Origin of the sequence: Microbacterium sp. cf332 (assembly GCF_900102175.1) — a bacterium.
GTDB lineage: Bacteria > Actinomycetota > Actinomycetes > Actinomycetales > Microbacteriaceae > Microbacterium.
Map to the genome: position 1 here is coordinate 1,027,349 of NZ_FNKN01000001.1, position 55,188 is coordinate 1,082,536.

The following is a 55,188-nucleotide window of genomic DNA, read 5'->3' on the forward strand; positions in this document are numbered from 1 at the left end:
TCCGTCGTAGCGGGCCCGCGGCTCGGAGCCCGAGAGGACGGCAGCGAGGTTCTTCGCGAGGACCATCGTCTGCTTGCGCAGAGCTCCGCCGCTCTTGGAGTTCGTGGTGGCCGCCGCATCCCCGAGCGCCCAGATGTTCCCGTAACGTCGATGGCGCAGGGTCTCCGGGTCGACGTCGACGAACCCGTCGGCGTCGTCCGGGGCTGCGAGCCCCGAAGCATCGACCCAGTCGGGCGCCGATTGCGGGGGCACGACATTCACGAGATCGAAGCGGATGCGCTCGATGCCGGCGGGAGAGCCGATGACAACCTCGGATGCGGCTGCGTCGACCTCGATGAGGGCGCTGTCGGTGCGCAGCTCGATGCCGTAACGGTCGATCGCGCGCTGGATCTCGCGGTCGAAGGCCGGGATGCCGAACACGCTGCTCTCGGGAACGACGAGCACGACCCGGATGTCGTCGAGCACACCGGTCCGCTGCCAGTAGTCGCACGCCTGGTACATCGGCTTCTGCGCCGCCCCGGCGCACGACGACGGCCCAGCGGGCTGCGTGAACACGACGGTGCCCCGGCGGATGTCGCGCAGGCGGAGCGATGTGCGGGCGGCGAGGTCCCCCTCGTAGTGGGTCGTGACGTCCCCCGTGCCGATCGACTCGGCCAGACCCGGCACGCTGGCCCAGTCCTTCTGCATCCCGGGGCTCAGGACGAGGTGATCGTATCCGAGCTCCTCCCCGCCGGCCAGTCGCACCGTCGCGCGGCGGGGATCGACCGAGACGACGGCATCCTGCACCCAGCGGACGCCGTCGGGGATCACCGCGCGCTGCGGACGCAGCGTCTCGCTGATGCGCGCCGTGCCGCCCGCGACATGCGAGAACAGCGGCTTGTACTCGTGAGTGTCGCGCGGTTCGATCAGCGCGATGTCGCTCACGCCGCGGCGCAGCAGACGGGCGGCGGCCGAGACTCCCCCGTTGCCGCCGCCGACCACGATCACCCGATGGTGTCCGCTCGTCGATCGCGTCGCCTGCGGATCCGGTCCTGCGTCTGCCGTCGCCATGCCGACAACGCTAGGCGCGTCGGCGCTGCCGACGCGGGTGGTTGCGCCGCCCGCCTCGGCGGTCTAGGCGAGAGCGGGCGCGAACGGTGCCGCCCGATCCCCGGCCCGGCGGGTCACGAGGTCAGCGCGACCATCTCGGCGCTGCGATCCCACAGCTCGCGGGCGAGGTCCGCGTCGGTCGCGTCGCGGTGCGAGCGGGTGGGCCGATCGTGCTCGTAGTAGGCGCCGGGCACCCAGTCGCGGCCGGGAACACCGTCGGTGAGGAAGACCAGCCGCGCGCCGCCCTCGTCGGTCGTCGTGAGAAGGCGCGATGCGAGCGGGTTGTGGTAGATCCACCGGAACGGTCCCGGGACGTTCGCCGCGAACTGCGTCGCCACGACGCCCGGGTGGAACGCGGCCGCCGAGACGCCCCGATCGCCGAACCGCGTCTGCAGCTCGCGCGTGAAGAGGATGTTGGCGAGCTTGGCGTTGCCGTAAGCGACCCGGCCCGAGTAGCGGCCGGCGGCGTTCAGATCCGAGATGTCGAAGCGCGAGAACAGGCGGGCCGCCGCGCTCGCGGTCTGGATGATCGAAGCCCGGCTCTCGACGAGCCGGTCCATCAGGAGGTTCGTGAGCAGGTATCCGGCGAGGTGATTGACCTGGAACGTCTGCTCGAATCCGTCGACCGTGAGGGCGCGGGGCCCGAATATCCCGCCGGCGTTGTTGGCGAGCACGTCGATGCGCGGGTAGGCGTCACCGAGCTCCGCGGCCAGACGTCGCACCTGCGCCAGCTCGGCGTAGTCGGCGAGGTGGAACGGGGCATCGAGCTCGGCCGCGAGGGCCCGGGTCTTCTCGGGCGACCGGCCCACGAGGACGACGCGGTTCCCCTCCCCGGCGAGGCGGCGGGCCGCGGCCGCCCCGATCCCGTCGCTGGCTCCCGTGATCACGATCGTGCGCATGACCGCAGTCTGGCAGGCTCACGGGCGCGGGCGGGAGCGCTGGCTTATCGCGGGCGTCTGTGTCAACGACTTCTTCGCGGCGGGTCACGCACGTCAGGATCGCGGCATCCACCAGGCAACGGAAGGAGCCGCCATGGCTCAGGAACTCTCGAAGGGCGACCGCGTCAGCTGGGGCACCTCGCAGGGGCGCACGCAGGGCACGGTCGTCGAGAAGAAGGAGAAGGACTTCCAGTTCGACGGGCAGAAGTTCACCGCGTCGTCGGACGACCCGGCCTTCATCGTCGAGTCGGAGAAGAGCGGCGAGAAGGCCGCCCACAAGGGATCGGCGCTGCGCAAGCTGAAGAGCTGAGGCGCGACCACGTCGAAGGGCCCCTCCGCTGGCCGGAGGGGCCCTTCGACGCCTTGCGAGGCGAGATCAGTTCTCGATGTCGCCGCGCCACTCGCCGGTCTCGTGACCGCGCGACTCGATGAACTCCTTGAAGCGGGTCAGGTCCTTCTTCACCGCGTGGTCGTCGATGCCGATGGCCGCGCCGACCGACTCGACGAAGCCCTCGGGCGTCCAGTCGAGCTGCACCGTGACGCGCGTCTCGGTGTCGCCGAGCTTGTGGAAGGTCACGACACCCGCGTGCTCGTCCTTGCCGCTCACGCTGTTCCACGCGACGCGCTCGTCGGGGTGCTGCTCGGTGATCTTCGCGGTGAACTCGCGCTCGGCCCCGCCGATCTTCACCTTCCAGTGCGTGAGGTCGTCGGCCTGCTGGGTGACGGACTCCACGAAGCTGAGGAAGTGCGGGAACGACTCGAACTGCGTCCACTGGTTGTAGGCGACGGAGACGGGCACGTCGACGTCGATGGTCTCGATGATGCGAGCCATGGGCGGCTCCTTTCGTTTCGATTTCGGGGCTGCCACCATGCTTCGCCGTCGCGCGGGGCGTCGCGACCGCCTTGCGACCTCGGCGAGCGGCTGGTAGGCCGGGCGAGCGGTCAGTCGAGCCCCCGGACGGGCACCCCGAGCCAGTCGGCGAGGTCGCGCACCTCGGCCTCGACCATGTCGCGCTCCTCCGGATCCCACGGCACGAGCTCGTGCAGCGCCGCGACCACGAGATGCTCCTTCGGCTTGTCGAGCGCCGCGTCGAGGAGGCCGATGAACCGGTCGCCGCACAGGATGGGGTGGGCGAAGTAGCCGTAGACGCGCTGCGCCTTCGGCACGAACTGCTCGAGCTTGTACGTGAAGTCGAACGCCTCGACGAGACGCGGGCGGTCGAACAGCATCCCGTCGTACGGGTTCAGCAGCGCGACCCGCCCGCCGGGGTCGTCGTCGATCGCCTCGAGCGCACGCGGGTCGACCCGCCACTTCCACGAGCTGCCCTCGACGACCGCGGGGACCCCGGCCATGCCGACGCCCGACCACGACGACTTCTGGCGCGCGAGCCCCGCCCCCTGCAGACGTCGTTCGTCGAGGATCGCCCCGGCCTCGTCGTACGTCAGCTCGTCGGGTTCCGGACCACGCGCGCGCTCCGCGACATCCCAGCGGCGAAGCCGCCCGACCCGGCCGACGACCGCGACCTCGCCGAGGCGCTCGAGCAGGTCGAGCATGCGAGGAACCTGATTGTCGCTGTACCAGCCACTGTCGTTCCCCGCGGGCACCGCCGCGGTGTCGGGGATCTCGGAGGCCGGCAGCGGCCCGTCGGCCCGCAGCCGCGCCAGCACGTCGGCACGGAACACGGCGTTGGCCTCGAGCCACGCGGCGGTGCTCTCGCGCACGGGCCGCATCCGCATCCGCACCCGCATCGCGGGCAGCATGCTCGTCGGATGGAAGGAGCCGGCGTATTCGAACAGCTGCCGGTCGTCCTCGACGGCCTTCGTCAGCTGTCCGGGCTCGTAGCCCCAGCCGATCCTCGCCCACGGGATCGCCTGCTCGCTGGGCGCGATGACCGCGGTCGGATCGATCTTGATCGCGCCGATCTGCTCGGCCACCTCGACCACGTCGCCGGGGCGGTCGGCCTCGAGCAGCTGCGCCCGCACGATGATACGACGAGCCTCGTCGCGGGTCAGCCGGTGCGGTTCCATGTCCCCGACGCTACTCCCGGCCCCCGACCCTCCCCCTCACCGCGAGACCCCAGTTGCGCCCCGAGACGGCGGGGCGGCGCCAGGGTCTCGGGGCGCGCGTGGGGTCTCGCGGATCCGTGAGGTGAAGGCGGGGACCGTCGTCGTGGCGGGGCCGAGCACGACCTCGTCGAAGAGCCGCACGTCGTCGTGGGCCTCGAGGTTGAGAAGGGCGGTGCGTGCGCCCGCCTCTGCGGCGAGCGCGACGAGCGAGGCGGCGGGCGTCACCGCGCCGGACGTGCCGATGACCCAGAACTGCTCGCTCTGCGCGACCGCGCCGAAGATCTCGTCGAGCGCATACACGGCCTCGCCGAACCACACCACGTCGGGCCGGAGCGCCCGGGCGCCGCACGCCGGGCAGGCGGGCCGCCCGGCGAGGTCGCGCGTCCACGACATCCGGCGGCCGCACTCCTCGCAGCGTGCCGAGCCGAGCTCGCCGTGGATGTGGATGACGCGCGAGGACCCCGCGCGCTCGTGCAGGTCGTCGATGTTCTGCGTCACGATCAGGACCTCGCCCGGCATCCGCTCGTCGAGCTCGGCGAGCGCCCGATGGGCGGCGTTGGGCTGAGCGGCCCGCGCGGCGCGCCGTCGCTCGTCGTAGAAGGCGTGCACGAGCGCCGGGTCGGCGGCGTATCCCTCGGGCGTCGCGACGTCCTCGATCCGGTGGTCCTCCCACAGCCCGTCCGCGGCACGGAAGGTGCGGATGCCGGACTCGGCCGAGATACCCGCCCCGGTCAGGACGACGATCCGGGCCACGGTCAGCCCCGCGCCGAGAGGTCGGGCGCCAGCGCCTCGCGCTCGTCGAACACGAAGCAGTCGCCGTTCCAGTGCGCGCCGCCCTCGTGCTCGAAGTACCCGAGGATGCCGCCGTCGAGCTGATACGCGTCGACACCCTCTTCGCGCAGCACGATCGCGGCCTTCTCGCAGCGGATGCCGCCGGTGCAGAAGCTGACGACCGTCTTGCCCTCGAGCTGATCGCGGTGCGCCGCCGCCGCATCCGGGAACTGCGTGAAGCGCTCGATGCGCCAGTCGAGGGCCCCCGCGAACGTGCCGTAATCGACCTCGAACGCGTTGCGCGTGTCGAGCAGCACGACCTCGCGGCCCGCGTCGTCATGTCCCTGATCGAGCCAGCGCCGCAGGTCGCCGGGCGTCACGCTCGGGGCACGCCCGGCTGCCGGACGGACGGCGGGGCGATCCATGCGGATGATCTCGCGCTTGACCTTGACGAGCATCCGGCCGAACGGCTGCTGGTCGGACCAGCTCTCCTTCGCCGTCAATGCGGCGAAGCGCTCGTCGCTCCGCAGGGCGTCGAGGAATCCGCGCACACCGGTCTCGTCGCCCGCGAGGAAGAGGTTGATGCCCTCTTCGGCCAGCAGGATGGTGCCCCGCAGTCCGACCTCGTCCGCTCGCCCTCGCAGCACGTCGCGCACCGCACCGGGGTCGGCGATGCGCGTGAAGAGGTACGCCGAGACGTTGAGAACGGATGCCACCCCTCCAGCCTACGAAACCGCCGGCCGCACACGGATCGGGCGCAGTCCCCGGCATCCGCCGCAGCAGAGCCTGCGCGGGATACCGACGACTGCGCCCGAAGCCGACGCCCGATCGGGACCGGGGTCAGTGCACCTCGGAGGGGTGCGCGCTCACGCGGCCCGAGCCGTCGCCCGGGTCGAGGGCCGTGATGGCGTCGACCTGCGCGGTGGTGAGCTCGAAGTCGAACAGCGACGCGTTCTCGACCATGCGCTCGCGGCTGACCGTCTTGGGGAAGACGATGAAGCCGCGCTGCAGGTGCCAGCGCAGCACGACCTGAGCCGGGCTCTTGCCGTGCGCGGCGGCCGCTTCGGCCACCGGCTCGGCGCCGAAGAGGTCGTACTTGCCCTGTCCGAGCGGGCCCCACGACTCGATGCGCACGCCCTTGTCGTTCGCCCAGTCGACGACGTCCTTCTGCTGGTAGGCGGGGTGCAGCTCGATCTGGTTCACGGCGGGGAGCACACCGGTCTCGGCGTGGATCTTCTCGAGGTGCTCGACGAGATGGTTCGACACACCGATCGATCGGGTGTGGCCGGCGTCGCGCAGCTCGACGAGCTTCTGCCACGCGTTGACGTAGTTGCCGTTGTCGGGGGCCGGCCAGTGCACGAGGTACAGGTCGACGTGGTCGAGGCCCAGCTTGCCGAGGCTCTCCGAGAGGGCCGCGCGCGGCTCATCGCCGGCCTGACGGTCGTTCCAGAGCTTGGTGGTGATGAAGAGCTCGTCGCGCGCGATGCCGCTCGCGGCGATCGCGCGGCCGACGCCTTCCTCGTTGCCGTAGATCGCGGCGGTGTCGATGTGGCGGTAGCCCGCCTCGAAGGCCTCGGAGACGAGACGCTCGGTCTCGGCCGGGTCGACCTTGAAGACGCCGTAGCCGAGCTGCGGGATCTCGAAGCCGGAGTTGAGGGACACGTTCGGGACGTGGATCTGATCTGCCATGCTCCCAGCCTAGGAGCGCGCTCCGACTCCGTCTCCGGGATTGACGCGGGGCGTCGCCGGCGTCATGGCTCCGCTCACCGAGCGAACGCGGCGAGTTCGTCCAGGGAGTCGCCGGTGAGGCGCTGCGTCGTCCACTCGTCCATCGGCGCTGCCCCGATCGAGCGGTAGAACGCGATCGAAGGGGCGTTCCAGTCGAGGACCGTCCACTCCAAGCGCGAGTACCCGCGCTCGACGCAGACCTCGGCGAGCGACGCGATGAGCGCCTTGCCGTATCCGGTGCCGCGCTGCGACTCGTCGACGAAGAGGTCCTCGAGCCAGATGCCGTGCCGGCCGGTCCAGGTGGAGTAGGTCAGGAACCAGATCGCGATGCCCACGATCGCGCCTTCGCGCTCCACCACATGGCAGAACGCCCGGGGCTCGGCGCCGAACAGCGTCTCGCGGAGCATCTCGCCGGTGTTCTCGACCGCGTCCGGCTCGCGCTCGTAGACGGCGAGGGCGTGGATGCAGGCCAGGATGCCGGTCTCGTCGCCGGGGCGGGCGGGGCGCAGCACGGCGCCGCCGGGAAGGTCGCGCAGGGTCATCCATCCACCGTATCGAGGCCGGACGCGCGACGTCGCTCGGCGCAACTCCTCAATTCCGGGCACAAGCCGAACCGGTCGGCCCGGAATCCCGGGCACCCCGCCGGCACCGACACCCGGCCATGAGGAGTTAGCGCGCGCCGCCGGGGCAGCCGCCCCGGCGTGCCGGCTCAGTCGGCCGCGATGGCCTCCGCGATCGGGGTGTCGCCGCCGGTGAACTCGATCGTCCGTCCGACGGTCGCGGGCTCGGCGAGCACGGCCGCGATGACCTCGGCGACATCGCCGCGGGGCACGGACTCCTCGCCCGAGCCGCCCACGGTGATCCTGCCGGTCGGCTCGTCGAGCGTCAGGCCGCTGGGACCGACGATCGTCCAGTCGAGGCCGCTCTCGCGCAGGTGCGCGTCAGCCTCCGCCTTCGCCTCCGCGTACGCGAAGAACGAGTCGTCCTCCGGTACGCCGTGATCCGGACCGGCTCCGAAGTACGACACCATGACGTAGCGGCGGACCCCGGCCGCAGCCGCCGCGTCGATCGACCGGATGGCGGCGTCGCGATCCACGGCCCACGTGCGGGCGGCATCCCCGCCGCCCGCGCCGGCAGCCCACACGACGGCGTCGTTCCCGCTGACGAGGTTGGCGAGCTGCTCGACGTCGAACGACTCGACGTCGGCGACGAGCGGGGTCGCCCCCGTGTCGGCGACATCCGATTCGTGATCACGGTTGCGGATGACGGCGGTGACGGTGTCGCCGCGGTCGGCGAGGAGGGGCTCGAGCCGCAGCGCGACCTTGCCGTGGCCTCCGATGATCAGGATGCGGGACATGGGTGTTCCTTTCGTCGGGGGGTGATGGTGCGGGCGGCGACTCAGCCGCGGAAGTCGTCGGGATCGATGTCGTCGAGGAACTCGCGGAACTCCGCGACGCGTTCCTCGGCCGCTTCGGGCGTCTCGGCGCCCTCGGGCGCCTCGCTGACGGTGTCGGGGATACCGGCCTCGGCGAGCACGTCGTCGGCGACGAAGATCGGGGCTCCGGCGCGCGAGGCGAGCGCGATCGCGTCGGACGGCCGGGCGTCGACGACCCGCGATCCCGTGAGGGCCGAGACCGTGACCTCGGCATAGAACGTTCCGTCGTCGATGCGGGTCACCTCGACGCGGTCGACCGTCGCGTCGGTGGCGTCGAGCAGCCTGATCATCAGGTCGTGCGCGAGGGGACGCGGCGGAGCGACGCCCTCGACGGCCACGAGGATCGAGGTCGCCTCCTGCGCGCCGATCCACACCGGGAGCACACGGTCCGAGAGCGCGTCGACGGGCTTGAGCAGGATGACGTGCTGCTGGGCGGGATCGAGCGCGACCCCGAGAACGCGGACCTGGACCATGACACCTCCCGGGTCGATTCCGCCCAGCCTATGCACGAGGGAATGCGCGAGGGGCCGTCGTCGTTGCCGCTTGACATGCAGCGTTTCGGCACTCTCTCGTTCGGTCACTACGGCCCGCTCGGCGGCGGTCGCGAGCTCACCGCCGGCGATTCGATGCGTCAGGCCATCGACCTCGCGCAGGGCATGGACGACCTCGGCGCCGTCGGCGTCTACTTCCGCGTCCATCACTTCGCCCGCCAGCAGGCCTCGCCGATGCCGCTGCTCGCGGCGATCGCGGCGACCACCAAGAATGTCGAGGTCGGCACCGGTGTCATCGACATGCGGTACGAGAACCCGCTGTACCTCGCCGAAGAGGCCGCGGCGGTCGACCTCATCTCGGACGGTCGGCTCGCGCTCGGCGTGAGCCGCGGCTCACCCGAGAGCGTCGTCCGCGGCTACGAGACGTTCGGCTACACCGGTTCGCAGGACCCGCGCGGTGCCGACATCGCGCGAGAGCACTTCGAGACGTTCCTGCGCGCGATCGAGGGCGACGGCCTCGCCGAACGCGACCCGAACAGCCCGTTCGGCGGCGGCAGCGGCAAGCAGCGCATCGAGCCGCACTCCCCCGGCCTGCGCTCGCGCATCTGGTGGGGCGCCGGCAACAGCGACTCGGCCGAGTGGGCCGGACGGATGGGCGTCAACCTCATGTCGTCCACGCTCCTCACCCAGGCCGACGGCACGCCGTTCGACATCCTGCAGGCGCAGCAGATCGACGCGTTCCGCACGGCGTGGCGCGAGGCCGGTCACCCGGGCGAGCCCCGCACGTCCGTCAGCCGTTCGATCTTCCCGATCACGACCGCCGAAGACGAGCTGTACTTCGGCGGCAGCAACGAGCAGGACGGCATCGGCTACATCGACGGGATGCGCTCGACCTTCGGCAAGACCTACGCCGCCTCGCCCGACGTGCTCGTCGAGCAGCTGCTGCAGGATGCCGCGGTGCAGACCGCCGACACCCTCATGCTGACGATCCCCTCGCAGCTGGGCGTCGAGTTCAACCTGCGCATCGTCGAGTCGTTCGCGAAGTACGTCGCGCCGGCCCTGGGCTGGAAGAGCGAGGCGCTGCAGCCGCGATGATCACGGCGGAGCATGGCTCGGGCATCCCGCTCATCGCGGTGCACGGGTTCGGAGTCGACCACCGCATCCTCCTCCCGCTGGAAGGCTGGGTGGCCGACCATCCGTGGCGACGCGTGTATCTCGACCTCCCGTGGGCCGAGGGGGCGGCCGATCGAGGCTTGAGCACGCCCCGGGAGGTCGCGGACGCAGTCCGCGACGAAGTCGAGGCGATCGCGGCCGGCGGACCGTTCGCCATCGTCGGCAACTCCTTCGGCGCGATGGTCGCACGGCATGTCGCGCACGCGCTGCGCTCCCAGTGTCTGGGGCTCGCCACGCTGGCCGGGGTGTTCGAGCTCGACCACACCAGGCGACGGCTTCCGCCGCGCGAGGTCGTCGTCGCCGACGAGTCCGTGCTCGAGCGGGCCGGTTCGTCTCGGGCCGACTTCGCCGAGATGGCGGTGCTGCAGACGACCGACGCCCTGGCCGCGTTCGAGAGGTTCGTCCTGCCCGGGCTCCGGGGCTCCGACCCGGGCGTCCTCGAGCGGATCAGCTCGTCGTACTCCGCCGGCTACCACCCGGAGAGCTCGGAGGGGGCGTTCACGGCGCCGAGCCTGCATGTCTTCGGGCGCGAGGACCACGTGGTCGGTTTCGAGGACGGACTCGGCGTCGCCGACCACTACGTCCGGGGGACCTTCGTCGTCCTCGACGGCGCAGGCCACAACGTGCATCTGGAACGCCCCGACGCCGTGGCCCCGCTCATCCGCGACTGGCTCATGCGAGCCGAGCAGCACGCCCTCTGACCGCGGTCGGCCGAGCCTCGGTCGATTAGCGTGGATCGCGTGCACGATGAAGACAAGCCCAGCCCCCCGGCATCCGACGCCGCCCGTTCGGTCGGCACCGTCGATCTCGTCCGCATCGACCCGGCGGGCGCCGACCGCGAGGAACTGATCGCGTTCATGACCGGCGAGGTGTTCCCCTTCCACGTCGGCATGCGACCCACGCTCGAGCAGGTCGAGGACGGCATCGCCGCCGGGCGGTATCGCGACGAGGACAACGACTCGTTCTGGATCGACCACGTCGAGCACGGCCGCATCGGTTTCCTCCGGTTCGAGGAGATCAGCGACGGCGCGCCGTTGTTCGACCTGCGTCTCGCGTCGGCATGGCGCGGCCGCGGCCTCGCGAAACAGGTCCTCGTCCAGGCGGCGGAGCACGTGTTCACGACCATGCCCGACGTCGACCGCTTCGAGGGGCAGACGCGCGAGGACAACCGCGCGATGCGGCACGTCTTCGAGACGTGCGGCTGGGTGCAGGAGGCGTACTACCGCGAGGGCTGGCCCGTCGCGGGGGGCGAGCCGCTCGGCTCGGTGGCGTACAGCATCCTGCGCCGCGACTGGGTGTCGGGCGAGGTCACGCCCCTGCGCTGGTCATGATGCCGGCGCAGCACACGACGATCGAACGGGACGGCGTCGTCCTGGCCGTGACGGATGCCGGGGGCGCGGGTCCCGCAGTACTCCTGCTGCACGGCCTCGCCGGCAGCTCGCGCGAGCTGATGCCGACCGCGGCGGCCCTCACCGATCGCTTCCATGTCCTCCTGCTCGATCAGCGCGGCCACGGCCTCTCGACGCGCCGACCGCGCGATCTGTCGCGCGAGGCCTTCGTCGACGACGTCGTCGCCGTCCTCGACCGGTACGCACCCGGCGAGCCCGTGTCGCTCGTCGGGCAGTCGATGGGCGCCCACACCGCCTTCCTCGTCGCGAGCCGCCGCCCGGATCTCGTCGAGCGGCTCGTGATGCTCGAGGGGCATGTCGCGGGCAGCGACCGCGCCGACGACGCCCGCGAGCTGGGGGCGTTCTTCGCGTCATGGCCGACGCCGTTCCCCGACGAGTCTTCCGCTCGGTCGTTCCTCGGCGACTCCGTCCTCACCGAGGCCTGGATCGCCGACCTGGAGGCGACGCCCGTCGGCCTCCGGCCACGGTTCGACGCCGATGTGATGGCGACCACGATCGCGGCGGTGCACGAGCCCCGGTGGGACGAGTGGGCCGCACTGACGGTGCCGACGACCGCCGTGTTCGCGGCGCAGGGCATGTTCTCGGCCGAGCAGATGGACGAGCTCATCGCACGCCGGCCGGGAACCGCGCGCCGCGACCTGCCGGGCGGCAGCCACGACGCCCACCTCGACGCCTTCGAGGACTGGATCGAGGTGCTGCGCACGGCGCTCGACGGGCGGCCGCGCGCCGGCGGAGGCTGAGCGGGCGCCGCAACACTACAGGCAAGCCGCTCCGCGCTCAAGGTCGTCGTGGCTCCAGCCTCGGCGCGCCTAGCCTCGGTTCGCACCTCACCCCGGGTGCCGGCATCGCACCGTTCCAGAGAAGAAAAGAGAAGCACCATGCTGTGGACGATCCTCGGCCTCATCCTCGTCGGCCTCATCGCGGGGTTCATCGCTCGCGCCGTCATCCCCGGCAAGCAGAGCATCGGCATCCTCATGACCATCGTGCTCGGAATCGTCGGCTCGTTCGTCGGCGGCTTCCTCGGGTTCCTGATCTTCAACCACAGCCCCGAGGGCGGCTTCCTGCAGCCCTCCGGCATCATCGGTTCGATCATCGGCGCCATCATCGTGCTCGGCATCTACGTCGCCGTCTCGCGTCGCGGCTCGACCCGCACGCGCTGACACAGCGGCGCACGCTCCGCGCGCCAACTCCTCAGATCCGGCCGTTCTCGCCTCGCGCAGGCAATCGGCACCGCCCGGTGGGCCGCATTCTGAGGAGTTGGCGCGTCGTCGTTCGCGGCAACCGCCTCGCCGGGGCCGGAATACCCGGCCTCGGCGAGGGCTTGAACACAGCATGAGCACGATCGGAAACAGCGACCTCTCCGTCTTCCCCCTCGCCCTCGGCGGCAACGTGTTCGGCTGGACCGCCGATCGCGATGCGTCGTTCGCGATCCTCGATGCGTTCGTCGAAGGCGGCGGCAACTTCATCGACACCGCCGACTCGTACAGCGCCTGGGCTCCCGGACACAGCGGAGGCGAGAGCGAGACGATCATCGGCGAGTGGCTGGCCGCCCGCAGCCGGCCCGAGGTCGTCGTGGCGACGAAGGTCAGCCAGCACCCCGACTTCCGCGGGCTGTCGGCATCGAACGTCCGTGCCGCCGCCGAGGCCTCGCTGAAGCGGCTCGGCGTCGACGCGATCGACCTCTACTACGCCCACTTCGACGACGCCGACACCCCGCTCGACGAGACCGTCGGCGCCTTCGGCCAGCTCGTCGCCGACGGACTCGTCCGCCACGTCGCGGTCTCGAACTACACCGCCGAGCGCATCCAGGAGTGGCTGCGCATCGCCGACGAGACCGGCGTCGCTCGACCCGTCGCGATCCAGCCGCACTACAACCTCGTGCACCGCAACGACGTCGAGGAGACCATCGCACCGCTCGCCGAGCGCGAGAACCTGGGCCTGGTCCCCTACTTCGCCCTCGCCAAGGGCTTCCTCACCGGCAAGTACCGCTCGACCGACGTCGCGGGCCAGGACTCCCCGCGCGCGGAGGGAGCCGCGGTCTACGCGACCCCGCAGGGACTGCAGATCATCGACGCCCTCGAGCGCGTCGGGGCGGCGCACGACGTGTCGATCGCCTCGGCGGCCCTCGCGTGGCTGCGCTCGCAGCCGACCGTCGTCGCCCCCATCGCGAGCGCCTCGCGTCTCGAGCAGGTGCCGGGCCTGCTCGACGGCGGGCGTGCGGAGCTCACCGCCGACGAGCTCGCCGAGCTCACGCGGGTCTCGACCTGGACGCCCGAGGCCTGACCCGCCCGCATCCGCGGAGCGCCACCCGCTCCGTCGGAGCATGACGCGAACCTCGGAGCCCTCCGTGTGCGGGCTCCGAGGTTCGTCGTTTCCCCCGGGTTCGGCGCGACGCCGACGGCGGACGCGCTGCGCGGTCTACCGGGGAAGGAGCCAGCCCCGGTCACCCGCGATCGACACGTGCACGATGCTCATCGGTGCGAAGATCTCCTCGACCGAGGGATCGGATGCCGACGCGGTGAGGTTGCCCGTCGCGGTCTCGATCTCGTACTCGACGTTCTCGCCGTGGAAGATCGTGTTGATGACGCGACCGTAGTCCCCGTGCACCTCGGTCGCGGTCGGCGCCGCGGTCACCCGGATCGACTCCGGACGCACCATCAGCACGGCCTCGCCGGAATCGCTCACGTCGCCGTGGGCGGCGACGTCCAACGGCCGGCCCAGCGCGACGACCTGAGCGCGCCCCGCTCCCCCGGCAGCGACCACTGTCGCATCGATGAAGTTCGCACGCCCGATGAAGTCGGCCACGAAGGTCGACGCCGGGCGCCGGTACACCTCGTCCGGCGTGCCCACCTGTTCGATGCGCCCGCGGTTCATCACCACGATGCGGTCCGAGAGGGTCATCGCCTCGTCCTGATCGTGGGTGACGAAGACGCTCGTGATGCCGAGCCGGCGCTGCAGTCGCCGGATCTCGTTGCGCATCTGGATGCGCAACTTCGCGTCGAGATTCGACAGCGGTTCGTCGAAGAGCAGCACCTTCGGCCGCATGACGAGAGCGCGAGCGAGAGCAACACGCTGCTGTTGCCCTCCCGACAGCTGATGGGGCGCGCGGTCGGCGAACGAGACGAGGTTCATGATCGTGAGGATCGTGTCGACCTCTTCCCGCAGGCGGGAGGCGGGCGTGCGCTTGAGTTTGAGCCCGTACGCGATGTTCTCCCGGACGGACAGGTGCGGGAAGAGCGCGTAGGACTGGAACACCATCGCCATCGGGCGCTTGTTCGGCTCGATGCCGATCATGTCCTGGCCGTCGACCTCCAGCACGCCGCTCGTCGGGGTCTCGAAACCCGCGATCATGCGCAGGGTCGAGGTCTTGCCGCATCCCGACGGCCCGAGCAGGGTGAGGAACTCACCGGGACGGATGTCGATGGTCACGCCGTCGACGGCGAGCGGATCAGCCGTGGACGAGCCGTAACGCTTCGTCAGACCGTCGAGCAGGATCCGGCCGCCCTCGGTGTCAGCGGTGTCGGAGAGCAGGGAGACGTCATCAGCGACGGTGTGTGCGACCACGGAAGATCACCTTTCGGACGAGGAGGTTGATGAGCGAGATGAGCAGCAGCACGATCACGATGAGGACCGTGCAGTAGGCGAATGCGTTGCCGAAGCGACCCGCATCCACCTCCGCCAGGATCTGGGAGGTCATCACCTTGATCTCCGGCGTCGTCAGGAACACGATCGGCGACAGAGTCGTCATCGAGCGGGCGAAGGCGAACGTCAGACCGGTGATGAGCGCCGATTGGATGAGCGGGAGCGTCACGGTGCGGAAGGTCGTCGCCGAATTCGCTCCGAGCGAGGTCGACGCCTCTTCGATCGCGGGATCGATCTGATTCAGGGCGGCGATGCCCGCACGCTGACCCGAGGGCAGCGAGCGCGCGACGTAGACCATGATGATCGCGATAGCACCACCGGCCGCGGCCGTTCCACCTGCCAGGGCCGGCAGAAGCTGGATGCCGAAGACGGTCGTGGGCGTGATGTAGGCGAGGGCGTAGCCGATGCCGAGCACGGTTCCCGGTACCGCGAGCCCCATCATCCCGATGAAGTCGAACAGTCCGGCGAAGCGACGGAGCTTGCGCACCACCAGCCAGGCGATGAGCATGCCCAGGATGCCCGCTACCGGCGCCGCAACGAGCGCCATGAGCGCTGTGTCCGACATGGCCTGCGAACCGATGCCGGTCAGGACGAAGCGGAAGTGGTCGAGCGTGAACGCGTTGTTCACACCCGGCACCTGGAGGAATCCGCCGATCAGCACCGTGGCGTAGATGGTGAGGATCAAGGCGCTGAGAAGCACCACGATCGTCAGGATGGGCACGCGGATGCTGGCCGCCGCGATGGGCTGAGAACGTCCGGCGGGCTTGCCGGTCACCGTGACCACGCTGCGACGCGACACCCAGTAGCGCTGGACGAGGAACACCAGGAGCGCGGGCAGGAGGATCGTGAGCGAGTAGGCGGCACCGGCACTCGTGTTGAACTCGCCGGTGACCGCGAGATATGCGCGACTCGCGAGCACCGTGAAGTCGCCGCCGAGCACGAGCGGGTTCGCGAGGTCGGCGATCGCCTCGACGAACAGCAGGAGGAACGACCCTGCGAAGCCGGGGACGAGCATCGGCAGCGTGACGGAGAGGAAGATCCGCAGTCTGCTCGCTCCCAGGCCAGAGGCGGCCTCGTCCAAGGATGGATCGAGGCTCTCGAGCATGCCCTTGAAGTTCATGTAGGCGACCGGGAAGAACGACAGCGACAGCACCAGCACCAGACCGGGGAGCCCGTAGACGTCGCCCTGCACCCCGAGGATGCCGTAGGAGATCGCGCCGTTCCGTCCGAACAGGGTGATGACCGCTGTCGCGACCGCGAACGGTGGAGCGACGATCGGGGTCATCGCCAGCAGGTGCAGTGCGCGTTTCCCGCGGAACTTGATGCGCACCTGCGCGTAGGCGAACAGGAATCCGATGACGGTGCCGACGACACCGACGATGACGCCGAGCAGCATCGTGTTGCCGACGATGCGGTGGTTCACGGGGTCGGTGACGATGCGTGCGAGGGTCGCGAGGCCGTCGGGGCTGAACGCGGCGCCGATGAGGCGCGCCACGGGGAAGGCCACCAGCAGCAGCAGCACGAGTGCCACGAGGGTCGCGAGAACGATCACGCCCGGGTCGCGGCGACCGCGGCGCCGCTTCACCGGGGCCGGGGCCGCCAGCGGGGCCGCCGCGGCCGGGGAATCGAGAACTGAGGTCATGATCCGTCTCAGTCGCGAGGCGCCGGAGCGACTTCGGCGTCGAACCGCGCGACGAGCTCGCTGCGGTGCTCGCCGGCCGTCGTGATGTCGGCGTGCACGAGGTTGAGGTCGTCGAAGTCGACCATGTCGTCGGTGATGGTGGCATCCGGGTTCGTCGGAACGCTGTAGCTGCCGACCGTGGCCCCGATGTTCTGGGCCTCGGCGGTCAGCGCCCAATCGATGAAAGCCTGGCCGCCCGCGCTGTTGCGCGCGTTCTTGATGAGCGAGACGGCGCCGACCTCGTAGCCCACGCCCTCCTCCGGGAACGTCGTCGTCAGGTTCGTGAACCCCTCGTTGATGAACTTCTGGCAGTCCTGCGCGAAGATCACACCGGTGGCGACCTCGCCGCGACCCGCCATCTGTCCCGGGGCGCTCCCCGTCTTGGCGTACTGCAGGATGTTGGGGTGCAGCTGCCGGAAGTAGTCGAGCGCGGCGTCCTCGTCGCCGTCATTGAGCTCGACCTCTGTCCACACTGCCTGATAGGCGGTGCCCGAGGTTCCCGGGTGCGCCATCGCGACGTTGCTCTTGAAAGTCGGCTCTGCGAGCTCGGCCCAGGATTCGGGCGCGTCGGCGCCGATGCGGTCGAGCACGTCGGTGTTGGAGCAGAAACTGAGCGCTCCGACGTAGATGCCGGTCCACAGGTTGTCCGGGTCGCGGTACTCGTCAGCGATCGCCGACGCGTTCGGCGACTCGTACGCCTCGATGAAGCCCGCATCTGCGGCGGCGAGGTGTCCCTCGGCGCCCCCACCGAACCAGGCGTCGAACTCCGGCGCGTCGCCCGTCGAGCTCAAGCGCGCGACCGTCTCGCCGCCGCTGAGTCGAACGTAATTGGCGGGGTAGCCGGTCGACTCGGTGAATGCGGCTGCGACCGCCTGGCAGAACTCCTCCTGCGGCGTGCAGATGAAGGTGACGCGCTCCTTGCCGTCGCTCGCTCCCGGCGAAGCGGCGCATCCGCTGAGGATCAGGGCGCCGGCGGCCAGGCCGACGGCGAATCGGGGCAGAGATGTGGACACGGCGGAACTCCTTCGTTCGGTGCGGCATCGCGGCCGCGCGGGGTGCAACGTCGACAACGCTATGGGCGGCGCCCCAGCGGAATCGTCACGCGACGGTGACGCCTGGTGACGAAACCGTCACCAAGCAGGAGCCGTCATCCGACGCGTCGCAGGCTGTAGCCGCGACCGCGGTCGCTGGTGATCCGTGCCCCGGCGCCCGGGTGCGCGGCGTCCAGTTTGTGCCGCAGCCGGTAGACGGCCGCCTTGAGCATGTCGCGGCCTCCGTGCGGCTCGACAGTCCCCCACGCAGAGAGCAGCAGGTGCGCGTAGGTCACGGTCTCTCCACGAGCGGCGACGAGAGCCGCGACGATGGCGAACTCCGTCGTGGTCAGGCGAGCGCGGTCCGACCCGAGCACCGCTTCGTTCGCGCCGGGCTCGATGCGCAGCCCGCCCCATTCGAGACCGTCGTCCTGACTCTCGGTGCGCCACCTCACGAGCCGCCGCGCGCGCAGTGCGAGCTCGCGCGGATGGAACGGCTTGCCGATGTAGTCGTCCGCCTCGGCCTCCAGGCCCTCGATCCGATCCGCCGCCTCGGAGCGTGCCGTCACGACCATCACCGGCACCCGCCAGGCGGCCTTCACCCGGCGGCAGAGCGTGATGCCCGATGCCCCCGGCAGCATGACGTCGACGACGAGGATGTCGGGGAGTCTGGTCTGCAGCTGCGACCACGCCTTCTCGGCGGACCCGAACATCTCGGTGCGGAAACCGTGGGTCTCGAGCGCGAACGAGATGATGTCGCGCATGTCCGGCTCATCGTCGACGACGAACGCGAGGGGCTCATCCCCCATGACGACCTCCGTAGGGAAGGGTGAACATGACCGTCGTCCCCCTCCCCGAAAGCGTATCGACGAACAGCCTCCCGCCGTGGAGCTCGACGAGCTGCTGCGAGATGAAGAGGCCGATGCCGGTGCCGTTGCCGAGCGGCTGACCGCTGGCGAAGCGCGTGAAGAGCCGGTCGCGCTGCTCGGGCGACATCCCCGCTCCGCCGTCGCTGACCGCGATGACCGCTCCGTCGTCGATCCACCAGAGTCTGACCTCGACGCGGCCACCCTCGATATCGCTGCGGGCGGCATTGGAGATCAGGTTGACCACGACCTGGCGGATGGTCTCGGGGTCGACGTCGATCAGCGCCGGTGCCCCGCTCGAGTCGAGCACGATGTCACGGCGGGTGAGGGGCGTCACGTCCTCGACGATGTCGCGGAGCAGGCGGCGGAGATCGACGGGCAGGCGCGAGATCGAGAAGAGCCCCGCCTCGATTCGCGCCCGGACGAGGAGCTGCTCCGCGAGCGAGCTCGTCCAGTGGGCGTTGTCGATGATCTTCCGCACGAATCGGGACTGATGCTCGGTCAGTTCCCCGGCGGACTCATCGGCGAGCAGTTCGGCGGATCCGCGGATGATCGCAAGCGGAGTGCGTATCTCGTGGCTGAGGGCCGACACTTGGTCGGCTCGGCGCAACGCGAGTTCGTCGAGCTCGCGGATCCGACGTCCACGCGTGACGTTGGTCCGCGCGAGGACGGCGATCGCGACGCCCGCCCCGACGAGAGCCACCCCCATGATGACCGCGCCCACGATGAGCGTCGCGTTCACGGGAGGCGACCGGCGGCCGGCGCCGCGGGTCGCCGCGGTCGGGTGTGATGCACACGGGGAGCATATACACGGCACGGGGGTCGGGAAGGCGTGACGGCTCGCGCGCCACCTTCGGGCGGTTCGCACGTTTGGTCGGAATGGACGTATCTCGTCGCCGTGGGCACCGACTTTCGCACCGGAAGCCACAAAGATCGGCGGTGTGGTAGGACCACAGGTGCCTTCCCGTGTTTAATGAGACGCGTGAGCACCGTGACCGTCGGATACAGCGCCATCTCGAGCTACTCGCGCGTAGAGATCCTGCACCTCATCCAGGAACAGCCGCGCCGGACCATCGGCGAGCTGCAGGAGGCGACGGACCTCCACCCGAACACCATCCGCGAACACCTCGCGCGCCTGATCTCGGACGGCTTCGTCGTCGCCGAGAAGGAGCACCGCACGACGCGCGGCCGCCCCCGCGTGCTCTACAGCGCGGCCGACGGAGACGCGACCCGCAGTGCCGTCCAACGCCGCAAGGTGCGGGATGCCGCACAGCGGGGCGACCTGATGCGCCGGGTCCTCACCCTCGACGTGCCCGACGTCCTCGAGACCCGGGCCCTGCACCAGATCGATGCGCTGGTCGAGGAGCTCGAGGACGAGGGCTTCGACCCGATCATCGACGACACCGCCCTCACGGTCGATCTGACCCCGTGCGCGCACGCGACCGCCCAGGCAGATCACCGCGAGGTGCTGTGCAGCGTCCACCTGAGCCTGCTCCAGGGCGTGCTCACCGAGGCGGGCGGGCCGCTCGCCGTCGACGGCATGCGGTCGTCGTGCGACCCGTCGGTCTGCATCATCCAGCTGCTCCACGCGGCGACGACGCACGACTGAGCGGGCGGCCCGACGACGGAAGCGCGGCGCGTCAGCGTCGGGTCGACGACGCCGCGGCCACGAGAAGCTCGGCGGTCGAGCGAGCGAGTGCGGCGCGGTGTCCTGGTTCACGCAGGCGCATGGCGAGGTCGCCGCTCACGACGAGGAGCAGCCGCTCCGCGAGGTCGGCCGCCGCTTCGGGTTCGGGAACGACCGCCCGAGCGAGCTCGGCGAGCCGGGCGCGCATCGCGTCGGTGTCGGCACGCACCGCGGACGCGACCTCCGTCGGCGGGTCGGAGTATTCGGCCGCTGCACCGAGGAAGGCGCACCATCGCGAGCCATGCGGCTCGTCGCGGAAGTCGTCAAGCGCGTCGAAGATCGCGAGCAGTCGGCCCGCGTCGTCCGAGCCGCGTGAGATCGCGGTGTCCCACGTCTCGAGCCACGCCCGCTGACGCCGATCGAGCGCTGCCGCGAGGAGCGATTCCTTGCTCGGATAGCCGCGATACAGCGTCGCGGCCGAGACGCCCGCCCGCGCGATGACGGCGTCGATCGGCGTCGCCGCGATGCCGCGCGTGAAGAACAGGTCCTCGGCGGCGTCGAGGATGCGTTCCTCGGTCTTCGGCCGCAATCCCATGTCAGCACTCTATGCTCGGGAAAGTGAAACGATCGTTTTTGTTTTTACGCTGGTCGTCGGTCGCCTCCGGGATCGCGCTCATCGCTGCGACCTATGGCCTCGTGCGCCTGGCCTTCGGCCTGCACCTGCCGGAGATGAGCGCCGACCTGACGATCGACACCGCAGTGGCGGGCCTCGTGTCCGCCGCAGGATCGGTGGTCTACGCGATCGCCGCGCTCGTCGGCTTCCTCGTCGCCGAACGTCGCCCGCGCCTGCTGATCGTCGCCGCGACGGCCACCGCGGCGGGGGGCGCGGCGGGGCTCGCCCTGGCCCCGCATGCCGCCGCCTTCGGGTTCGCCGCCACGATCGCCTCAGCCGGCGCCGGGCTCGCGTCGCCCGCGCTCGTGCGCATCGTCGCGCGGACGTTCGCCGACCGCGACGCGAGCACCCCGCAGGCCGTCGTGAACGCCGGCACCGGTCCCGGACTCATCGCGGCGGGCATCCTCACGATCGCTCTCGCGCCCGATTGGCGCCTTTCGTGGGCCGTCGCCGCCTTCGCGACGCTCGCTGCCGGCATCGCCGTGCTCGTGTCCGACCGACTCGGCGAGCGAGAGCGAGAGCGAGAGCCCGAGCACGGGCCCGATGCCGCCTCTACAGACGCCCCTCACCCCCTCCGTCGCGGCGCGGAGACGCGCGCATCTCGCGCGACGGCCGTTCCGAGCCCTCGCTGGTGGGGCTCCCATCGGCAAGCGATCGCCGCAGCCGTCCTGCTGGGGTTCGGCGCTGCTGCGATCTGGAACTATGGCCGCGTCGTCCTCGTCGACGCCGGCGCATCGGAGGCCGGTTCGGTGATGGCTTGGGTGCTGATCGGATGCGGCGGCACCGGCGTCATCGCGACATCCGCCGCCCTACGGCGACTGAGACCGGAGTCGCTCTGGACCGTCGCAGCGGTGCTCGTCGCCGCCGCGACATTCGCTCTAGGCGTCGCGCCGACCGACCACACGGTCGGGGTCGCGGCGCCGGTGCTGTTCGGATGGGCGTACGTCACCGCGACGGGCGCGCTCATCGCCTGGACGACCCGCGTCGATCCGTCGTATGCCGCGGCGGGCACGGCGGTGCTGTTCGTCGTCTTCATGGTCGGCCAGGCGATCGGCGCCGCCGTGATCGGAGCGATCCTCCCCGTCGCCGCGCCGGGTGTCGCGTTCGGGATCGCGGCGGCCGTGAGCCTCGCGGCCGGCGCGACGGCCGCGGTGCCGCGTCGCACACGGGTGCACGCGCCCCCGGCGTCGGCCTGAGGCCGGGTCGACACTTGCGCCGCGACACCGCGGGTCCCGCATCCCGTGGGTGTCAGCCGCCGATGGCGTTCATGCCCCGGGCGGGCTGGAGGAAGCCGGGGTCGTCGATCGCGTGACCCGCCTTCTTGCCGGCGATGCAGTTGCGCAGGACGCGGTCGACCTCGGCCGCCCGCAGCTCCGTCGAGGCGTCCGAGCGCAGCACCGGCAGGAGGTCGTATTCGTCGATCGAGAACAGGCAGTTGCGCAGCTGCCCATCGGCGGTCAGCCGCATCCGGTCGCACGCTCCGCAGAAGGGCGCGGTGACCGATGCGATGACGCCGACCGTGTGCGGTCCGCCGTCGAGACGCCACTGCTCGGCGGGCGCCCCGCCGCGTCCCGGCACCGGTTCCAACGCCCAGCGGGCGGCGAGCGCCTCGAGGATCTCATCGCGCGTGACCATGGTCGATCGGTCCCACGTGTGACCGGCATCGAGCGGCATCTGCTCGATGAAACGCATCTGCGCGTCGTGCGCGACGGCGAACGCGACGAGGTCGACGAGCTCGTCGTCGTTCACGCCGCGCATCGCGACGGCGTTGATCTTCAGCGGACGCAGCCCCGAGGCCTGCGCCGCGCGGATGCCGTCGAGCACGTCTTCGAGACGATCTCGGCGCGTCAACGCGCGGAAGCGGTCACGGTCGAGGGTGTCGAGTGAGATGTTGAGTCGAGTGAGGCCCGCATCGACGAGATCGGGCAGGACCTCGGGCAGACGGATGCCGTTGGTCGTCATCGCTATCTGCATGCGACCGGTCGCGGTCTCGAGGGCGGCGAGGCGTCGCACGATCTCGACGATGTCGGTCCGCAGCAGCGGCTCGCCCCCGGTGAGGCGGAAGGTCGTGATGCCCGCGGCCGCCGCGACGGTGGCGACCTCGACGATCTCGTCGAGGGTGAGGATGCTCTGCCGGGCGAGCCACTCGTTGCCCTGCTCGGGCATGCAGTACGTGCATCGCAGCGAGCAGCGGTCGGTCAGCGAGATCCGCAGGTCTCGGTGGACCCGGGCGAATCTGTCGACGAGCGGCTGCCCCATGGATCGAGCGTAGACGGCGGAGCACGACCCGAGGGTCGACGCGGGCATATCCACGGCCGCCCCGTGTGGTCTGACACCACCTTGCTTCGTGGTCAGACCACGCGTAGCATTATTTCCGGCCGCCCCGGAGACCGGGGAAAACCCCACTCGATACCTTCAGCCTGTCGAAACCCTCGCCTCCCGAAAGGCACCGCCCGATGGACTTCCTCGATCCGCTCCTGCTGGCCCGCTGGCAGTTCGGCCTGACGACGCTGTACCACTACCTCTTCGTGCCGCTGACGCTCGGCATGGCCCTCGTCGTCGCGATCTTCCAGACGGTCTGGCACCGCACGGGGAACGTGAAGTGGCTGCACCTGACCCGGCTGTTCGGCAAGATCTTCCTGATCAACTTCGCGATGGGCGTCGTGACGGGCATCGTGCAGGAGTTCCAGTTCGGCATGAACTGGTCGGCCTACTCGCGCTTCGTCGGCGACATCTTCGGCGCCCCTCTCGCCTTCGAAGGCCTCCTCGCCTTCTTCTTCGAGGCGACCTTCATCGGCCTGTGGATCTTCGGCTGGGACAAGCTGCCGAGAGCGCTCCACCTCTTCTCGATCTGGATGGTCGTGCTCGGGTCGACCCTCTCGGCCTACTTCATCCTCGCCGCCAACGCATTCATGCAGAACCCCGTCGGGTATCAGATCGCCGCCGACGGCGGCAGGGCGGAGCTGATCGACTTCGGCGCGGTGCTGACCAATCCGATCGTGCTGGCGGCCTTCCCCCACACGATCTTCGCGGCCTGGATGTTCGCCGCCGCTGTCGTGATCGCCGTGGCCGCCTGGCACATCTCGCGCGCGCAGCACGTCGAGACCATGCGGCCCGCGCTGCGGTTCGGCATGTGGGGCATGATCGTCTCGTTCATCGGCGTCGCGCTCTCGGGCGACCAGCTGAGCCTCGTCATGGTCGCGACGCAGCCCATGAAGATGGCCGCTGCCGAGGCCATGTTCAACAGCGCGTGCGGGGCCGACGCATCCTTCTCGATCTTCTCGATCGGCACCCCGGACGGCACCGAGGAGATCTGGTCGCTGCGCGTGCCGTACCTGCTGTCATTCCTCTCGACCCACAGCTTCGACGGCTGCGTCGAGGGCCTGAACGATCTGCAGGCGCAGTACACCGACACGTTCGGCGCCGGCGTCGACTACCGCCCGATCGTCTGGGTCACCTACTGGTCCTTCCGCTGGATGATCGGCCTCGGCGGCGCCGCGACCCTCGTCTCGGTGGCGGGTCTCTGGCTCACGCGCACGAAGGCGCGGCGTCCCGTCGCCGGCTGGATGTGGAAGATCGCGATCTGGTCCGCCCCGCTGCCCCTGCTCGGCAGCCTCGTCGGCTGGGTGTTCACCGAGATGGGCCGCCAGCCGTGGATCGTGTTCAGCCTCATGCTGACCGAGGACGGCGTCTCACCGAACGTCCCCGGCTGGACCGTGCTCATCTCGCTGATCGCGTTCACGGCGGTCTACGCCTCGCTCGCCGTCGTCGAGTTCGGCCTCATCCGCAAGGCCGCGCAGAAGGGGCCCGACCCGCTGCCCGAGCCGGGTTCGCCCGAGGCCGAGGACCCCGCGGCCTCCCACACCCAGACCACCGTCTACTGAGGAGCACGACATGGATCTCGCATACGTCTGGTTCTTCATCGTCGGCGTGCTGTTCGTCGGCTACTTCGTGCTCGACGGCTTCGACTTCGGCGTCGGGATGTCGCTGCCGTTCCTCGGCAAGGACAACGTCTCGCGCCGTCAGATCATCAACACCATCGGACCGGTCTGGGACCTGAACGAGACCTGGGTGATCGTGGCCGGAGCCTGCCTCTTCGCGGCCTTCCCGGAGTGGTACGCCACGCTGTTCAGCGGGTTCTACCTGCCCCTCCTGCTCATCCTGATCGCGCTCATCCTGCGCGGCGTCTCGTTCGAGTATCGACACCAGCGCGACGACGCGACGTGGCGCAAGCGCTTCGACCTCATGATCGTGGTCGGCTCCGCCCTGCCCGCGTTCCTGTGGGGCGTCGCGGTCGCCAACATCGTGCAGGGCGTGCCCATCGACGCCGACAAGGAGTTCACGGGCACCCTGCTGACCCTGCTGAACCCGTACGGCCTGCTCGGGGGCGTCGTGACGCTGCTGCTGTTCTTCACGCACGGCGTGTACTTCGTCGCTCTCAAGACCGACGGCGACGTGCGCGCGCAGGCGCGCCGACTCGCGACGAGATCGGGGCTGCTCGCCCTGGTCGCGGCGGCCGTGTTCCTGGCCTGGACGGTGATGTCCGCGACGGCGGCGCAGGCTCCGCTGCTTCCCCTCGTCTTCGTGACGGCCGCCGTCGCCGCCGTCATGCTGGTCGGGGCCATCCTCGCCAACGCGACCGGTCGTGAGGGGTGGGCGTTCACGGGCGGCGCCGGAACGGTCATGTTCGCCGTGCTGACGCTGTGGCTCTCGCTGTTCCCGAACGTCATGCCCTCGTCGACCGACCCGGCGTGGAACCTGACGATCGAGAACGCCTCATCGACCGACTACACCCTGACGATCATGACGTGGGCGGCGGTCATCTTCCTGCCGCTCGTGCTGCTCTACCAGGGGTGGACCTACTGGGTGTTCCGCAAGCGCGTCACGCGCGCCCGGATCGAAGAGGCCGAGCTCGTCGCCCACTGACCGCGGGCGACGTCCCCGCCTCCGCGTAGGGCAGGATCGAAGGGTGAGCATGGACGACCCCGAGGCGCCCGCGCGCTCGAGCGGACGGCCCGTCGACCCGCGCCTGCTGCGCTACGCGCGCGGCGCCCGCGTGTTTTTCGTCGCGATCGGGGCGATCGGACTCGCGCAGACGGTCGTCATCGTGGCGTTCGCCTGGCTGACCACCCGCGCCATCGTCGGGGCGATCGACGGCGTCCCGCCGGCCGAGCTCGCGGGCGTGCTGGCCGCCCTCGCCGGTGTGGTCGCCGCTCGCGCCGGGCTCCTCTGGCTGCGCGAGGCGATCTCCGCGCGAGCCGCCGCGCGGGTGCGCAGCGAGTTGCGCGGCGGCCTCACGGCGGCCGTCGGCCGTCTGGGCCCGGGATGGCTCGCCACCCGCAACTCGGCGCAGCTCGCCGTCACCGCCGGACGCGGCCTCGACGCGCTCGACGCCTACTTCGGCCGCTACCTGCCCCAGCTCGTCCTGACGGCCATCGCCACACCGGTCCTCATCGCGGTCATCTGGTGGAGCGACTGGATCTCGGGTCTGACGGTGCTGCTCACGATGCCCCTGATCCCGCTGTTCATGGTGCTCATCGGCCTGGCGACGCGCGCGGTCCAGCGGGCGCAGTGGCAGACCCTGCGTCAGCTCGCCGCCCGCTTCGCGGACACCGTGCGCGGCCTGTCGACGCTGACGGTCTTCGGCCGGCAGCACCGCGCCGCGACCTCGATCGAGCGGGTGACCGAGAACTATCGCATCGAGACGATGCGGGTGCTGCGGGTCTCGTTCCTCTCGGGATTCGCCCTCGAGTTCCTCGCCTCGATCTCGGTCGCGATCGTCGCCGTATCCATCGGCTTCCGCCTGATCGACGGCTCGCTCGGACTCGGCATCGGCCTCTTCGTCCTGTTGTTGGCGCCGGAGGCCTACCTTCCGCTCCGTCAGGTGGGCGTCCAGTTCCACGCCGCCGCCGAGGGGGTCGCGGCGACCGACGACGTGTTCGAGGTGCTCGATGCGGCGGGCGAGCTCCGCGAGACCCCCGCAGGAACGGCCGGAGCCGTTTCCCGCGGGCCCGTCCGCGGCGTGCTGCGCGCCGACCGGGTGCGGGTGCGGCGGGGCGAGGTGCTGCTGGCTCCCGTCTCGTTCACGGCGTCCCCCGGCACCGTCACGCTGCTGGCCGGGCCGAGCGGCGCCGGCAAGTCCAGCGTCTTCGCCGCCCTGCGGGGCGTCGCGGCGATCGACGGTGACATCACGCTCGACGGTGGGCCGCTGCCGCCGCCCGCGTCGTGGCTGGCCTGGGCCGGTCAGGAGCCCGGCCTGATCGCGGGCACCGTCGCCGAGAACGTCGCCCTCGGCGCACCCCCGGCCGTGGCGGCGACCCCCGGGGGCGATGGTGTCTCCCGTGCGCTGGCGTCCGCCGGCGCCGCGGGCATCGATCCGTCCCTCGAGCTCGGCGTGCGCGGATCGGGTCTGTCCGGAGGGCAGGCTCAGCGGGTCGCGGTCGCGCGCGCGCTCTTCCGGCACCGCATCGGGGGCGCGACGGTCGTGGCTCTCGACGAGCCGAGCGCCGCACTGGACGCCGAGACCGAGGACGCGCTCTGGCGCGGACTCCGGCGGCTCGCCGACGACGGCGCGACCGTGCTGCTGATCTCGCACCGGGAGTCGGCGCGCGCGATCGCCGACCAGCTCGTCGAGATCCGCCCCGTCTCGGAGGTGCCGGCATGACCACGACGACGGATGTGCTGCGCGGTGCGATGCCGGCGCCGCGCCGGTTCTGGCCGGCACTGGCAACCGGATTCGCCACCGAGGCGTCGGCGGTCGCGTTGCTGGCGTGCAGCGCCTGGCTCATCGTCCGCGCGAGCGAGCAGCCGGCCGTCATGTACGTGATGGCCGCGGTGGTCGGCGTCCGGGCGTTCGCGATCGCACGCGCCGTCTTCCGGTACCTCGAACGGCTCACCTCGCATGATGCAGCCCTGCGCCAACTCGCCGCGACGCGGACGGACCTCGTGCGCCGGCTCATCCCCCTCGCACCCGACGGTCTGGGACGCGTGCGACGGGGGTCCGCCCTCTCGACGCTCGTCGACGACGTCGACGACCTCCAGAACCTGCCGCTGCGGGTGGTCGAGCCGCTCGTCGCCTCGGCCACCGTGGCGCTCGCCTCGGTCGTCTTCGTCGCGTTCGTGTCGTGGCCCGCCGCACTGACACTGCTCGCCTGCCTCGTCGTCGCAGCCGTCGCCGCGACCGGGTGGGGCTGGGTCGCGGGGGCTCGCGCCGAGAGCACCATCGCGCCGCTGCGGGGGCGGCTCGCCGATGCCGTGTCCGATCACCTCGGCAGCCTCGACGTGCTGCTGGCGTTCGGCGCGGAGGAGCAGAGCCGACGCCGCATCGAGGCGGCGGACGCCGCGCTCCGCCGCGCGGTGGTGCGGCGCGCCGGGGCACAGGCGGGCAGCACCGCGATCGTGTCTCTCGCCGCCGGCGCCGCGTCGATCCTCGCTCTCACGGTGACCGCTCCCGACGTCGCCACCCTGGGCGGCCCGTGGCTCGCGGTCGCCGTGCTCGTGCCCATGGCGGTGTTCGAGGTGTTCCAGACTGTTCCCCTCGCAGCCGCGTCGTGGCGTCAGGTCCGCGCATCGGCCACTCGCATCGCCGAGACCGTGCCGAGCGGCATCCCGCATGGCCTCGTGGAGGATGCCGTCGCGGCGACCGGAGTCGCGCCGGCCCTCGGCGACGGTCTGCACCTGCGCGACGTGTCGGTCGCCTGGCCGGGCGCCGAGCGGCCCGCCCTCGTCGACATCGACCTCGACGTGCGGCCGGGTGAGCGCGTCCTCGTCGTGGGGACGAGCGGAGCAGGGAAGTCGACCCTCGCCCATGCCCTCGTCCGCTTCCTCGACGTCGGGGGCACGTACCGCATCGGCGACGCAGACGTCCGAGATCTCGCTGCCGATGACGTCCGCCTGACGGTGGGACTGTGCGAGCAGGACCCGATGCTCTTCGACGAAGACATCCGACAGAACCTGCTGTTCGCCCGCGACACCGCGACCGACGCCGACCTCGTCGCGGTGCTCGGGCGCGTGGGTCTGGGTGGGTGGCTGCGCGAGCGAGGCGGCCTCGACGCGCGCGTCGGCGAGCACGGCGCCCTCGTCTCGGGCGGTCAGGCGCAGCGCATCGCGCTCGCGCGCGCCCTGCTGCACGACTTTCCCGTTCTCGTGCTCGACGAGCCGACGGCCGGGGTCGACCCCGCCGCGTCCGATGCGCTGCTCCGAGACCTGCTCGGCGCCGTCGACGGCGACCGGGCCGTCGTGCTGATCTCGCACGTGCGTGTACCCGAGGCGTTGGTCGATCGCACGGTGCGCATCTCGGATGGCCGCCTGCTCGACGGCTGAGCAGCGGACCGCCGGGGCGGACCACCGCTGGCCCGAAACCTTCAGCCGCGTCGGCGGGCGGTGTCGATGCCGAACGCCTGCACGCCCTTGGGCGAGGGCAGACGCTCGAAGCCCAGCCGGTCGTAGAAGGCGAGCGCGCCGGCGTTCCCGGCTGCGGCGACCAGGTGCAGGCGCGGCACTCCCCCCTCGGCGAGACGGTCGAGCAGCTGCGCGATGAGCCGTCTCCCCCAGCCCTGCCCCTGGGCCTCCGGCAGCAGGTCGATGTGCAGGTGGGCGGGGTACTCGCGCGCCCACGGCTCGGCTCCCGCGCGCCGACCGTAGGCGTAGCGCAACGTCCCCGCCTGCCGCGAATCGTCGTCGGGCCGGGGCTCGGGCCACCGCTCCGCGAAGCGCGGCCACCACTCCGACCGGAACCACTCCTCGAACACGTCGGTGTCGGGTGTCGCGACGACGTAGCCGATGGCGCGGTCGTCGTCGTCCGCGACGACGAAGGCGTGATCCGGATGCCGCTCGGCGTAGGGCCGGGCGAAGACCGCGCCCCAGATGTCGTCGTCGTCGAACAGCCCGGTGGCATCCGATCCGAAGTCGGCTGTCCGGAGACAGACGTCGGCCAGGGCGGCGTCGTCGTCGCGGCGCACGGGGCGCAGGTGTGGCATCCCCCCATCGTGCCACCCGAGGGGCGCCTGCCGCGATCAGGCCCAGACGACGGCGGCGGTGGGCAGCGAGAGCCGGATGCTGTCGCCGGGTCTCAGGTCGGCGGCACGGTCCACAGGCAGATCGACGACGAGCGCCGGTCCGTCGACGAAGACGCGCACCCCGCCGACGGTCGGCTCCAACCGGACGACGCGGGCCTCCCACGACACGTGGTCTCCGCCGTCGGCCGTGGCGGCGGTGTCGCGGGCCTGCGGGGGCAGCGGGTGCACGATGACCTCGCCGGGTCGGAACAGCGCGGCGGCCGCCGACGCCTCGTCACCCGCGCGGTCGAGCACGATGCCCCCCGCGGTCCATCGCCCGCCGTGGCTACGGCCCTCGACCCGATTGAGCCCGGCGATCGCCGCGCCGAACGCCGTCGTCGGGGCACGGAGCACCTCGCGGACCGTTCCGCGCTGCGTCACGGTCCCCGACTCGAGCACGACGAGTCGGTCGGCGGCGGCCGCCGCGTCGAGCGCGTCGTGGCTGACGAGCACCGCGGTGGTGCCCGCTGCGCGCACCTGCTCGGCGAGCATGGTGCGCAGCGACGCCGCGGTCGCCGGGTCGAGCGCGGTGAAGGGCTCGTCGAGCAGGATGACACGGGGCCCGGCGGCGAGCGCCCGCGCGAGCGCGACGCGTTGCTGCTGCCCGCCGGAGAGGGCGCGGGGGTGCTGCCCCGCCGATCCGGCGAGGCCGACACGTTCGAGCCAGCCGTCGGCGACCGCGCGTGCGCGGCGGGCCGGCTCGCCCCGCGAGCGCAGACCGAAGGCGACGTTCTCGCGTGCCGACAGATGCGGGAAGAGACACGGATCCTGGCGCAGCAGGACGATTCCCCGCCGTTGCGGGGCGACCCGATGACCGGGGCTCGCCACCGTCTCGTCGTCGACGCGCACCGAGCCGGCCTCGAGCGGGACGAGCCCCGCGACGGCCTCCAGCAGCGTCGACTTGCCCGCACCGCTCGGGCCCATGACCGCAAGCACCTCGCCGGGTTCGACCACGATGTCGGCGGCGACGACGACGTCGCGTCGTCGCACCCGCACGTCGACGGACAGCCGGGCGCTCATCTCGCGCCTCCGGGACGCCACGCCCGCACGAGCAGCAGCACCGCGATCGCCGTGACGAGGAGCAGCAGCGAGAGCGCGACGGCGGTCCCCTGCGACACCCCCGCCCCGTTGAAGGCCGTGTAGATCGCCAGGGGCATCGTCTGCGTCACGCCGGGCGCGTTGCCCGCGAACAACGCCGTCGCGCCGAACTCGCCGAGAGCGCGAGCGAAACAGAGCACGACTCCGGCGATGAGCCCCGGCGCGGCGAGCGGCAGCGTCACCCGCCAGAGGATGCGCCAACGCCCGGCTCCGAGTGCCGCAGCCGCCTGCTCGTAGCGCACACCCGTCGCCCGCAGCGCGCCCTCGAGCGCGAGCACCAGGAAGGGCAGCGCGACGAAGGCCTGGGCCAGGACGACCGCGGCCGTGGTGAAGGGCACACGGATGCCGACCTCGCCGAGAGCGGTGCCGAGCCATCCGGTGCGACCGAACAGGAACAGCAGCGCGACGCCGCCGACCATGGGCGGCAGCACGAGGGGCACCGTCACGACGGCGCGCAGGACCGCGGCGCTCCGTGGGCCGGCACGGGCGATCGTGAGGGCCAGGGGCACGCCGAGCAGGATGCAGAGCGCGGTGGCCGCGACCGCCGTCTGGAGTGAGAGCGCGAGCGCCGACACGGCCTGGGGCGACGTGATGTCGGCCCACACGGTCGCGACGTCGAGGCGCCCGACGAGGGCGGAGAGGGGCACCACCAGCAGTGCGAGGCCGACGACGGCCGGCACGATGAGCACGCGCGGCAGGTAGCCCTGCTCGGTGCGCACGCGGTCCGCGACGCCGTCGGTCACGGCGCGCCGAAGCCCCGCTGATCGAGCACGGCACGGCCCTCGTCCGACAGGACGAAGGCGACGAACGCGGCCGCGGCCTCGGGCGACCGGGCCGCGGTCAGAGCCGCGATGGGATAGCGGTTGACGACGGCATCGGCTCCGGGCGTCTCGACGGCATCGACCTCGTCGGTCGTGGCGGCGTCGGTGACGTAGACGAGCCCCGCATCGGCCTCGCCGCTCGTGACCTTCGTGAGCACCGCCGTCACGTTCTGCTCGTAGCTGTCGACGCTCGGCGTGACCCCGGCGTTCTCGAGCAGCGTGGTCGAGGCCGCGCCGCACGGCACCTCGGCCGCGCACAGCACCACCGTGCGGTCGGCGTCGGCGAGGTCGGCGAGACCCGTGATGCCCGCCGGGTTGCCGGCGGGGACGACGATCGTGAGCCGGTTCGTCGCGAACAGCTGGGGCGAGGCGGTGAGCCCGGCGTCGACGACCTTCTGCATGTTGGCCTCGTCCGCCGACGCGAAGACGTCGGCGGGTGCGCCCTCGATGAGCTGGGTCGCGAGGGTCGACGACCCGTCGTAGCTGATCGGAGCGACGGAGACCGAGGGATGGCGCTGCTCGAACTGCGTCGCGAGCTCGTCGAAACCGTCCTTGAGCGACGCCGCGGCGAACACGTTGACCTCACCCGAGACGTCGGGCTCGGGGCTGCCGGGCCCCGTGACCACGGCGCCCGGGGTCGCGTCGGCACCGATGTCGGGCCCGCCTCCCGCGGCGCAGCCGGTGACGACGAGGAGCGCAGCGGCGAGCGCGGCGAACGAGAGGGGGTGGCGACGCATCCTGGTTCAGTCCTTCGGTGTCTCGACGACGACGGTGGTGGCCTTCACGACGGCGACGGCGAGGGATCCCGGTTCGAGCCCCAGTTCGCGGGCCGCTTCGGCCGACATCAGCGACACGACCCGATGCGGGCCGGACTGCACGTCGACCTGCGCCATCACGCCGTCGATCTGCACGCGCGTGACGAGGCCGACGAATCGGTTGCGGGCGCTCGAGAGCCGATCGGACGGGTCGGCCGCGGCGGTGGCGAGATCCACGGCGTGGGCTGCGAGCGCGTCTCCGGGAACGCGCGCCGGGCTGCCGTCGGTCACGGGCAGGACGCCCTGATCGATCCATCGGCGCACGGTGTCGTCGCTGACGCCGAGCAGGCGGGCGGCTTCGGAGATTCGGTACGCGCTCATGAAGCGAACATACCCGCAGATGCGGGTGTGGTGGCCGATTTTCTCCGATGAAGCGGTTGTCGACCGCGGAACGTCCGTTCACGACCCTGCCGTGTCCGACGCGCGTCTAGCCTGATCCCATGAGCGTCGCACCCCTCGTGGCCCCGGCTGCATCCCTCTCCGACCGCGAGCGCGAGCGTACCGCCCGGCACGCCGTGCTCGCGGGCCTCGGAGACGAGGGCCAGCGTCGTCTCGCAGCGGCACGGGTCGCCGTCGTTGGAGCGGGCGGCCTGGGTTCTCCCGTGATCCTCGCGTTGGCCGCGGCCGGCGTCGGCGAGATCACCGTCATCGACGACGACGTCGTCGAGTACGCGAACCTGCAGCGCCAGGTCATCCATCGGGTCGACGACGTCGGGACGGCCAAGGTCGACTCCGCGGTCCGGGCCGCCGCCGCCCTGTCGCCGGAGACTCGCGTGCACGTCCGGCGCGAGCGGCTCGACCGCGGGAACGCTCTGCGGCTGCTGTCGGGATGCGACCTCGTGGTCGACGGCACCGACACCTTCGCGACCCGCACCGACGTCGCGGCCGCGTGCGACGAGCTCGGGGTGCCGCTCGTGTGGGGCGTCATCCAGGAGTTCCACGCGCAGGTGACCGTCTTCTGGACGTCTCCGCCCGCGGGCACGCCCGCCGTCGGCCTCCGCGACCTCTACCCCGCGGGCAGCGCGGGCGACCTGCCCACGTGCGCCGAGGTCGGTGTGCTCGGATCGCTGTGCATCACCGTGGGCGGGATGCTCGCGACCGAGGCGATCAAGCTCATCGCCGGCATCGGCGAGCCGCTCCTCGGTCGCGTCGTCGTGATCGACGCCCTCGCCGGGACTCAGCACGAAGTGCCGCTTCGCGCCGCGGCGACTCCTGCGTCCGCGCCCGCCTCGGCGCGACCGCCGACACCGCCGCCCGCGCCGCCGGCACCCGAGGTGGATCTCGAGGGACTGCGCGCCGCGCAGCGCTCCGGAGCACTCGTCCTCGATGTCCGCGAACCGCACGAGACGGCTGCGGGCGTGCTCCCAGGCTCCGTGCTGCTGCCCTTGGCCGACGTCCTGGCCGACCCGGGCCGGGTCGCCGGCGATCGGGTCGTGGTGGTCTGCGCTCACGGCATCCGCGCCCACCGCGCCGCGGAGGCCCTGCGCCGCCACGGCGTGGCGGCGTCCGTGCTCGCCGGCGGCCTGGCGGAGTGGACACCGTGAGCGGTTCGGGCGGCGGTCTGCGCACCGTCGAGGAGCAGCTCGCCGACGTCCTCACCGCCGTAAGGCCCCTCGCCACGCGTGCCGTCGCCCTGTCGGAAGCGGCGGGGGCGACCCTGCGCGATCCGGCCGTCGCGCGCGGGGGCATCCCCGATTTCGACAACTCCGCGATGGACGGATTCGCCGTCCGATTCGAGGATGTCGCGACGGCGTCGGCCGACAGCCCCGTCGAGCTGACGGTGGTCGCGGACCTGCCGGCAGGCAGTCCCGACGATCCGGGCCTGCGTCCGGGCGAGGCCATCAGGATCATGACGGGGGCGATGGTGCCGACCGAGGCCGACACCATCGTGCCTTTCGAGGACACCGCCGGCGGTCTCGACGAGTCGCTCACGACGGCGCGGGTCGTCGCGGCTCCCGCCCGCCGCGGCGTGTTCGTGCGCCGCGCGCACGACGACATCCGTCCCGGTGACGTCGTCCTGGGCGCCGGGGCGCGTCTCGGTGCGCGCCAGCTCGCCGCGCTGGCCGCGGCCGACATCGCACGCGTCACGGTGTCGGAACGGCCGCGCGTCGTCGTCGTGTCGACGGGCAGCGAGCTCGTCGAACCGGGCGTCCCCCGTTCGCGGGGCCAGATCCCGGAGTCGAACGGACTGCTCCTCGAGGCACTCGTGCGCGAGGCCGGAGGCGTCGTGGTCCGGCGCGAACGCGTCGACGACGGCGGCCCCGGGCTGCGACGCGTCCTCGATGAGACGACATCGGGCGATGCGCGAGCGGATGTCGTCATCACCTCCGGCGGCGTCAGCGCGGGTGCCTACGAGGTCGTGAAGACCGAGCTCGGGGGCGCACTGCGGTTCTCCCGCGTGTCGATGCAGCCCGGGAAGCCGCAGGCGTTCGGCGTCCTGCCCGCCGGCACGCTCGTGTTCGGCCTGCCCGGCAACCCGGTCAGCGCGGCCGTCTCCTTCGAGGTCTTCGTCCGTCCCGCCCTCCTCGCGCTGCAGGGCCGCGCCACGCTGGAGCGGCCCGCCCTGCGCCTTCCCGCTGCCGAATCGTGGCGCACACCGCCGGGGCGGCGGCAGTACCTCCCGGCCGTCATCGACCGCGGCGATCCCGCTCGGTGGTTCGTGCGACCCGCGACCCCGGGCGGTTCGGGCTCCCACCTGGCGGGCACTCTCGCCCTCGCCGAGGCGTATGCCGTCGTGCCCGCCGAGATCACGACGGTCGAGCCCGGCGACCTCGTCGACGTCCTCCTGCTGGGAGGATGAACGCATGACCTTCACGCATCTCGACGACGCCGGTCACGCCCGGATGGTCGACGTCACCGCGAAGCAGCCGACCGTCCGCTCGGCGACCGCGCGCGGCCTCGTCCGCTGCTCCCCGACGGTCGTCGCGGCGCTGCGCGACGGCGCCGTGCCGAAGGGCGATGTCCTCGCGGTATCGCGCATCGCCGGCATCCAGGCGGCCAAGCGCACGCCCGAGCTGCTCCCCCTCGCCCACGTCATCGGCGTGCACGGCGTCGTGGTCGACCTCGAGATCACCGACGCGGGCGTCGAAATCGAGGCCACCGCGCGCACGGCCGACCGCACCGGCGTCGAGATGGAGGCGCTGACCTCGGTCTCGGTCGCCGCTCTCGCCGTCGTCGACATGGTGAAGGGACTCGACAAGGCGACCTCGATCGAGAACGTCCGCATCACCGCGAAATCGGGAGGACGCAGCGGCGACTGGCGGCGTCCCGGAGAGGACCGCTGATGGCGCGCGTGCGCTTCTTCGCCGCCGCCGCCGAGCGCGCGGGAACGACCGAGCAGCACCGGTCGGAATCGACCCTCGGTGAACTGCGCACGACCCTGGGGCGCGAGCATCCCGCTCTCGCCGCCATCCTGCCGCAATGCGCGGTGCTCGTCGACGGCGCCCGCGTCCCCGACGACGCGTCGATCGGCGCGGACGCGACCATCGACATCCTGCCCCCGTTCGCCGGGGGCTGAGCCGGCGAACGGGCGGCGACGGCCGGTCAGCCGCCGATGCCCTTCCAGGCCGTCGTCCCGTCGGCCTCGATCTGCTGCTTCCAGATCGGCAGCTCGCGCTTGATCGCCTCGATCAGCTCGCGGCAGACCTCGAAGGCGTCCGCACGATGCGCGGTGCCGACAGCGATGACCACCGCGGCGTCGCCGACCGCGAGATCTCCGATGCGATGGCTCACCGCGACCTCGCCGGCACGATCCCCGAGCGCCGCCTCGGCGATGGCTCGCAGCGCGGCCTCGGCGCCGGGGTGGGCCTCGTAGTGCAGCGCGGTGACGGTGCCCGCGGCATCCGGATCGTGATCGCGCACGGTGCCGACGAAACTGGTGACCGCGCCCACGGCCGGCGAGTCCACCGCACCGAGGTGGGCTGCCACATCCAGCGGCTCGACGGTGATGCGCGCGATGCGGATCGCGCCCATCAGTGATCGTGCCCGTCGAGCTGCGCGACCACGTGCGACGCGACGCCGACGACGACGACGATCCCGGATGCCACGGCCCGGGGCGAGCCCGGCAGGTTCACGATCAGCGCCTTCCCGGCGACCCCGGCGCGGCCGCGCGACAGCACCGCCGTGGGGGTCTCGGCAACTCCGCGGCGCCGGAGCTCCTCGGCAATCCCGGGCAGTTCGCGCTCGATCACCTCGGACGTGCCCTCGGGCGTCTCGTCGCGGGGGGACACGCCCGTGCCGCCCGTCGTCACGATCAGCCGCGCGCCGTCGGCCAGCGCCCGCCGCAGCGCCGCGGCCACGGATGCGGCGCCGTCCTCGACGACGGCGGGGTCCGAACATTCCCATCCGGCCTCGCGGAGCGCGATGACGGCCGCGGGCCCGGCGGCGTCCTCTCGCTCGCCGCGGGCGGATCGGTCGGACACGGTGATGACGACGGCGGAGCGGCTCATGTCACCCACCCTAGGAGCGATCGGCCGGCGCCGCCGGGGGCTGGGCGGGCTCGTCGTCGTCGTCGGCGTGGGTGTTCTCGACGGCGATCCGGCCCTCCTCGACCGTGCCCTCGGCCATCTCCGAGATGCGTGTCGCCATCGCGGTGAAGATCAGCCCGTGGAACGGCAGCACCCCGAGCCAGTACAGACGCCCGGCCAGGCCCCGCGGGAAGAAGATCGCGCGCTGCTCGTATCGGGCGCCGCCGTCGCGCGGCGCGGACTTCAGCTCGAGCCATGCCTCGCCGGGCACCCGCATCTCCGCGCGCAGGCGCAGCAGTCGACCTTCCTCGACAGCCTCGACGCGCCAGAAGTCGATCGCGTCGCCGACGCGCACCTTGCCCCGGCTGCGGCGGCCGCGTGCGAGACCGATGCCGCCGACGAGGCGGTCCATCCAGCCGCGGATCTGCCACAGCGCCCGGGCCGAGTACCAGCCGTTCGTGCCGCCGATGCCGGCGATGACCTCCCACAGCCGCTCGGGCGAGGCGGTCGTGTCGGACGACCGCTCGTCGGTGAACACGGTGCGTCCGGCCCACTCCGGGTCGCTCGGCAGCGGATCGCTCGGCGCGCCGAGCACGTCGGCGTCCTGCCAGCTCGTCTCGACCTCGTCGGCGTCGACGCGGCCGAGGGCCAACCGGACCGACCGCCGGTAGGGCGTCAGCCCGCCGTCCGGCTGCGGGATGATCCCGTCGATGTCGTGGTCGTCCATCACGCACTCGTTCTGGAGCGAGGCGATGAGCGGTCGGGCTATCGACCGCGGAACCGGCGTCACGAGATTCACCCAGTGCGACGCGAGACCCGGCGTCAGCACGGGGAGCGCGGCGATGGCCCGTTGCCGCAGCCCCGCCTCGAGCGCGTATCCGTTCATCATCTGTCCGTAGCGCAGCACGTCGGGCCCGCCGATGTCGACCGCTCGATTCAGGTCGGGCGCGACGCGGGCTGCCCCCAGCAGGTAATGGAGGACGTCGCGCACCGCGATCGGCTGGATGCGGTTGCGCACCCATTTCGGAGCGGGCATGTACGGCAGCACATCGGTGAGGTGTCGCACCATCTCGAACGACGCCGACCCCGATCCGATGACGACGCCGGCCTGGAGCACGAGGGTGGGCACGCCCGAGTCCAGCAGGATCTCGCCGACCTGGACGCGCGAGCGCAGGTGCGGCGACAGCTCCGCGTCGGAGGGGTGCAGACCTCCGAGGTAGACGATGCGCGACACGGACGCGTCGGCGGCAGCTGCGGCGACGGTCCGGGCGGCGCGCTCGTCGGCCTCCTCGAAGCCGGCACCGGCTCCCATCGAGTGGATGAGGTAGTAGACCACATCGACGTCGGCGACCGCCTCCCCGACGGCGTCGGCGTCGTCCGCCGAGCCGCCGACGATCTCGACCTCGCTCCCCCAGGGGAAGCTCGCGACGCGCTCGGGAGTGCGGGCCAGCACGCGCACGCGGTATCCGGCGGCGACGAGACGGGGAACGAGGCGTCCGCCGATGTAGCCCGTCGCTCCGAGCACGAGTGCGCGGGGAGCCGACCCGTCGGGTCGGGGCTGCGCCTGCAGCTCGGGCTCGTGTCCGGTGGGTGCGGTCAGCTCGGTCATGCTCAGACGCTAGGCGGACGAGCGCTCGACCGACACGACTTGACAACGTCGCGCCCGGGTCGCATCGCGTGCGTCCCGCGGCCCGTCGGTCAGCGACGCCCCGTGCCGAAGATCCCGCGGATGACGCCGGTCAGCATCTCCTGCGCGGCTTTCGAGCCCAGGATCTGCTCGGTCGGCGTCTTGCGTCGCGACCGCGAGTTCGGGGTCATGCTCCGCAGCATCCGGTCGTACTCGCGCCGCTCCTTCGCCTCGTCGGCGGCGGCCTGCTTGCGGATCGCGGCGAGCTGTTTCTCGTAGGCGGCATCGGCCTTCGCCCGGAGCTTCGCGGCGTCCTGCTCGGCCTTGCGCTGGGCCGCCTCGGCCTCGGCGGCGTCGAGAGCGGCGCGAGCGGCGTTCATCCGCGCGGTGAGGATCTCGCGCGCCGACTCGCGGTCGACCGCTTCGGCGTAGCGCGGGCGAAGTGCGGACGCCGCGATCGTCGCCTCGATGCGCTCCGTCGGCGCGGGCGCCATCGATGCCTGCGGTGCTCGCAGACGCGTCCACGCCACCGGGGTCGGGGCGCCGCGCTCGTTCATGACGGTGACGATGGCCTCACCCGTACCCAGCTCCTGCAGCACGCGCTCCAGGTCGTATCCCGACGTGGGATAGGTGCCCACGCTCGCGCGCAGCGCCTTCGCATCGTCGGGCGTGAAGGCGCGCAGCGCGTGCTGCACCCGCGATCCCAGCTGCGCGAGCACGTCGCCGGGGACGTCCTTCGGCGTCTGTGTGACGAAGAAGACGCCCACCCCCTTGGATCGGATGAGACGCACCGTCTGCACGACGGCCGCGAGGAAGTCCTTCGACGCGTCGCGGAACAGCAAGTGCGCCTCGTCGAAGAAGAACACCAGCTTGGGCTTGTCGACGTCGCCCACCTCGGGGAGCATCTCGAACAGCTCGGCGAGCAGGTACATGAGGAACGTGGAGTACAGCACCGGCTGATCGGCCACCCCCGGCAGCTCGAGCAGGTTGACGACACCGTCGCCGCTCTCCGTGGTGCGCAGGAGGTCGCTGACGTCGAACTCCGGCTCGCCGAAGAAGGCGTCCGCGCCCGCATCGGCGAATGTGATCAGCTCGCGCAGGATGACACCCGCCGTCGCCTTGGACAGCCCGCCGAGCTCGGCGAGCTCCGCCTTGCCGTCGTCGCTCGTGAGGTACGTCAGCACAGCCCGGAGGTCGGCGAGGTCGACGAGCGCGAGCCCGTTGCTGTCGGCGTAGTGGAAGACCAGGCCGAGGCTCGACTCCTGCGTGTCGTTCAGACCGAGCACCCGGCTGAGCAGGAGGGGTCCGAAGCCGGAGACGGTCGCGCGGATGGGCACGCCCGAGCCTCGCCCGCCGAGCGCGAGGAACTCCGTCGCGAACGAGCGTGGGGTCCAGTCCTGACCGATGGCGCGGGTCCGCGACAGCAGCTTCTCGCCGCCCTCGCCCTCGACCGCCAGGCCGGAGAGATCGCCCTTGACGTCGGCGGCGAAGACGGGCACGCCGTTCGCAGCGAGCTGCTCGACGAGCCCCTGCAGCGTGCGCGTCTTGCCGGTGCCCGTCGCGCCCGCGACGAGCCCGTGCCGGTTCGTCATCGCGAGCGGGATGCGAACGGGGACGCCCGCGACGGGCTCACCGTTGAGGAGCGCGCCGAGTTCGAGTGCTGGACCCGCGAACGCGTATCCCGCCCGGACGGTCTCGATCTCGCTCGCGTCGAGGGGTCCTGCCGGTGCGACGTGCTCCCCCGCTGCCGGCTGCGGTGACGCCGCGTCCGGCGCATCCCATGCGGAGGGTTCGTCCGGAGCCGCGGATACCGCGCCACCAGCCGTGTCGGCGGACGGGGCGGGTACGTCGCCGTCCCCGGCCTCGGCCGAGCTCCGCGCGGCGGCGGCCTCGGCCGCAGCGAGTGCCGCACGTGCGCGCGCGGCGACGAGCGCGGCCTCCGCCGCCTCCGCTTCAGCTCTCAGCCGAGCGAGCTCGGCCGCGGCGACCCCGCTGTCGGAGGGGACGGCGGGCTCGTTCGGCGTGGCGCTCATGGCGGTGAGCCTAACTGCGGCGCAGCGCCACCGCACGCCGTTCCTGCTCGAGCTGCGCCGTGAACATCGCGGCGACCAGGAGCCCGACGCCGGCGCCCAGCAGCGTGCCGCCGACGGTGTCGGACAGCCAGTGCGCGTGCACGACCGTGCGGCTGAAGGCCATGAGCAGGGTCCAGACGACGCCGACGAGGGCGACCCAGACGCGTGGGAAGAGGATGACGGCGACGACGGCGATCGTCGCGGCGTTCGCCGTATGACCGGACGGATACGACCCCGCATCCGTCGTGACGAGGATGTCCTCGGGGCGGGCCCGGTCGACCAGGTTCTTGATCAGCTGCACGACGAGGGCGCTCAGCGCAGAGGCCACGAGGAAGTACCCCGCCGCCCATGGCCGCCGCAGCAGCACGAGCGCCACCGCCATCGCGATGGGTATCGCGAAGACGCCGACCCACGTGCCGCCGACGCGGTTCATGACGAGCCCGAACACGAGCCCCACGGGCCCGGGATCGGCCGGCAGCGTCTCATTCCACCAGCGATCGATGTCGAACGGCTGGCCGAGCTGCGAGAACAACCACCAACCGAGCAGCGCACCGGCCACCACGAGCACGGCGCCGATGACGGCGCGGCGGGGCCAGAGTCGGCGAGGGTCTGCGATCGGCTCGACGTTCATCGCTCCATTCTGACGACACCCGCCGATCCGGCCGCGGCCCTTGCGTCGGCCGCGGTGATCAGGGTGAGAGCTGGGGCACGCTGCGCGGACGCACGACGAGCCAGAGCGACAGCAGCGCGATCACCGCGCACCCGGCCATGACCGAGGCCATCGTCGTGGCGGTGATGCCCGAGCCGCCCGAGATCCACGCGGCGAGCGGCGAGATGAATCCCGCGACGCCGAAGTTGACCGCGCCCAGGAGCGAGGCAGCCGTGCCCGCGGCCCGACCGTGCCGGTCGAGCGCGAGCACCTGCACGCAGGGGAAGGTGAATCCGCACGCCGTGATGAAGAAGAACAACGGGACGACGGTCCCCCACAGCCCGAGCCCGAGCTGATCGGTCACGATGATCGCGGCGCCTGCCACGACGAGCACCGCGGTCGAGACCGCCATCACCCACTGCGGGCCGAAGCGCGCCGCGAGCCGCGAGGCCGTCTGCACGCCCAGCACGACGCCGAGCGAGTTGATGGCGAAGAGCACGCCGTACTGCTGCGGGTCGAAGCCGTAGGTCTGCTGGAAGAGGAACGACGACGACGACAAGTACGAGAACAGGCCGCTGAAGGTCATGCCGCCGATGATGAGCACCCCGATGAAGATGCGGTCGCTCAACACGCTGCGGTATCGCTGCCAGACCGTCGCCGACCCGTTGTCGCGGCGCCGCGCCCGGGGCAGGGTCTCGGGCACGAGGAAGAGCGAGGCGATGAGCATCACGGCGCCGTACGCGGCGAGGACAACGAAGATCCCGCGCCAGGGCATCACGGTGAGAAGGCCCGAGCCGATGAGCGGCGCGGCGACGGGCGCGACCCCCGAGACCAGCGCGAGCCTGCTGAGCATCACGACGAGGCGACGGCCGCCGAACAGGTCGCGGACGATGGCCATGGCCACAACACCGCCCGCGGCGGCGCCGATGCCCATGAACACACGGGCGGCGCTGAGCAGCTCCAGCGTCGGCGCGATCGCGGCCGCCGTGCTCGAGAGCACGTGCAGCGCCGTGACGCACAGGAGCGGGATGCGGCGGCCCAGCTTGTCGCTGAGCGGGCCGACGACGAGCTGTCCCAGTGCGAAGCCGACCATCGTGCCGGTGAGGGTGAGCTGGATCGCGGCGGCCGTCGTCTGGAAGTCGGCCTCGAGCGCGGGGAACGCCGGCAGGTACAGGTCGATCGTGAACGGGCCGAGCGCGGTGAGCGCGCCGAGCAGGATGATGTAGACGACGCGGCGCGCGGTGGGGATCGCGTCGCCCGGGTGGAGCATGATCGGCGCGGTCGCGGGGTTCGACCCGAGTGTGCGGATGGCGCCGGTGGCGGAGGAGGGATCGGATGAGGTTTCGGGCACGTCTTCTTCGTTTCGTGGCAGCAAGCGTGATGAGCGACCTGCAATCGTAACCCGCGACGGGTTCATCGATGTACCCGCTTCCCAGCCGTTTCACCATTCACACGAATAGGCTGGCTCTGCGCCGAAAGCGACGCGCGTCCCCACGCACCCCTTGCCCCCGAACCGAGGTCACAGCAATGACTCCGTCCGCCGACAAGCGAACGAGCGGCAATCCCGCCGCCCAGGCCAACATCAACCTCACCGTCAAGCAGCAGCGCGAGCAGCAGAAGCAGGCCAAACTGGCCGAGTACCAGAAGCAGCTCGCCAAGCGCCGTCGCAGCAAGCTGGTGTGGTGGGTCGTCGGATCGACCGCCGCGATCGCCGTCATCGCCCTCATCGCGGCATCCGTCGTCTTCGCTCCGCGACCGACGACCTACGAGGCCGGCAACAGCACGGGACGCGACATCGCGGGGGTCGAGACCTTCGAGAACATCACCACCCACGTCGAGGGCACCGTGGAGTACCCGCAGACGCCGCCCGCCGGCGGCGAGCACAACCCCTACTGGCTCAACTGCGGCATCTACACCGAGCCCCAGGCCAACGAGAACGCCGTGCACTCGATGGAGCACGGCGCCGTCTGGATGACGTACGACCCTGCGCGCGTGTCCGACGCCGACATCGAGACGCTCAAGGGCTACATGCCGAGCACCTACGCGATCCTCTCGCCATACCCCGACATGGACACCCCGATCGCGGTCAGCGCGTGGAACGCGCAGCTGAAGGTCGACTCGGCCGACGACGAGCGGATCGGCGAGTTCTTCACCGAGTACTGGCGCAGCCAGAACGTCCCCGAGCCCAACGCGATCTGCTCGGGCGCCATCGACGGGCCCGGCAAGGCGTGACCGACGAGGTCGCGGCGGGGACGGAGGCGCACGGCGCCGTCCCGCCGCAGTCCGGCCTGCGATGGTGGGCCGTGGTGCTCATCGTCCTGACGGTCGCCGGGGCGGCATTCGCGATCGGCCGCTTCTCGGCGTTCGGCACCTCGCCGGCCACGCCCGGCAACGCCTCACCCGAGGCCGGCTTCGCGCGTGACATGCAGGTGCATCACACCCAGGCCGTCGAGATGGCGATGACGATCTATCGCAAGACCGACGATGAGGGCATCCGCACGCTCTCGTTCGACATCGCGACGGCGCAGGCGGGACAGCGAGGCGAGTTCTACGACTGGCTCGTGAAGTGGAACCTGCCGCAGGCGTCGTCCGCTCCCCTGATGCAGTGGATGGTCGGCCACCCGGCGCACGATCACGGAACCGCCGGCGAACCGCAGACCGACGAGGAGCTCCGCGTCGAGATGGGGATGGCCACGCCCGCCCAGCTCGCGCAGCTCGACGCCGAGACCGGCACGGCGGCCGACTGCACGTTCCTCGACCTGATGATCCGACACCACCAGGGCGCCATCCCGATGGCGCAGGCGCTCGTGGACCTCGGCAGCGATCCGCGCGCCGTGCAGGTCGCCGGCGGGATCATCGAGACGCAGAGCGCCGAGATCGACCTCATGCAGTCCCTCCAGCAGCGACTGGGGTGCGGAGGCTGACAGCCCCCGCACCCCAGCGGCATCCCGTGCGGATAGGGCTCAGCCCTTCGTCGCACCCGCCAGAAGGCCGCGCACGAAGAAGCGCTGCAGCGCGAAGAACACGATCAGCGGCACGATGATCGAGATGAAGGTTCCCGCCGACTGCAGGAACCAGCGGTTGCCCCACGTGCCCGACAGCGAGTTGAGCGCCTGCGTGATCGGCAGCGCCCCGGGCGAGGCGAAGATCGTCGCCACCAGCAGATCGTTCCAGACCCACAGGAACTGGAAGATCGCGAAGGAGGCGATCGCGGGGGCGGCGAGCGGCACGATGATGCGGAAGAAGACCTGTCCGTGTCCCGCCCCGTCGACCCGCGCCGCCTCGATGATCTCTCCGGGGATCTCGGCGATGAAGTTGTGCAGCATGAAGGTCGCCAGCGGCAGCGCGAAGATCGCGTGGGCGATCCAGACCCGGGCGAAGCTGTACTGCACCTCGTTGAGCCCGAACCCGGGGAAGATCGGCACCTCGTTGATCGTCAGCCCCTCGGAGAAGAGGCTGAGGAGCGGCACGAGAGCCATCTGCAGCGGAACGATCTGCAGCGCGAACACGAAGATGAACAGGGCGCTGCGGCCCTTGAAGTTGATCCACGCGAACGCGTAGGCGGCGAGGGCCGCCATGACGATCGGGAAGACCGTCGCGGGGATGGTGATGGCGAGCGAGTTCACGAACGCCGATGCGAGGGTCGTCGACGTGCCGCCCGAGGTCAGTGCTTCGGCGTAGTTGTCGAGCGTGAAGTTCGGGTTCGCGAACGCGGTCCACCAGCCGGTCGACTGCGTGTCGGCGCCCGGGCGGAACGAGGTGACGAACAGGCCGAACGTCGGGATCGTCCAGAAGACGGCGATGACGACGGCCGCGATGGTCGCGCCCTTCGACGTCAGCTTCTTGTGGGCGATCGCCTCGTTGCGACGGGTGTCTCGCGCGACCTGGCGCTTGGTGCGGGTGTCCACCGGCGCGGCGGGTGCTGCAACGGTCATCAGCGGATCTCCCTCTGCTTGGCCATCGATCGGGCGTTGTAGATGATCAGCGGCAGGACGAACAGGAACAGCACGACGGCGAGCGCGGACGAGTGCCCGTAGCTCTGGAACCGCTGCTGCTGGTTGACCATCTCGAATCCGAGCACGGTCGTCTCGTCACGACCGCCGGTCATGACCGCGACGATGTCGTAGACCTTCAGCGAGGCGATCGTGATGGTGGTGAGGACGACGATGAGCGAGGAACGGATGCCCGGCACGGTGACGTTGCGGAATCGCTGCCAGGCGTTCGTGCCGTCGAGCTGAGCAGCCTCCAGCTGCTCGGTCGGAACGGCCTTGATGGCGGCCGAGAGGATGACCATCGCGAATCCGGTCTGCGTCCAGATGAACACGATCAGGAGCATCAGGGTGTTCACGACCGGCTTGATGGCGAGCCATTGCACCGGGTCGCCGCCGAACGCGGTGACGATCGCGTTGAGCAGGCCGACCTGATCGCCCTGACGGGCGTCGTACATGAACTTCCAGATGATGCCCGCGCCCACGAACGAGATTGCGACGGGCATGAACACCAGGACCTTGAGGATCTTCTCGCCGCGGGCGCGGTCGATGAAGACGGCGTACGCGAGGCCGATGACGACCGAGATGGTGGGCGCCAGGAGCGCCCACAGGATGGTGTTGACGACCGACGCGGTGCCGGTCGGGTTCGTGAAGACCCAGAAGTAGTTCTCGAGCCCCACGAACTGGTCGCCCGTCTTGTCGTAGAACGACTTGAAGATCGTGGCGATCGCCGGGTAGATGAGACCGAGCGCCAGCATGATGCTCGCCGGTGCCATGAAGAGCACCAGTTGGAAGAGGTATCCGGCTCCCTGTCGCGACCGGAAGTCCGCGAAGAACAGCAGCGCTCCCACGAGCAGCGCGATCGCCACGACGTACAGCACGGCGTTGGCGTAGGGCCGCAGTAGCAGGAACGCCAGCACGGGGATGACGAGGCACGCCACCAGTCGCATGATGAAGTATCCGCGGCCGGGGCGGGGCGCGTACTCGATCAGCACGAGGATGATCCCGACGACGATCCCGAACACGAGCAGGATGACCGGGATCTGGACGAGCGGGTTCTGCGCGCCCAGCCAGAGGAAGAAGCTGTTGAGCGAGAAGCCGATGGTGATGCGGGCCGATTCCTCGCTGGATCCGGTGAAGATCAGCAGCAGGAGGACGGCGGCGATCAGCACGAACCCCGCCACGACGATGATGCGGGTGAGCGATCGTCCCTTCGGGTCGGTCGCGTGCGTGGTCACGGGAGGTTCGGTGTCGACGGGTCTGTCGACGGTCGTCTGCGACATGTGGATCCCCTTCTGAGTACAGCGGTGTACCCGGGCGGTACGGATGGGAGGAGCGGGGTCGGGCTGGTGGCAGCCCGACCCCGCTCGGCTCGACCGATCGTCAGGTGACGATCAGTTCTCGTAGCCGGCCTGGATGTCGGACAGCACGGTGTCGGTGTCCTTGCCGTCGATCCAGTCGACCATGCCCTTCCAGAAGGAGCCCGAGCCCACCGTCGACGGCATCAGGTCGGATGCGTCGAAGCGGAAGACCGTGGTCTCGTCCTGCAGCGTGGTCATGGCCTCCTGCAGGAACTCGCTCGAGGCGAGGGACGGGTCGGCGTTCTTGTTCGCCGAGATGACGCCGCCCAGCTTCACGCGGGCGTCGGCGAACTCGGGCGAAGCCATGAACTCGAGGACCTTCTGCGTCGACTCGTCGTCGGAGAACGCGGCGACGAACTCGCCGCCACCCTCGACCTGGAGCTCGCCCTCGGTGTAGCCGGGGGTCAGGAACGCGTAGACGTCGCCGTCGGGAGCGACCTCGGGGGTGGCGCCGTCGGCGGTCTGCACGTCGAGGAAGTTCGCCGAGAGGAACGACGCCTGGTGGGTCAGCGCGCAGGTGCCGCCCGCGACAGCGGCGGCGACGTCGCCGAACGCGGTCGAGTTGATGCTCTTGACGTCGCCGTAGCCCGCGTTGACGTACTCGGGGTTCAGCAGGATCTCGCCGACCGCGTCGAACGCGGACTTGATCTGGGGATCGGTGAACGCCACGTCGCCGGCGACCCACTGGTCGTACACGTCGGGGCCGGCCTGACGCAGGACGAGGTCCTCGATCCAGTCGGTGCCCGGCCAGCCCGAGGCGGCGTCGGACGCGAAGCCGGCGCACCAGGCGGGCCCGCCGGTCTTCTCGACGATCGTGTCCGTGAGGGCGAGGAGCTGGTCCCACGTCTTCGGAACCTCGACGCCCCATTCGGCGAACTGCTTGGGCGAGTACCAGACGTACCCCTTCAGGTTCGCGAGCATCGGCGCCGCGTAGAAGGTGTCGTCGAAGGTGCCGTACTGCTTCCAGTCGGGCGACCAGTTCTCGTCGACCGCGCTCTCGACCGCCTCGGGTGCGGGAAGCACCTTGCCGGTCTCGACGAGGGTCTTGAGCAGACCGGGCTGCGGGACGATGGCGATGTCCGGAGAGTCTCCACCCGTCACCTTCGTGACGATGTTGCCCTCGAACGACTTGTCGCCCGTGTACTCGACCGTGATGCCGGTGTCCTCGGTGAACTGGGTGAACGATTCGTTCAGTGCGGTCGCCTCACCGCCGGTGATACCGCCCGAGATGCGGACGGTCGTCTTCGCCTCGCCGCTGCCGCCGTCGCCTTCGGTGCCGCCTTCTGCACACCCGGCCAGCACCAGTGCTGCCGCGCCCATGAGCGCAACGGGGGCAAGAAGACGGTATCGCTGTGACAATGCCATGTACTTCTCCTCTATCGGGATCATCGTTCGCCCGGAGGAGTCCTGTCCGCACTCCATTGGGGAACCGATTCCAGGCCAACCTACTGGTCGCAGCATCCCCGCACAACAGCAGATTCATCACGAGATGACAACCATTCGGCCGTGCTATGCCGACGCCATGGAAGCGGTCTCATCCCTTCGTTGTGGAACCGGTTCCTCCTCACGCTCGAAACCGCTACGCTCTCCGTGGGAAGCCCCCGGCAGGTTGCACTCCCCAGCGGACGAGGAGGTCCCATGAGCACCATCGCGGATGTCGCCCGTCGAGCCGGCGTATCGAAAGCGACCGCGAGCCGCGCGTTGACGGGCCGCGGCTACGTGTCGGACGAGACCCGCGGTCGCGTGGCCGCCGCGGCGCAGGAACTGTCGTACGTCGCCCACTCCTCGGCGAGCAGTCTGGCCAGCGGACGCACGCAGACCATCGGTGTCGTCATGCCGCACGTCAGCCGGTGGTTCTTCGGCGAGGTGCTGGAGGGGATCCAGGCGGCGCTGCTCGAGCACGGGCTCGATCTCACGCTCTACGACGCACGGCCCGGCACCGACACGCGCCGCCGGGTGTTCGAGGACTTCCTCGCACGCCGCCGCTTCGACGGGGTGATCGCCGTGGGTCTCGAGCCCGCCGAGAGCGAGCTCGACGCTCTCCTGGCCCTCGGCAAGCCGGTGGTCAACGTGATCGGCACCGACGGCGCGACGAGCGTGGTCACCCTCGACGACGCGCACGCGACGGCGCTCGCGACGGCCCACCTCGTCGAACTCGGACACCGCCGGATCACGTTCCTCGGCGGCACCGACACGACGCTGTGGCCCCACGTGGAGTCGGAGCGGTACGCGGGGTACGAGTCGGAGATGCGGCGCGCCGGACTCGCCGACGAGATCTCCCGGGCGCCCGCCGAGCTGTCGATGCCCGCGGGCTACGCCGCCGCCGTCGATGTGCTGAGCGACGCCTCCGCGCGCCCGACCGGCATCGTGGCCGCGTGCGACGAGGTGGCCATCGGTGCGATCATCGCTGCCCGACGGCTCGGCATCCTGGTGCCGTCGTCGCTGAGCGTCGTGGGCGTCGACGATCACGTCAACGCCGAGATGTTCGCTCTCACCACGCTGCGACAGGTCCCCCGCGATCAGGGCCGTGCGGCGGTCGACTTGCTGCTCCGGCACCTCGACGACCCGGACGCCGAGAACGTGACCCTGCGGATCAAGGCCCGCATGGTGGTGCGCGGCTCCACCGCCGGGGCGCCCGGCTACAGTTCCGTCGCGGTGCGCGACTCGTCGCTCTCGCGTCAGGAGCGGTGAACCGCCGCGCCACGGCTCGGACCGTCGGCCCCGAGCAGACACGACGACGGCCCCGGATGCAGCATCCGGGGCCGTCGTGCTGCTCTCGGGTGAGAGCGGGGAATTACTTGAGGGTGACCGTCGCGCCGGCCTCTTCGAGAGCGGCCTTCGCCTTCTCGGCGGTCTCCTTGTTCGCGCCCTCGAGGACGGCCTTGGGAGCACCGTCGACGACAGCCTTGGCCTCGCCGAGGCCCAGCGAGGTGAGCTCGCGGACCGTCTTGATGACCTGGATCTTCTTGTCGCCGGCAGCCTCGAGGATGACGTCGAACGAGTCCTTCTCCTCCTCGGCCTCAGCGGCACCAGCGCCACCAGCGGCGCCGGCGACGGCGACGGGGGCAGCAGCGGTGACGTCGAACTTCTCCTCGAACGCCTTCACGAACTCGCTGAGCTCGACGAGGGTCAGGCCGGCGAACTGCTCGAGCAGCTCCTCGGTGGAAAGCTTCGCCATGATGTATCTCCTAGATAGATGGGGTTGGTGTAAGAGCTCGCCTGTCGCTCACGCGGCGTCGGCGGTCTCCAGCTTTTCGCGAAGCGCGTCGATGGTGGCGGCAGCCTTGCCCATCGTCGCCTTCATCATGCCCGCGGCCTTGGCCAGCAGAACCTCGCGGCTCTCGAGCGAGGCGTACTTGTTGACCTCGTCGGCGGAGAGGGCGTTGCCCTCGAAGATGCCGCCCTTGATGACGAGGAGCGGGTTGGCCTTGGCGAAGTCACGCAGAGCCTTGGCGGTGGCGACGAAGTCGCCGTGCACGAACGCCACGGCCGAGGGACCCTTGAGGTCCTCGTCGAGCGCCGTGATCCCCGCGTTGTTCGCGGCGATCTTGGTCAGCGTGTTCTTCACCACGGCGTAGTTCGCGTCCTGACGGATGCTGTTGCGCAGCTGCTTGAGCTGGGCCACCGTCAGACCGCGGTACTCGGTCAGCAGAACGGCAGTCGAGTCCTCGAATGACTTCGTGAGCTCGGCGACCGATGCGTCCTTCTGCACCATGGTCACTCCTTGATGTGTGCCTGACGCCCCGCGGTGGCGGAGCGCCGGCCTCGACCAGCCCCGGACATGACAAAAGCTCCGGCGCAGAGGCACGGAGCTCGGTTCCCGAAGGAGAAGTTCAGTGTCACCTGCGCGGGCCCCTGCTGTGCAGAGCTTCGATCTCGAGTGCGCTCACGCGCACACCGATGACCAGCGGTCTTTGGCTTACCCCCACCATACCCCCCATCCCCCCATCCCCCAAATCCCCCCGCTCGTCGCCGAGTGCACGGCATCCCGCCCAGTGCACGGCAACGCTGCGCAGGGTTGCCGTGCACCGGGCGCGTTCTCGTGCGCTCGGCGCCGGCCGCGAGTTCTGCACACATGGGGGGTGGTTTGGGGGGTCCACACATGGGTGGGGTGGTGGGGGTGGGAGGGAGGTCGGGGGTGAGCATGGGCGGGATGCGCAGACGACGAGGACCGGATGAGGTGTGGGGATTGCTCCACCGCCGACGCGACCTGCTCGTGGCGGGTGAGAGCGAACGCTCGATCGACCGTTCGGTCCGGGACGGCATCCGGGTGCACGTGCGACGCGGCTGGTACGTCGACCGAGCCGCGTTCGACGAGCTCTATGCCGAGGATGCGCATCTGCTCCATGTGATGGCGGTCGCCCACGAGGTGCACGGCCACGCGGTCGTCTCGCACGAGTCCGCCGGGGTGCTGCACGGTCTCGATCTCTATCGCCTCCGACCGGCCCGCGTTCACCTCACGACGGCGCCGGGCGCCCGGGTCTCCAGCGGCCCCGACGCGTTCCGGCACTGCACTCCTCTCGATGCACACGACGTCGTCCAGGTGAACGGCATCCGCTGCACCTCCCTCGGGCGCACGGTATTCGACGTCGCGCGCACGATGACCCCCGAGGCGGCGCTCGTCATGGCCGACCGCGCGGAACGGCTCTGGTGCGACCGCACGGGCCGCTCCCCCGACGAATGGCGGACCGCGATGGCCGCTCGGGTCGCGGCGGCGGGGGCGGCGCGCGGGATCAGGCGGGCCCGGTGGGTGGCGGGCTTCGCCGACGGCCGGGCCGAGTCGACCCTCGAGAGCGTCAGCCGGTTCCGGCTGCACCAGCTCGGCTTCCGTTCGGTCCGGCTGCAGGTGCCGATCGCCGGCCCACGCGGCGCGGGCTGGTACCGCGTCGACTTCGGCCTGGACGACGCCGACGCCTGGGGCGAGTGCGACGGCGTCGGCAAATACCTCGACCCGGGCCTCCGCTCCCCGCGCTCCGCCGAGGACGCCGTCCTCGCCGAGAAACGCCGCGAGGACTGGATCCGGGGCACGACCGGACGCCGCCTCGTGCGCTGGGAGTCCCGTCACGTCACCTCCCCCGCAACCTTCGCCGCTCACCTCAGGGCATTCAACATCCACCCTCCCCGCTGAGCGCACGGCTTGCCGCCGAGTGCACGGGACATCCACGCACAGATGCCGTGCAGTCGATGGGATGCCATGCACTCGGCGCCGGGGTGGGGGGTGGGGGTGGGGGTGGGGGGGTGTGGGGGGCACGCCGAGGGGGAGGGGTGGGAGTGAGGGCGGACGGGGTTAGGGTCGAAGGCGTGTCCCCCGAACTCGCCGCTCGCATCGTCGCGGACTCCCGCGACCGCGTCGCGTGGATCCGGGCGCGATCGCGCGGCATCACCGCAACGGATGTCGCCACCCTGACGAGCCCGAAGGCGATCGCCCGTGCGGCCGATTCGAAGCTCATGGGCTCCGGCTTCTCGGGCAACGCCTACACCGATCACGGCCGCCGCCGCGAGCCGGAGATCGCCGCGTGGGTGGCCGCGACCCACGGCATCCAGCCGTCGTCGGCGCTGTTCCACGCCGTCGTCGAGAAGCGTCACCTCGCGACCCCCGACGGTGTCATGGTCGACGCGGACGGACGCGTGACCCTCGCCGAGATCAAGACCACCAACAAGAGCTGGCGTTCCATCCCCCGCACCTACCTGCGCCAGGTGTGGTGGCAGCAGCACGTACTGGGGGCCGAGCGCACCCTCGTCGTCTGGGAGCAGCACGACGGATTCGTCCCCATCGGCGACGAGCCCCGTTGCGCCTGGGTGGAGCGCGACGAGCGCGAGATCCGGCTGCTGGTAAACCTCGCGACAGAGTTGATCGACGAGCTCTACCGCCGCACGATGCAGCGCCGAGCAGCCGAGGCTCCGCGCGTGCCCGTCGCGGCACCCCGCGAGCCCTTCCGCGCGCTCGCTCTCGCCGACTGACGTCGACCGCTCGGCATACCCGGCCGACCTCCGGAGCTCGCGAGCGCTACCGCAGCGGGGTGACGACCTTCTCCTCCGAGTCCCACAGGCGCAGGCCCGCCAGCTCACCCTCGACCGGCTCTGGCTCCAGAAGCTCGAGCGCTTGCCCCACCTGCGCGGGCGTCATTCGCCGCGCGAGCGTGATGTGCGGGGTCCAGCGATCCGGCGCCGTCACGGCGTAGTGCTCGGGCGGTTCCCCGACCAGCTCGACGACGTCGGCGTGGAAACGCAGCAGCTCGGCGGTCACGACGAGCGGGCGGGCGAGCACGAATCTGTCTCGCGCGGGAAAGAGGACGAGCCCGCCGAGGCGGCACACGAGCGGCATCGCCGCCGCGATCGGGGCCAGGGCGGATGCCGCGTCAGCCGACAGCTCGTCGCGCACGGCGACGGTGACGTGGGGGCGGTTCGACTCGGACGGATGACGTCCGGCGCTGGGCAGGCCGGCATCGACGAGCCGCTGCCAGTCGCCGCGCACGGCGGCGTCGACGCGACCATCCGGGATCATCTCGACGCTGAACACTCCCCCATCCTCCCCGATTCGACCGACCCCGGGAATAGTTGACGCAACTCAACGATTGGACATATAGTTGACCAATCTCAACGGTTGACTTTCATCAACCACTTACGCCCTCATCGGCTATCGAAGAACCCGTCCCACGACGATCCCGTGCCAGCGCCGCCGCGTCCGTCCGATTCTCCAGGAGGACTCATGTCCGCTTCCCCGTCCGTTCCCCACGAAGGGAAGAGCATGTCGCGCCGCGCCGTGCTCGAAGCCCTGTCGGGGCTGCTGCTCGGCATGTTCGTGTCGATGCTCGCCTCGACCGTCGTCTCGACCTCGCTGCCGGTGATCATCCACGACCTCGAAGGCACGCAGACCGCGTTCACCTGGGTCGTCACTGCGACGCTGCTGACCACGGCGATCTCGACCCCCATCTGGGGCAAGCTCGCCGACCTCACCAACCGCAAGGTCCTGTACCAGCTCGCAATCGTCATCTTCGTGCTGGCCACCGCGGCCGCCGGTTTCTCGCAGAGCCCCGAGATGCTCATCGCGTTCCGAGCCGTCCAGGGTATCGGCGCGGGCGGACTCGCCGCGCTCAGCCAGGTGCTCATGGCCGACATCATCAGCCCGCGCGAGCGCGGTCGCTACATGGGCCTGTTCGGGGCCGTGATGGCCGTCGCGACGATCGGCGGACCGCTCCTCGGCGGTGTCATCACCGACGCATGGGGCTGGCGCTGGAACTTCTTCGTCTCGCTGCCCGTCGCGGTGGCCGCGCTGCTGATCGTCCAGCGGACGCTGCACATCGCGCCGCGGGAGCGCAAGCAGACGAGCATCGACTACCTCGGCATCGTCCTGCTGTCGACGTCGGTGTCGCTGCTGCTGATCTGGGTCACGCTCGCCGGCGACTCGTTCGAGTGGATGAGCGTCGAGACGCTCCTCATGGTCGGCGGCGCCGTCCTCGCGGCGATTCTGTTCGTCGTCACCGAGCTGAAGGTGCGCGAGCCCCTCGTCCCGCTCACGCTGTTCCGCAACCTCACCTTCACCCTCTCGGTGATCGCGTCGATCGCGACGGGCATCGCGATGTTCGGCGCCTCGGTGTTCCTCAGTCAGTACATGCAGCTCGCCCGCGGCGCCACGCCCACCGAGGCCGGCGTCATGACGATCCCGATGATCGGCGGTCTGCTGGTCGCCTCCATCGGCGTCGGCGCGCTCATCACGCGCACCGGTAAGTGGAAGCCGTTCCTCATCGTCGGAGCCGCGCTCCTCATCGCCGGATCGACCATGCTGTCGACGATCCACTACGACACCGACTTCACGCTCGTCTCGCTCTACATGGCGATGCTCGGCGCCGGCGTCGGGATGACGATGCAGAACCTCGTGCTCGTCGTGCAGAACACCACGAGCCCGACCGAGATCGGCGTCGCCAGCTCGGGTGTGACGTTCTTCCGCAGCCTCGGCGGCACGATCGGCGTCTCGGTGATGGGGGCGGCGCTCGCCTCGCAGGTGACCACCCTCGTCGGAGAGCGCCGGGACGACATCCAGGGCGCGCTCATGTCGCTCGGAGATCAGGCGCAGACCTGGGCCACCCAGCTGCAGTCGGGGACGCTCCCCCAGGTGTCCGCGATGCCCGAGGCGCTGCGGGTCGTGTTCGAGGACATCTACGCGACCGGCATCTCGCACTCGTTCCTCATCGCCGTGCCGTTCGCGGTGCTGAGCCTCATTGCGATCGTCTTCCTGCCGAACAAGCCGCTCACCACGATGACGACGACCGAGCGCCTGCAGGCCGGCGAGGCCGACCTCGCGACCGTCTCGGTGCCCGAGGGCATGGGCGTGCTGACCGCCACCGGTTCGGTGGGCACCATCCCGGATGCCGCCGGAGACGACCGCGCCGGCACCGGATCGCGCCGGTCGGCTCGATAAGGTGATCGGGATGTCCGCAGCACGAGTGTCCGACGAGTCCCGGGGGCAGACCGCCCCCGGGACCGCGGGCCCCGCCGCGTCGCCGTCCGCCCAAGTGAGGGCGGCGGCCGTGCGGGCTCTCGAGCTCGAGTTCGGCGAGCTGTTCACGCACGTCCGTCGTCTCTTCGCCGAGAACGCCGACCGGCTGAGCCCCG

At 70.9% G+C, this 55,188-nt stretch carries 58 protein-coding genes (2 of these 58 only partly in view); 24 read left to right on the plus strand and 34 right to left on the minus strand.

Features of this window, described 5'->3' with window-relative positions; all coding sequences use genetic code 11:
* Both BLT21_RS04885 and BLT21_RS04890 read right to left on the minus strand, forming a co-directional pair.
* Positions 1-1,050, minus strand: the 5' portion of a protein-coding gene (locus tag BLT21_RS04885; RefSeq protein WP_091499954.1) for an NAD(P)/FAD-dependent oxidoreductase. Its footprint begins 189 nt before the window's first position; the window shows 1,050 of its 1,239 coding nt (coding positions 1-1,050); the start codon lies at positions 1,048-1,050; its stop codon lies off the left edge, out of view.
* Positions 1,051-1,163: 113 nt separating this feature from the next.
* Positions 1,164-1,988: an SDR family NAD(P)-dependent oxidoreductase gene (locus BLT21_RS04890; RefSeq protein ID WP_091499957.1), complete on the minus strand. Its 825-nt coding sequence runs from the start codon at positions 1,986-1,988 to the stop codon at positions 1,164-1,166.
* A 133-nt stretch (positions 1,989-2,121) separates the two neighbouring features.
* Here BLT21_RS04890 and BLT21_RS04895 point away from each other — a divergent pair, with 133 nt between their 5' ends.
* On the plus strand, positions 2,122-2,337 hold the full coding sequence (locus tag BLT21_RS04895) for a hypervirulence associated TUDOR domain-containing protein (protein WP_091500693.1): 216 nt from the start codon (positions 2,122-2,124) through the stop codon (positions 2,335-2,337).
* Positions 2,338-2,403: 66 nt separating this feature from the next.
* On the opposite strand, the gene BLT21_RS04900 is transcribed toward BLT21_RS04895, so the two are convergent.
* From BLT21_RS04900 to BLT21_RS04935, 8 genes are all read right to left on the minus strand, one after another.
* Complete coding sequence (locus BLT21_RS04900; RefSeq protein WP_091499959.1) at positions 2,404-2,859, minus strand: SRPBCC family protein; 456 nt, start codon at positions 2,857-2,859, stop codon at positions 2,404-2,406.
* Positions 2,860-2,969: 110 nt separating this feature from the next.
* Complete coding sequence (locus tag BLT21_RS04905; RefSeq protein WP_091499962.1) at positions 2,970-4,055, minus strand: winged helix DNA-binding domain-containing protein; 1,086 nt, start codon at positions 4,053-4,055, stop codon at positions 2,970-2,972.
* A 36-nt stretch (positions 4,056-4,091) separates the two neighbouring features.
* A complete protein-coding gene (locus BLT21_RS04910; RefSeq protein ID WP_091499964.1) occupies positions 4,092-4,847 on the minus strand; it encodes an NAD-dependent deacylase in 756 nt (251 codons plus the stop codon).
* A gap of 2 nt (positions 4,848-4,849) precedes the next feature.
* Positions 4,850-5,581, minus strand: a complete 732-nt coding sequence (locus BLT21_RS04915) for a sulfurtransferase (RefSeq protein WP_091499966.1) — start codon at positions 5,579-5,581, stop codon at positions 4,850-4,852.
* Between the two features lie 124 nt (positions 5,582-5,705).
* Positions 5,706-6,554 carry an aldo/keto reductase gene (locus BLT21_RS04920; protein WP_091499969.1) on the minus strand — a complete coding sequence of 283 codons (849 nt, stop codon included), beginning with the start codon at positions 6,552-6,554 and terminating at the stop codon, positions 5,706-5,708.
* A gap of 74 nt (positions 6,555-6,628) precedes the next feature.
* Positions 6,629-7,135 carry a GNAT family N-acetyltransferase gene (locus BLT21_RS04925; RefSeq protein WP_176786808.1) on the minus strand — a complete coding sequence of 169 codons (507 nt, stop codon included), beginning with the start codon at positions 7,133-7,135 and terminating at the stop codon, positions 6,629-6,631.
* Positions 7,136-7,302: 167 nt separating this feature from the next.
* Entirely contained in the window at positions 7,303-7,950 is a 648-nt protein-coding gene (locus BLT21_RS04930; protein WP_091499971.1) for an SDR family oxidoreductase, read from the minus strand.
* Between the two features lie 41 nt (positions 7,951-7,991).
* Positions 7,992-8,501, minus strand: coding sequence for a bifunctional nuclease family protein (locus tag BLT21_RS04935; RefSeq protein WP_091499973.1), 510 nt, complete (start codon positions 8,499-8,501; stop codon positions 7,992-7,994).
* Between the two features lie 75 nt (positions 8,502-8,576).
* Between BLT21_RS04935 and BLT21_RS04940 the strand changes: the two genes are divergently transcribed.
* From BLT21_RS04940 to BLT21_RS04965, 6 genes are all read left to right on the plus strand, one after another.
* A complete protein-coding gene (locus tag BLT21_RS04940; protein WP_091500695.1) occupies positions 8,577-9,614 on the plus strand; it encodes an LLM class flavin-dependent oxidoreductase in 1,038 nt (345 codons plus the stop codon).
* Positions 9,611-10,393, plus strand: coding sequence for an alpha/beta fold hydrolase (locus BLT21_RS04945; RefSeq protein WP_091499976.1), 783 nt, complete (start codon positions 9,611-9,613; stop codon positions 10,391-10,393). Before BLT21_RS04940 ends, BLT21_RS04945 begins: the two co-directional genes overlap by 4 nt.
* Positions 10,394-10,432: 39 nt before the next feature.
* Positions 10,433-11,023: a GNAT family N-acetyltransferase gene (locus tag BLT21_RS04950; protein ID WP_256335915.1), complete on the plus strand. Its 591-nt coding sequence runs from the start codon at positions 10,433-10,435 to the stop codon at positions 11,021-11,023.
* Positions 11,020-11,841, plus strand: coding sequence for an alpha/beta fold hydrolase (locus BLT21_RS04955; protein ID WP_256335916.1), 822 nt, complete (start codon positions 11,020-11,022; stop codon positions 11,839-11,841). The genes BLT21_RS04950 and BLT21_RS04955 overlap by 4 nt, the downstream gene beginning before the upstream one ends.
* Positions 11,842-11,979: 138 nt before the next feature.
* Complete coding sequence (locus BLT21_RS04960; protein ID WP_091499978.1) at positions 11,980-12,261, plus strand: GlsB/YeaQ/YmgE family stress response membrane protein; 282 nt, start codon at positions 11,980-11,982, stop codon at positions 12,259-12,261.
* 172 nt (positions 12,262-12,433) lie between these two features.
* The gene (locus tag BLT21_RS04965) at positions 12,434-13,384 is read left to right on the plus strand and encodes an aldo/keto reductase (RefSeq protein WP_091499981.1); all 951 of its coding nucleotides are present in this window, start codon (positions 12,434-12,436) and stop codon (positions 13,382-13,384) included.
* 135 nt (positions 13,385-13,519) lie between these two features.
* On the opposite strand, the gene BLT21_RS04970 is transcribed toward BLT21_RS04965, so the two are convergent.
* The 5 genes from BLT21_RS04970 to BLT21_RS04990 all read right to left on the minus strand — a co-directional run bounded on the left by BLT21_RS04970 (position 13,520) and on the right by BLT21_RS04990 (position 19,063).
* Complete coding sequence (locus tag BLT21_RS04970) at positions 13,520-14,665, minus strand: ABC transporter ATP-binding protein (RefSeq protein WP_256335917.1); 1,146 nt, start codon at positions 14,663-14,665, stop codon at positions 13,520-13,522.
* The gene (locus tag BLT21_RS04975; protein WP_091499984.1) at positions 14,643-16,385 is read right to left on the minus strand and encodes an ABC transporter permease; all 1,743 of its coding nucleotides are present in this window, start codon (positions 16,383-16,385) and stop codon (positions 14,643-14,645) included. The genes BLT21_RS04970 and BLT21_RS04975 overlap by 23 nt, the downstream gene beginning before the upstream one ends.
* Before the next feature lie 8 nt (positions 16,386-16,393).
* The gene (locus BLT21_RS04980) at positions 16,394-17,437 is read right to left on the minus strand and encodes an ABC transporter substrate-binding protein (RefSeq protein WP_091499987.1); all 1,044 of its coding nucleotides are present in this window, start codon (positions 17,435-17,437) and stop codon (positions 16,394-16,396) included.
* Between the two features lie 134 nt (positions 17,438-17,571).
* Positions 17,572-18,264: a response regulator transcription factor gene (locus tag BLT21_RS04985; protein ID WP_091499990.1), complete on the minus strand. Its 693-nt coding sequence runs from the start codon at positions 18,262-18,264 to the stop codon at positions 17,572-17,574.
* On the minus strand, positions 18,254-19,063 hold the full coding sequence (locus tag BLT21_RS04990) for a sensor histidine kinase (RefSeq protein WP_091499993.1): 810 nt from the start codon (positions 19,061-19,063) through the stop codon (positions 18,254-18,256). The genes BLT21_RS04985 and BLT21_RS04990 overlap by 11 nt, the downstream gene beginning before the upstream one ends.
* 240 nt (positions 19,064-19,303) lie before the next feature.
* On the opposite strand from BLT21_RS04990, the gene BLT21_RS04995 reads away from it, so the two are divergent.
* Positions 19,304-19,930 carry a helix-turn-helix transcriptional regulator gene (locus tag BLT21_RS04995; protein WP_256335918.1) on the plus strand — a complete coding sequence of 209 codons (627 nt, stop codon included), beginning with the start codon at positions 19,304-19,306 and terminating at the stop codon, positions 19,928-19,930.
* Between the two features lie 31 nt (positions 19,931-19,961).
* Here the strand turns inward: BLT21_RS04995 and BLT21_RS05000 are convergent, their stop codons facing one another.
* Complete coding sequence (locus tag BLT21_RS05000; RefSeq protein WP_091499998.1) at positions 19,962-20,543, minus strand: TetR/AcrR family transcriptional regulator; 582 nt, start codon at positions 20,541-20,543, stop codon at positions 19,962-19,964.
* Between the two features lie 23 nt (positions 20,544-20,566).
* On the opposite strand from BLT21_RS05000, the gene BLT21_RS05005 reads away from it, so the two are divergent.
* On the plus strand, positions 20,567-21,817 hold the full coding sequence (locus BLT21_RS05005) for an MFS transporter (protein ID WP_176786809.1): 1,251 nt from the start codon (positions 20,567-20,569) through the stop codon (positions 21,815-21,817).
* Between the two features lie 52 nt (positions 21,818-21,869).
* Here the strand turns inward: BLT21_RS05005 and moaA are convergent, their stop codons facing one another.
* The gene (gene moaA, locus BLT21_RS05010) at positions 21,870-22,880 is read right to left on the minus strand and encodes a GTP 3',8-cyclase MoaA (protein ID WP_176786810.1); all 1,011 of its coding nucleotides are present in this window, start codon (positions 22,878-22,880) and stop codon (positions 21,870-21,872) included.
* A gap of 197 nt (positions 22,881-23,077) precedes the next feature.
* Here moaA and BLT21_RS05015 point away from each other — a divergent pair, with 197 nt between their 5' ends.
* From BLT21_RS05015 to cydC, 4 genes are read left to right on the plus strand one after another with little or no spacing between them, the layout of a single operon-like run.
* Positions 23,078-24,505, plus strand: coding sequence for a cytochrome ubiquinol oxidase subunit I (locus BLT21_RS05015; RefSeq protein WP_091500003.1), 1,428 nt, complete (start codon positions 23,078-23,080; stop codon positions 24,503-24,505).
* Positions 24,506-24,515: 10 nt separating this feature from the next.
* Positions 24,516-25,547, plus strand: coding sequence for a cytochrome d ubiquinol oxidase subunit II (cydB, locus tag BLT21_RS05020; RefSeq protein ID WP_091500007.1), 1,032 nt, complete (start codon positions 24,516-24,518; stop codon positions 25,545-25,547).
* 49 nt (positions 25,548-25,596) lie between these two features.
* A complete protein-coding gene (gene cydD, locus BLT21_RS05025; RefSeq protein ID WP_091500009.1) occupies positions 25,597-27,285 on the plus strand; it encodes a thiol reductant ABC exporter subunit CydD in 1,689 nt (562 codons plus the stop codon).
* The gene (cydC, locus tag BLT21_RS05030) at positions 27,282-28,943 is read left to right on the plus strand and encodes a thiol reductant ABC exporter subunit CydC (RefSeq protein ID WP_091500012.1); all 1,662 of its coding nucleotides are present in this window, start codon (positions 27,282-27,284) and stop codon (positions 28,941-28,943) included. Before cydD ends, cydC begins: the two co-directional genes overlap by 4 nt.
* 41 nt (positions 28,944-28,984) lie before the next feature.
* Here the strand turns inward: cydC and BLT21_RS05035 are convergent, their stop codons facing one another.
* Genes BLT21_RS05035 through BLT21_RS05055 form a run of 5 tightly spaced genes read right to left on the minus strand, consistent with a single transcriptional unit; the run spans position 28,985 to position 32,732 of the window.
* Entirely contained in the window at positions 28,985-29,599 is a 615-nt protein-coding gene (locus BLT21_RS05035; RefSeq protein ID WP_091500015.1) for a GNAT family N-acetyltransferase, read from the minus strand.
* Between the two features lie 36 nt (positions 29,600-29,635).
* The gene (locus BLT21_RS05040; protein WP_091500018.1) at positions 29,636-30,697 is read right to left on the minus strand and encodes a sulfate/molybdate ABC transporter ATP-binding protein; all 1,062 of its coding nucleotides are present in this window, start codon (positions 30,695-30,697) and stop codon (positions 29,636-29,638) included.
* The gene (locus tag BLT21_RS05045; RefSeq protein WP_176786811.1) at positions 30,694-31,518 is read right to left on the minus strand and encodes an ABC transporter permease; all 825 of its coding nucleotides are present in this window, start codon (positions 31,516-31,518) and stop codon (positions 30,694-30,696) included. The genes BLT21_RS05040 and BLT21_RS05045 overlap by 4 nt, the downstream gene beginning before the upstream one ends.
* Positions 31,515-32,333, minus strand: a complete 819-nt coding sequence (modA, locus tag BLT21_RS05050; RefSeq protein WP_091500021.1) for a molybdate ABC transporter substrate-binding protein — start codon at positions 32,331-32,333, stop codon at positions 31,515-31,517. Before modA ends, BLT21_RS05045 begins: the two co-directional genes overlap by 4 nt.
* A gap of 6 nt (positions 32,334-32,339) precedes the next feature.
* On the minus strand, positions 32,340-32,732 hold the full coding sequence (locus BLT21_RS05055) for a TOBE domain-containing protein (RefSeq protein WP_091500023.1): 393 nt from the start codon (positions 32,730-32,732) through the stop codon (positions 32,340-32,342).
* Positions 32,733-32,851: 119 nt separating this feature from the next.
* Here BLT21_RS05055 and BLT21_RS05060 point away from each other — a divergent pair, with 119 nt between their 5' ends.
* From BLT21_RS05060 to BLT21_RS05075, 4 genes are read left to right on the plus strand one after another with little or no spacing between them, the layout of a single operon-like run.
* The gene (locus BLT21_RS05060; protein WP_091500026.1) at positions 32,852-33,955 is read left to right on the plus strand and encodes a ThiF family adenylyltransferase; all 1,104 of its coding nucleotides are present in this window, start codon (positions 32,852-32,854) and stop codon (positions 33,953-33,955) included.
* Positions 33,943-35,211, plus strand: a complete 1,269-nt coding sequence (gene glp / locus BLT21_RS05065) for a molybdopterin molybdotransferase MoeA (RefSeq protein WP_256335919.1) — start codon at positions 33,943-33,945, stop codon at positions 35,209-35,211. The genes BLT21_RS05060 and glp overlap by 13 nt, the downstream gene beginning before the upstream one ends.
* Before the next feature lie 4 nt (positions 35,212-35,215).
* Entirely contained in the window at positions 35,216-35,695 is a 480-nt protein-coding gene (gene moaC, locus BLT21_RS05070; RefSeq protein ID WP_091500031.1) for a cyclic pyranopterin monophosphate synthase MoaC, read from the plus strand.
* Positions 35,695-35,928 carry a MoaD/ThiS family protein gene (locus tag BLT21_RS05075; RefSeq protein ID WP_091500033.1) on the plus strand — a complete coding sequence of 78 codons (234 nt, stop codon included), beginning with the start codon at positions 35,695-35,697 and terminating at the stop codon, positions 35,926-35,928. Before moaC ends, BLT21_RS05075 begins: the two co-directional genes overlap by 1 nt.
* Before the next feature lie 26 nt (positions 35,929-35,954).
* Here BLT21_RS05075 and BLT21_RS05080 read toward each other — a convergent pair whose 3' ends face one another.
* From BLT21_RS05080 to BLT21_RS05105, 6 genes are all read right to left on the minus strand, one after another.
* Entirely contained in the window at positions 35,955-36,383 is a 429-nt protein-coding gene (locus BLT21_RS05080; RefSeq protein WP_091500036.1) for a molybdenum cofactor biosynthesis protein MoaE, read from the minus strand.
* Positions 36,383-36,859, minus strand: a complete 477-nt coding sequence (locus BLT21_RS05085) for a MogA/MoaB family molybdenum cofactor biosynthesis protein (protein ID WP_091500701.1) — start codon at positions 36,857-36,859, stop codon at positions 36,383-36,385. Before BLT21_RS05085 ends, BLT21_RS05080 begins: the two co-directional genes overlap by 1 nt.
* 10 nt (positions 36,860-36,869) lie before the next feature.
* Positions 36,870-38,486, minus strand: a complete 1,617-nt coding sequence (locus BLT21_RS05090; protein WP_091500039.1) for an SDR family oxidoreductase — start codon at positions 38,484-38,486, stop codon at positions 36,870-36,872.
* 89 nt (positions 38,487-38,575) lie between these two features.
* On the minus strand, positions 38,576-40,537 hold the full coding sequence (locus BLT21_RS05095; protein WP_091500044.1) for a helicase HerA-like domain-containing protein: 1,962 nt from the start codon (positions 40,535-40,537) through the stop codon (positions 38,576-38,578).
* Between the two features lie 10 nt (positions 40,538-40,547).
* A complete protein-coding gene (locus BLT21_RS05100) occupies positions 40,548-41,207 on the minus strand; it encodes a phosphatase PAP2 family protein (protein WP_091500047.1) in 660 nt (219 codons plus the stop codon).
* A 58-nt stretch (positions 41,208-41,265) separates the two neighbouring features.
* The gene (locus BLT21_RS05105) at positions 41,266-42,495 is read right to left on the minus strand and encodes a multidrug effflux MFS transporter (RefSeq protein WP_256335968.1); all 1,230 of its coding nucleotides are present in this window, start codon (positions 42,493-42,495) and stop codon (positions 41,266-41,268) included.
* 257 nt (positions 42,496-42,752) lie between these two features.
* Here BLT21_RS05105 and BLT21_RS05110 point away from each other — a divergent pair, with 257 nt between their 5' ends.
* Together BLT21_RS05110 and BLT21_RS05115 are read left to right on the plus strand one after the other, a co-directional pair.
* Positions 42,753-43,457, plus strand: coding sequence for a DUF3105 domain-containing protein (locus BLT21_RS05110; protein ID WP_091500052.1), 705 nt, complete (start codon positions 42,753-42,755; stop codon positions 43,455-43,457).
* Positions 43,454-44,149, plus strand: a complete 696-nt coding sequence (locus tag BLT21_RS05115; protein WP_091500055.1) for a DUF305 domain-containing protein — start codon at positions 43,454-43,456, stop codon at positions 44,147-44,149. Before BLT21_RS05110 ends, BLT21_RS05115 begins: the two co-directional genes overlap by 4 nt.
* A 39-nt stretch (positions 44,150-44,188) precedes the next feature.
* Here the strand turns inward: BLT21_RS05115 and BLT21_RS05120 are convergent, their stop codons facing one another.
* The 3 genes from BLT21_RS05120 to BLT21_RS05130 all read right to left on the minus strand — a co-directional run bounded on the left by BLT21_RS05120 (position 44,189) and on the right by BLT21_RS05130 (position 47,940).
* Entirely contained in the window at positions 44,189-45,160 is a 972-nt protein-coding gene (locus BLT21_RS05120) for a carbohydrate ABC transporter permease (protein WP_091500057.1), read from the minus strand.
* Entirely contained in the window at positions 45,160-46,497 is a 1,338-nt protein-coding gene (locus BLT21_RS05125) for a carbohydrate ABC transporter permease (RefSeq protein WP_091500059.1), read from the minus strand. The genes BLT21_RS05120 and BLT21_RS05125 overlap by 1 nt, the downstream gene beginning before the upstream one ends.
* A gap of 111 nt (positions 46,498-46,608) precedes the next feature.
* On the minus strand, positions 46,609-47,940 hold the full coding sequence (locus BLT21_RS05130) for an ABC transporter substrate-binding protein (protein ID WP_176786812.1): 1,332 nt from the start codon (positions 47,938-47,940) through the stop codon (positions 46,609-46,611).
* A gap of 273 nt (positions 47,941-48,213) precedes the next feature.
* On the opposite strand from BLT21_RS05130, the gene BLT21_RS05135 reads away from it, so the two are divergent.
* Entirely contained in the window at positions 48,214-49,266 is a 1,053-nt protein-coding gene (locus BLT21_RS05135; protein WP_091500063.1) for a LacI family DNA-binding transcriptional regulator, read from the plus strand.
* Positions 49,267-49,369: 103 nt separating this feature from the next.
* Here BLT21_RS05135 and rplL read toward each other — a convergent pair whose 3' ends face one another.
* A complete protein-coding gene (rplL, locus tag BLT21_RS05140; protein ID WP_023952029.1) occupies positions 49,370-49,753 on the minus strand; it encodes a 50S ribosomal protein L7/L12 in 384 nt (127 codons plus the stop codon).
* Positions 49,754-49,801: 48 nt separating this feature from the next.
* A complete protein-coding gene (gene rplJ, locus BLT21_RS05145) occupies positions 49,802-50,290 on the minus strand; it encodes a 50S ribosomal protein L10 (protein ID WP_091500065.1) in 489 nt (162 codons plus the stop codon).
* 438 nt (positions 50,291-50,728) lie between these two features.
* On the opposite strand from rplJ, the gene BLT21_RS05150 reads away from it, so the two are divergent.
* Positions 50,729-51,703 carry a hypothetical protein gene (locus tag BLT21_RS05150; protein ID WP_143024940.1) on the plus strand — a complete coding sequence of 325 codons (975 nt, stop codon included), beginning with the start codon at positions 50,729-50,731 and terminating at the stop codon, positions 51,701-51,703.
* Between the two features lie 173 nt (positions 51,704-51,876).
* A complete protein-coding gene (locus BLT21_RS05155) occupies positions 51,877-52,536 on the plus strand; it encodes a YqaJ viral recombinase family protein (protein ID WP_091500070.1) in 660 nt (219 codons plus the stop codon).
* A gap of 46 nt (positions 52,537-52,582) precedes the next feature.
* Here the strand turns inward: BLT21_RS05155 and BLT21_RS05160 are convergent, their stop codons facing one another.
* The gene (locus BLT21_RS05160; RefSeq protein WP_091500072.1) at positions 52,583-53,095 is read right to left on the minus strand and encodes a 2'-5' RNA ligase family protein; all 513 of its coding nucleotides are present in this window, start codon (positions 53,093-53,095) and stop codon (positions 52,583-52,585) included.
* A 228-nt stretch (positions 53,096-53,323) separates the two neighbouring features.
* On the opposite strand from BLT21_RS05160, the gene BLT21_RS05165 reads away from it, so the two are divergent.
* A complete protein-coding gene (locus BLT21_RS05165; protein WP_091500075.1) occupies positions 53,324-54,994 on the plus strand; it encodes an MDR family MFS transporter in 1,671 nt (556 codons plus the stop codon).
* 10 nt (positions 54,995-55,004) lie between these two features.
* Positions 55,005-55,188 carry the 5' portion of a MarR family winged helix-turn-helix transcriptional regulator gene (locus BLT21_RS05170; protein ID WP_091500702.1) on the plus strand. The gene runs 338 nt beyond the window's last position, so the window shows 184 of its 522 coding nt (coding positions 1-184); the start codon lies at positions 55,005-55,007; the stop codon falls past the right edge of the window.

Bases quoted from the DNA above. Each gene is read 5' to 3' on its own strand.
- BLT21_RS04890 (WP_091499957.1), bottom strand. From the start codon at position 1,988: ATGCGCACGATCGTGATCACGGGAGCCAGCGACGGGATCGGGGCGGCC.
- BLT21_RS04895 (WP_091500693.1), top strand. From the start codon at position 2,122: ATGGCTCAGGAACTCTCGAAGGGCGACCGCGTCAGCTGGGGCACCTCG.
- BLT21_RS04900 (WP_091499959.1), bottom strand. From the start codon at position 2,859: ATGGCTCGCATCATCGAGACCATCGACGTCGACGTGCCCGTCTCCGTC.
- BLT21_RS04905 (WP_091499962.1), bottom strand. From the start codon at position 4,055: ATGGAACCGCACCGGCTGACCCGCGACGAGGCTCGTCGTATCATCGTG.
- BLT21_RS04920 (WP_091499969.1), bottom strand. From the start codon at position 6,554: ATGGCAGATCAGATCCACGTCCCGAACGTGTCCCTCAACTCCGGCTTC.
- BLT21_RS04925 (WP_176786808.1), bottom strand. From the start codon at position 7,135: ATGACCCTGCGCGACCTTCCCGGCGGCGCCGTGCTGCGCCCCGCCCGC.
- BLT21_RS04930 (WP_091499971.1), bottom strand. From the start codon at position 7,950: ATGTCCCGCATCCTGATCATCGGAGGCCACGGCAAGGTCGCGCTGCGG.
- BLT21_RS04935 (WP_091499973.1), bottom strand. From the start codon at position 8,501: ATGGTCCAGGTCCGCGTTCTCGGGGTCGCGCTCGATCCCGCCCAGCAG.
- BLT21_RS04940 (WP_091500695.1), top strand. From the start codon at position 8,577: ATGCAGCGTTTCGGCACTCTCTCGTTCGGTCACTACGGCCCGCTCGGC.
- BLT21_RS04945 (WP_091499976.1), top strand. From the start codon at position 9,611: ATGATCACGGCGGAGCATGGCTCGGGCATCCCGCTCATCGCGGTGCAC.
- BLT21_RS04955 (WP_256335916.1), top strand. From the start codon at position 11,020: ATGATGCCGGCGCAGCACACGACGATCGAACGGGACGGCGTCGTCCTG.
- BLT21_RS04960 (WP_091499978.1), top strand. From the start codon at position 11,980: ATGCTGTGGACGATCCTCGGCCTCATCCTCGTCGGCCTCATCGCGGGG.
- BLT21_RS04965 (WP_091499981.1), top strand. From the start codon at position 12,434: ATGAGCACGATCGGAAACAGCGACCTCTCCGTCTTCCCCCTCGCCCTC.
- BLT21_RS04975 (WP_091499984.1), bottom strand. From the start codon at position 16,385: ATGACCTCAGTTCTCGATTCCCCGGCCGCGGCGGCCCCGCTGGCGGCC.
- BLT21_RS04985 (WP_091499990.1), bottom strand. From the start codon at position 18,264: ATGGGGGATGAGCCCCTCGCGTTCGTCGTCGACGATGAGCCGGACATG.
- BLT21_RS05000 (WP_091499998.1), bottom strand. From the start codon at position 20,543: ATGGGATTGCGGCCGAAGACCGAGGAACGCATCCTCGACGCCGCCGAG.
- moaA (WP_176786810.1), bottom strand. From the start codon at position 22,880: ATGGGGCAGCCGCTCGTCGACAGATTCGCCCGGGTCCACCGAGACCTG.
- BLT21_RS05015 (WP_091500003.1), top strand. From the start codon at position 23,078: ATGGACTTCCTCGATCCGCTCCTGCTGGCCCGCTGGCAGTTCGGCCTG.
- cydB (WP_091500007.1), top strand. From the start codon at position 24,516: ATGGATCTCGCATACGTCTGGTTCTTCATCGTCGGCGTGCTGTTCGTC.
- cydD (WP_091500009.1), top strand. From the start codon at position 25,597: ATGGACGACCCCGAGGCGCCCGCGCGCTCGAGCGGACGGCCCGTCGAC.
- cydC (WP_091500012.1), top strand. From the start codon at position 27,282: ATGACCACGACGACGGATGTGCTGCGCGGTGCGATGCCGGCGCCGCGC.
- BLT21_RS05035 (WP_091500015.1), bottom strand. From the start codon at position 29,599: ATGCCACACCTGCGCCCCGTGCGCCGCGACGACGACGCCGCCCTGGCC.
- BLT21_RS05040 (WP_091500018.1), bottom strand. From the start codon at position 30,697: ATGAGCGCCCGGCTGTCCGTCGACGTGCGGGTGCGACGACGCGACGTC.
- modA (WP_091500021.1), bottom strand. From the start codon at position 32,333: ATGCGTCGCCACCCCCTCTCGTTCGCCGCGCTCGCCGCTGCGCTCCTC.
- BLT21_RS05055 (WP_091500023.1), bottom strand. From the start codon at position 32,732: ATGAGCGCGTACCGAATCTCCGAAGCCGCCCGCCTGCTCGGCGTCAGC.
- BLT21_RS05060 (WP_091500026.1), top strand. From the start codon at position 32,852: ATGAGCGTCGCACCCCTCGTGGCCCCGGCTGCATCCCTCTCCGACCGC.
- moaC (WP_091500031.1), top strand. From the start codon at position 35,216: ATGACCTTCACGCATCTCGACGACGCCGGTCACGCCCGGATGGTCGAC.
- BLT21_RS05075 (WP_091500033.1), top strand. From the start codon at position 35,695: ATGGCGCGCGTGCGCTTCTTCGCCGCCGCCGCCGAGCGCGCGGGAACG.
- BLT21_RS05080 (WP_091500036.1), bottom strand. From the start codon at position 36,383: ATGGGCGCGATCCGCATCGCGCGCATCACCGTCGAGCCGCTGGATGTG.
- BLT21_RS05085 (WP_091500701.1), bottom strand. From the start codon at position 36,859: ATGAGCCGCTCCGCCGTCGTCATCACCGTGTCCGACCGATCCGCCCGC.
- BLT21_RS05090 (WP_091500039.1), bottom strand. From the start codon at position 38,486: ATGACCGAGCTGACCGCACCCACCGGACACGAGCCCGAGCTGCAGGCG.
- BLT21_RS05095 (WP_091500044.1), bottom strand. From the start codon at position 40,537: ATGAGCGCCACGCCGAACGAGCCCGCCGTCCCCTCCGACAGCGGGGTC.
- BLT21_RS05100 (WP_091500047.1), bottom strand. From the start codon at position 41,207: ATGAACGTCGAGCCGATCGCAGACCCTCGCCGACTCTGGCCCCGCCGC.
- BLT21_RS05105 (WP_256335968.1), bottom strand. From the start codon at position 42,495: ATGCTCCACCCGGGCGACGCGATCCCCACCGCGCGCCGCGTCGTCTAC.
- BLT21_RS05110 (WP_091500052.1), top strand. From the start codon at position 42,753: ATGACTCCGTCCGCCGACAAGCGAACGAGCGGCAATCCCGCCGCCCAG.
- BLT21_RS05120 (WP_091500057.1), bottom strand. From the start codon at position 45,160: ATGACCGTTGCAGCACCCGCCGCGCCGGTGGACACCCGCACCAAGCGC.
- BLT21_RS05125 (WP_091500059.1), bottom strand. From the start codon at position 46,497: ATGTCGCAGACGACCGTCGACAGACCCGTCGACACCGAACCTCCCGTG.
- BLT21_RS05130 (WP_176786812.1), bottom strand. From the start codon at position 47,940: ATGGCATTGTCACAGCGATACCGTCTTCTTGCCCCCGTTGCGCTCATG.
- BLT21_RS05135 (WP_091500063.1), top strand. From the start codon at position 48,214: ATGAGCACCATCGCGGATGTCGCCCGTCGAGCCGGCGTATCGAAAGCG.
- rplL (WP_023952029.1), bottom strand. From the start codon at position 49,753: ATGGCGAAGCTTTCCACCGAGGAGCTGCTCGAGCAGTTCGCCGGCCTG.
- rplJ (WP_091500065.1), bottom strand. From the start codon at position 50,290: ATGGTGCAGAAGGACGCATCGGTCGCCGAGCTCACGAAGTCATTCGAG.
- BLT21_RS05150 (WP_143024940.1), top strand. From the start codon at position 50,729: ATGCGCAGACGACGAGGACCGGATGAGGTGTGGGGATTGCTCCACCGC.
- BLT21_RS05165 (WP_091500075.1), top strand. From the start codon at position 53,324: ATGTCGCGCCGCGCCGTGCTCGAAGCCCTGTCGGGGCTGCTGCTCGGC.